This is a genomic window from Tardiphaga sp. GW822-FHT04G09, assembly GCF_058800725.1.
Genome location: NZ_JBXAMO010000003.1, coordinates 114943 through 170927 on the forward strand (window position 1 = coordinate 114943; position 55985 = coordinate 170927).

Below are 55985 nucleotides of genomic sequence, written 5' to 3' on the forward strand. Positions count from 1 at the left end.
AAATACGCCAAGACCGAGATGAAGGACACGAAGCTGTGCTTCGCTTTCATCCACGATCCCGGATCGATCCACGGCAAGAAGAAGATCGTCGTACCGTCAGACCTCAACGGGGTGAAGGTCCGCCCCGCGCAGAGCACCATCGGCGAAATGGTCAAGCTGTTCGGCGGCACCAATGTGCAGGCCTCGGCGCCGGAATCGCGTGATGCGATCGAACGCGGCGTTGCCGACGAGATCGCGTTCCCGTGGGGCTCGATCTTCCTGTTCGGCATCGACAAGGTGGTGAAGTATCACATCGACGTGCCGCTCTATTCGACGGTGTTCACCTACAACATCAACCTCGCCAAGTATAATTCCATGTCCGCGGCGCAGAAGAAGATCATCGACGATCACTGCACGCCGGAATGGGCCTCGAAAGTCACCGATCCCTGGGTCGATTTCGAAGCCAATGGCCGCACCAAGATGAAGGCGCTTCCGGATCACGAGGTCTACAAGCTGACGCCGGAACAGCTTGCCGAGTGGAAGAAGGGTATCCAGCCCCTCAACGCCGCTTGGGCCGCTGCTGTCAAGAAGGCCGGCGGTGACGCCGACGCCATCGATGCAGATCTCAAGGCGATGCTGAAGAAGCACGACGCCGGGTTGTGATTCTGGCCTCTCCCCGCTTGTGGGGAGAGGCCGCCATTCGCATGCGACGCATGTGAATGGCGGGTGAGGGGAAATCTCCGCCGGCTCCGACGCTCGTGGAGAGTCCCCCTCATCCGACTCGTTCGCACTTCGCGCGCGAGCCACCTTCTCCCCGCAAGCGGGGAGAAGAAAGTAAGCGCCATCAGGACCCGCCCATGACCGCCACGCCCCATATCTTCCAGGACGGTGCCCTCGGCATTCCGCCCGACCCGCCGCGCAAGAACATGATGGATCGCTTTATCGATTCCATTGAATGGATCGCCGCATTCTTCGTCGGCATCGTCGCGCTGAACACTTTCATTGCGGTGTTCATGCGAAAATTCTTCGCAGTCACGATCCCCGATTACTACAATATCGGACAGTTCATGCTCGGCGTGCTGATTTTCTGGGGCATCGCCGCGACCTCCTATCGCGGCTCGCACATCACCGTCGATCTGGTCTGGGCCAATGCGACGCCGAAATATCAGCGCTGGATCGACGTGTTCGCAACCTTGGTGCTGCTGTTCGTTGTCACGGTGCAGACCTACACGCTGTTCGACAAGGTGGTGGACACCTATTCGAGCCACATCGTCACCATGGATCTGCAATTACCGGTCTGGCCGTTCTTCCTGCTGTCATGGATCGGCGACGTCTCGGCGGTGCTGCTGATCGCGATCCGCACCTACCGGCTGATCTTCCATCCGGAAGAGATGCATGAACCCGAAATCAAGACGGCAGAGTAAGTCGCATGGACCTCAGTAATGAAGCGGTTGCCGTCATCGGCTTTGTCAGCCTGTTCGTCCTGATGCTGCTGCGCGTGCCGGTGGGCATGGCGATGGGCCTCGTAGGCATCACCGGCTTCGGCTATCTGACGGGCTTTGCGCCGGCACTCAAGCTGGTCGGTCAGACCACCATGCGGACCGTGACGGATTATTCCTTCGGCGTGATCCCGATGTTCCTCCTGATGGGGGCCTTCGTCTCGGTGTCGGGTATCAGCCGTGAACTGTTTCGCGCGGCAAATACATTCGTCGGTCATTGGAAGGGCGGATTGGGCATCGCGACCATCGCCGCCTGCGGCGGCTTTGCTGCGATCTCCGGCTCGTCGGTGGCGACGGCCGCGACATTCTCCGCCGTGGCCTATCCGGAAATGCGCCGTTTCAACTATCCGCAGAGCTTCGCCACCGGCGTCATCGCCGTGGGCGGCACGCTTGGTGCGATGCTGCCGCCGTCCACAGTGCTTGCGGTTTACGGCATCATTACCCAGCAGGACATTGGCAAGCTGTTCATCGCCGGCATCGTGCCGGGCCTGCTCGCTATCGTTATGCACATGATCACCATTGCGATCATCGGCGTGGTCAAACCGGGCTTCCTGCCGGCGGGCCCGAAGGCGTCCTGGCGCGAGCGCGCTGCGGCGATCCGCGACGTTTGGTCGCCGCTGCTGCTGTTCGTCTTCGTGATCGGCGGCCTCTATGGCGGCTTCTTCATTCCGACCGAAGCCGGCGCGGTCGGCGCGGTCGGTGCCTTCATCATCGGCGTGCTGCGCGGCAAACTGAGCAAGGACGGCATCCTGCAGTCATTGTTGCAGGCGACCCGGACCGCAGCCGCCGTGTTCACGGTGCTGATCGGCGCGCTGTGCTTCGGCTACTTCCTCACCATCACGCAGACCCCGCAGCATGTCACCGAATTCCTCACCGGTTTGGGCATTGGACCCTACGGTGTGCTGGCGCTGATCCTTCTGATGTATCTCGTGCTGGGCTGCCTGATGGACGCGATGGCGATGGTCATCCTCACGGTGCCGATCGTGTTTCCTGTGATTATGGCGCTGGGCTTCGATCCGATCTGGTTCGGCATCGTCATCGTCATGACCGTCGAGCTCGGCCTGATCCATCCTCCGGTCGGCATGAACGTCTTCGTCATCAAGAGCGTGATCAAGGATGTCAGCATGGCGACCATCTTCAAGGGCGTCCTGCCCTTTGTGGTCACGGACCTGATCCGCCTTGTATTGCTGATCCTGTTCCCGCTGATTGCCACCTGGCTGCCGACGCGCATGATTGGATGATGCGATGACGACACCGCAACTCGCCACGAAGTATGTCTTCAGCCTCGCTATCAAGGTCGGTACGCCGGTCGTTGCCGGCGACCTCGGATATGGCGTCCGCCGCGTCATCCCGGTCCTTGGTGGGTCCGTGGAGGGCGAGGGTATCAAGGGCACGATCCATCCGACTGGTGCGGATTTCCAGGTCATCCGTCCGGACGGCTTCACCGAACTGGAAGCGAAATACACGTTTGCACTCGACGACGGCGCCATCGTCTATATCGAGAATATCGGCATCCGCTTCGGGCCCAAAGAAGCGCTCGATCGCATTGCACGCGGCGAGGCCGTCGATCCTGCGCTGATCTATTTCCGCTCGGTGCCACGATTTGAAACCGGCCATCCCAAATATCGCTGGCTGATGCAGAACCTGTTCATCGGCGTCGGCGCCCGGCATCCGGATCGGGTCGAACTGGCAGTGCATCAGGTGCTGTGAGACCTGTGCTGCCGGGCAGGGCGATGTGCTGTTCTTGGACCGGATCGCTGTCGCGCACCGAAATACCTGACCTTAACCTAGGACGAAATCAGCCCCTATTGCGCCGCAAGATTGACTCACGGGCCATTCGTTATAAGATATAATTATTCTAGCCAGGACCTAATCGCGCTCATGAACCAAGCCGTCGCCGTTGCCGTTGCCGCCGCCATGCTCCAGATCGAAACCCGGGGCCGCGTGCTGATCGTGGGCCTGAACCGTCCCGCCAAGCGCAACGCGCTGAACGATGGACTGATCCTGGACATCGAGCGTTGCTTCGCGTCGCTGCCGGAAGAGATCGGCGCGGTGGTGATACATGGCATCGGCGGCCATTTCTCCGCCGGCCTCGATCTGTCCGAGCTCATCGAGCGCGACGCGACGGCCGGCCTGATGCATTCGCGCATGTGGCACCGGGTGTTCGATATCATCCAGCATTGCCGTGTCCCGGTGATCGCCGCATTGCAGGGTGCCGTGATCGGCGGCGGGCTTGAACTGGCTTGCTCTGCGCATATTCGTGTCGCGGATCCCTCGGCCTATTACGCGCTGCCGGAAGGTAGTCGCGGCATCTTCGTCGGCGGCGGCGGTTCGATGCGCCTACCGCGCCTGATCGGCGTGCACCGGATGGCCGACATGATGCTCACCGGCCGCGTCTACAAGGCGGAAGAGGGCACGGCGCTCGGCTTCGCGCAATATCTGACGGAAGCCGGCGGCGCACTGCCCAAGGCGATCGAACTCGCCGAACGCGTCGCGCAGAATGCACCGTTGACAAATTTCGCGGTGCTGCAAGCGTTGCCGCTGATCGCTGAAGCCAGTCCGCAGACAGGGTTGATGCTGGAAGCGCTGATGGCGTCGGTGGCGCAGAGCGATCAGGAGGCGAAAAATCGCATCCGCGATTTTCTGGATCGCAAGGCCGGCAAGGTGAAGCCCGGCTGATCCGGGCCAACGACTACCAATAAAAATAAAAGAATCGGGACGAAATACACAGGGCGGAAGCAATGTCTGCAAGTGCTGACAAGATCGATCAGGCAAAGCGAGCGGCGACGGAGCATCCGTTGCGGCCGATTTCCTATGGCGATCCGGCTGTTACCATAGAGCGCCGCGACGACGGCACCATCTATCTGCGCCCGACCAATGCCATCGGCGACTATCCGGAACGCGTCACCGATTATCTGCATCACTGGGCCAGGGAGGCGCCGGATCGCGTCTTCATGGCCGAGCGAGCGGAAGGCGGTGGCTGGCGCGAAGTCACCTACGCGCAGATGCTCGATGCAGCCCGCCATATAGCCTCAGCGCTGTTGTCGCGCAGGCTCTCCGCCGACAGGCCCATCGTCATTCTCTCCGGAAATTCCATCGATCACGCACTGATTGCCTTCGGCGCGCTCTATGCCGGCATTCCCTATGCGCCGGTGTCGCCGGCCTATTCGCTGGTCTCGAAGGACTACGGCAAGCTCGGTTATCTCATGAAGCTGCTGACGCCCGGGCTGGTTTTCGTCGATGACGCGGATGCGTTCACGAACGCCATTCACTTCAATGTGCCGGTCGACACTGAAGTTGTCGTTTCTGCCGGCGCCCTGCCGGGCCGGCCCGTAACCAAGCTTTCCGATCTGCTCGTGACGCCGGAGGCCGCCAATCTTGATGCCGCGAACGCAGCCATCGGTCCTGATACCATCGCGAAGTTCTTGCTGACGTCAGGCTCCACCGGCAATCCGAAAGCCGTGATCAACACCCAGCGCATGATGTGCGCCAACCAGATCATGCTGCGCGATACGCTGGCGTTCCTGAAGGACGAGCCGCCTGTCATCATCGACTGGCTGCCGTGGAATCACACATTTGGCGGCAATCACAATATCGGGCTGACGCTGTTCAATGGCGGTTCGATGTATCTCGACGACGGCAAGCCGACACCTGCGGGGATCGAGCAGACCATCCGCAATCTGCGCGAGATCTCGCCGACGGTCTATTTCAACGTCCCCAAGGGCTATGAATCGCTGCTGCCTTATCTGCGAGAAGACGCGGCGCTGCGCGAAAAATTCTTCGCGCGGCTGCACGCGATGTTCTTTTCGGGTGCGGCGCTGTCCGCCTATGTCTGGGACAGTCTTGACGAACTGTCGGTGCAGACCACTGGCGTGCGCGTGCCCATGCTCACCGGCCTCGGCGCCACCGAGACCTCGCCCTTCTTCATGTGCGTCAATCCCGTGACCAGCCGCTCCGGCCATGTGGGTCTTCCCGTCCCCGGCAACGATGCCAAGCTGGTACCGAACAACGGCAAGATGGAAGTCCGCGCCAAGGGGCCGAACATCACGCCGGGCTATTGGCGCGAGCCGGAACTGACCGCGAAAGCGTTCGACGAGGAAGGTTACTATATTTTCGGCGATGCGCTGAAAGCTGTCGATCCCAATAATCTCTCCGCAGGTTTCGATTTCGACGGCCGCATCTCCGAGGACTTCAAACTCGGCAGCGGCACCTGGGTCAGCGTCGGCCCGCTGCGCGCACGCTTCGTTGGCACCTGTGCGCCACTGGTGCGCGACGTGGTGATCGCCGGCATCAACCGCGATGAACTTGCAGCGCTCGTGATCCTCGATCTCGATGGGTGTCGCGTGATCAATCCCGACCTGGCCGCCGGCGATCTCGCCGCTGCGGCCAATGATCCGATCGTCCGCGACGCGTTCCGTGAGCGACTCGCGCGCTTCCTCGCTGGCGCCACCGGATCCTCGACACGGATCGCCAAGGCGGTGCTGCTTGACACGCCGCTGTCGATCGATCGCGGCGAGGTCACGGACAAGGGCTCGGTCAATCAGCGCGCGGTGCTGGAGCATCGTGCCAAGTTGATCGACGATATCTATGGGAATCCGGAAGTTGCGAAAGTGATTGCGATCTAGAACGGCAGAAAAATCGAACAGGGGAGGACATCATGCAATTGAAGAACCAGGCTGCCATCGTCACCGGTGGCGCTTCCGGCCTTGGCGCCGCGACCGCCCGCAGGCTCGCCGCGCAGGGCGCGAAAGTCGCGCTGCTCGATCTCAACACCGCCCTCGCAGAAACAGTTGCCAGGGAGATCGGCGGCATCGCGATCTCATGCGACGTGTCCGACGCCGCCTCTGCCGAAGCCGCCGTCGCCGCTGCCGCCAAGGCACACGGCCCGGCGCGCGTGCTGGTGAACTGCGCCGGCATCGGCGTCGCCAAGCGCGTGATCGGCCGCGATGGTCCGATGGCGCTCGGCGATTTCGACAAGGTGATCCGTGTCAACCTGATCGGCTCCTTCAACATGATCCGTCTGGCGACCGATCCGATGTCCAAGCTGGAGCCGCTCGAAACCGGCGAGCGCGGCGTGGTGATCTCGACAGCCTCGGTCGCCGCCTATGACGGCCAGATCGGCCAGTCCGCCTATTCGGCGTCCAAGGGCGGCATCGTCGGCATGACGCTGCCCATCGCTCGTGAAATGGCCCAGTTCGGCATCCGCGTGCTGACCATCGCGCCGGGCCTGTTCATGACGCCGCTTTTGGCCGGCCTGCCGCAGGAGGCGCAGGACAGTCTCGCCGCAGCGATCCCGTTTCCGCGCCGGCTTGGCCATGCCGATGAGTTTGCATCTCTCGCACTGCACATGATCGACAATCCGTATCTGAACGGCGAGGTGGTCCGGCTCGACGCATCGCTGCGCATGGCGCCACGTTAAGCCTGCGGCAAAGCATCAGTGCGCCGGCCCTTTACCGGTAAGGGCGCACTGACCTAAAGAAGGGGCTGATAAGCCAGCCGAACTTTGATTTAGCTGACGACATAAAAAATAACCTGGAGGGAGAGACCCATGACCAAGCATCACTTGGCGATCGCGGCTGTTGCCGTCTCGCTGGCACTGGCCGGACCGGCCATTGCCCAGACATCCGACGTCACCATCGGCATCACCACGTCAACGACGGGCCCGGCGGCCGCCCTGGGCATCCCCGAGCGCAATGCGCTCGAATTCGTGCCCAAGGAAATCGGCGGCGTGCCGCTCAAGATCATCGTGCTCGACGATGGCGGCGATCCGACCACCGCGACCACCAACGCCCGCCGCTTTGTCACCGAATCCAAGGCCGACATCATTTTGGGCTCCGCGGTGACGCCGACGAGCATTGCGGTGTCCAACGTCGCCAACGAAGTGGGTATTCCGCATTTCGCCCTGTCGCCGCTGCCGATCACGCCGGAACGTGCGAAGTGGTCGGTGGCCATGCCGCAACCGGTGCCGATCGTCGGCAAGGTGATGTACGACCACATGAAGTCGAAGGGCATCAAGACCATCGGCTATATTGGTTACTCCGACTCCTACGGCGATCTCTGGTTCAACGATGTGAAGAACCAGACCGGTCCGATGGATATGAAGGTCGTCGCCGAAGAGCGTTTCGCGCGCCCGGACACCTCGGTCACCGGCCAGGTGCTGAAGTTGATCGCAGCCAATCCTGATGCGATCCTGATCGGCGCCTCGGGTACCGCTGCGGCACTGCCGCAGACCGAGCTGCGCGAGAAGGGCTACAAGGGCCTGATCTACCAGACCCATGGTGCCGCCAGCATGGACTTCATCCGAATCGCCGGCAAGGCCGCCGAGGGCGTGCTGATGGCCTCCGGCCCGGTGATGTATCCGGAAGGGCAGGCCGATACGGCGCTGACCAAGAAGCCCGGTATGGCACTCAACAGCGCCTATGAAGCCAAATATGGCCCCAACAGCCGCAGTCAGTTCGCCGGGCACTCCTACGACGCCTTCGAGGTGCTCAAGCGCGTGATCCCGACGGCGCTGAAGACCGCCAAGCCCGGCACACCCGAGTTCCGCGAGGCGATCCGCCAGGCGCTGTTGACGGAGAGGGAAATTGCCGCCTCGCAGGGCGTCTACAACTTCACCGAAAAGGACCGCTACGGCCTCGATGAGCGTTCGCGCATCTTGCTGACGGTGAAAGACGGCAAATACGTTCTCGCCCAGTAATGCAGATCTGACGGAGGGCAGGGGCGCGCAGCGCCTTTGCTTCGCCGGCATTTTTCGATAACAAGGCCGGCCCTCGCCAGAGGGTCGGCTTTTTGCCGTGCGCGAGCCTTCGCGCGGCCGCAACCAGCGCAACGTCCGCCGGTATGGCTGCCACGTTCGGCGCTCTCCGCTTCCACACGAGAAAGATACGATATGTCCAAGCTTCATCTGGCGATCGCCGCCGTTGCCGTCTCGCTGGCGATTGCCACCCCTGCCGAAACCCAGACCGCCGACATCACCATCGGCGTCAGCATCTCCACCACGGGCCCTGCGGCCGCGCTGGGCGTGCCCGAGCGCAACGCGCTGGAATTCGTGCCCAAGGAAATCGGCGGGGTGCCGCTGAAGCTGATCGTGCTCGACGATGGCGGCGACCCATCCATCGCGACCACCAATGCACGCCGTTTCGTGTCGGAATCCAAGGCCGACATCATGGTCGGCTCGTCGATCGTGCCATCCTCGGTCGCCATGTCGGCGGTCGCCAATGAAGCTGGCGTTCCGCATTTCAGCCTGTCGCCGATGCCGTTCACGCCGGCGCGCGTGAAGTGGTCGGTGGACATGCCGCAGCCGGTCGAGATCGTCGGCAAAGTCATGTACGATCACATGAAGGCCCATGGCGTGAAGACCATCGGCTATGTCGGCTATTCGGACTCCTATGGGGACCTTTGGTTCAACGACCTCAAGGCCCAGACGAGTGCGATGGGAATGAGCATCGTCGATGACGAGCGCTTCGCGCGTCCCGATACGTCGATCACCGGTCAGGCGCTGAAGCTGATTGCGGCCAATCCCGACGCGATCCTGATCGGCGCGGCCGGCACCGGCGCCGGCATGCCGCAGTCCGAACTGCGCGACCGCGGCTACAAGGGTCTGATCTACCAGACCCACGGTGCTGCCTCGAGCGACTTCATCCGCATCGCCGGCAAGTCCGCCGAAGGTGTGCTGATGGCTGCAGGTCCCGTGATGTATCCGGAAGGTCAGCCGGATACAGCGCTGACCAAGAAGCCAGGCCTCGAGCTCAATGCGGCCTATGAAGCCAAATACGGAGCCAACAGCCGCAGCCAGTTTGCCGGTCACGCCTATGACGTGTTCGAAGTGCTGAAGCGCGTGGTGCCCGTGGCGCTGAAGACCGCCAAGCCCGGCACGCCGGAATTCCGCGAAGCCATCCGCCAGGCGCTGATGAGTGAAAAGGAAATCGCCGCGACCCAGGGCGTCTACAATTACACTGAAAAGGACCGCAACGGTGTCGACGACCGCTCGCGGATTTTGCTGACCGTGAAGGATGGAAAATACGTTCCGGCGAAGTAAGCCGGAGCGCCGCTAAAAAATGCCGGCTGTCGCAAGACAGCCGGCATTTTTATGTGATCGAGATCAGATCGCGCTGACACCTTCGTGCTGGAAGCCGAGATAGCTCGCCACCACGCGCTGGTTGCTGGCGATGTCGCTGGCGCTTCCATCGAGGATGAATTCGCCGAGCTCCATCACATAAGCGCGGTCGGCAATCTTGAGCGCGGCCTGCGCATTTTGCTCGACCAGCAGCACCGAGACGCCGGCGGCTTTGAGCTCGCTGACGATGCGGAAGATGTCGGCGACGATGATCGGCGCGAGGCCGAGGCTCGGCTCGTCCAGCATCAGGAGTTTCGGTGCGCCCATCAGCGCGCGGCCCATCGCCAACATCTGCTGCTCGCCGCCGCTCAGCGTGCCGGCGAGTTGCTTGCGGCGCTCCTTGAGGCGCGGAAACAGCGTGTAGACGTGCTCGAACGAACGGGCGGCGGTGGCCTTGTCGATGCGGAAGGCACCGAGCAGCAGATTGTCTTCCACATTCATCGTGGCGAACAATTCGCGATGCTCGGGTACGAGGCTGAGGCCGGCAGCGACGCGGTCCTCGATGTCGATCTTGGACACATCACCGCCGGCAAAGCTCACGCCCCCCTTCAGCGGCAGGATGCCCATCACGGCATTGAGCAGCGTGGTCTTGCCGGCGCCATTGGCACCGATGATCGTGACGATCTCGTTGGTGCGGACCTCGAGATTGACAGCGCGCACGGCCTCGACCTTGCCATAGGCGACATGTGCGTCCGTGACTTGCAGTAACGCGCTCATGCGACCGCTCCCAGATAGGCCTTGATGACGTCGGGGTTGGTCTTGATGTCGGCCGGCGTGCCCTCGGCGATCTTGGTGCCGAAATCGAGCACCACGATCCGGTTGGCGAGATTCATCACGAAGCCCATGTCGTGTTCGACCAGCAGCACCGACATGCCGCCGTCGCGAAGCTGACGAAGCAGTGCTGCAAGCTGCTGCTTTTCCATGTGGCGCAGGCCCGCCGCGGGCTCGTCCAGCAGCAGCAACATTGGATCGACGCATAGCGCACGGGCGATCTCGACGATGCGCTGCTGGCCGAGTGACAGGGAGCCGGCGAGCTGGTTCATCTGGTCGCCGAGACCGACACGCTCGATCTGCTTGGCGGCTTCCGCCAGCAGCTTCGCTTCGTCGGCGCGATCGAGCCGCAGCATGCTGGCGATGGCGCCGGAGCGCCCGCGCAGATGTGCGCCGAGCGCGACGTTCTCAAGCACGGTCATGTCGGGCACCAACTTCACATGCTGGAAGGTGCGGGCGATGCCGAGCTTGACGATCTCTTGCGGCGGCGCGCCGGAGACGCTCTTGCCGAGCACGGCGATCTTGCCGGCGGTTGCGGCCAGCACGCCGGTAATGAGGTTGAAGGTCGTGCTCTTGCCGGCGCCATTGGGGCCGATCAGCGCGACGATCTCGCGCGCCTGCACATTGAACGACACGTCGTTGACAGCGACGACGCCGCCGAACTGCTTGCGTGCCTTTTCGACCTGCAGCAATACGCCGGTTTCCGGACGGTGGTCGTTGCGGGCGGGCAGTGCATCGGCCGGCGCCGGGCGCTTGCGGCTGTCGCCGGACGGCAGCCACGCGGTCAGCCACGGCCACATGCCGGTCGGCGCGAGTTGCAGCAGCGCGACGAGCAGGATGCCGAACACGATGGTCTCGAGCTGGCCGCTGCCGCCGAAGATGACCGGCAGATAGCTCTGCAACGCTTCCTTGAGAATGATGACCACGGCCGCGCCGAGCACGCCGCCCCAGACATAGCCGGCGCCGCCGACCACAGCGATGAACAGATATTCGATGCCGAGATGAACGCCGAACGGGGTCGGATTGGCGGCGCGCTGGAAATGCGCATAGAGCCATCCGGACAGGCCGGCCAGCACCGCGGCATAGACGAAGACAAGCAGTTTGGCGCGCGGGGTCTGCACGCCAAAGGCTTCGGCGGCGATATGGCCACGGCGCAGCGCACGGATGGCGCGGCCGGTGCGGGAGTCCAGCAGGTTCATCGACAGCAGGGCGGCAATGATCACGGCGATCCAGATCGGGAAATAGATCGTGCCGGGATCGAGCATTTTCCACGAACCGATGGACAGCGGCGGAATGCCCGAGATGCCGTCGTTACGGCCGAGGAACTCCAGCTTGCCGAACAGGTAGTACAGGCTGATGCCCCAGGCGATGGTACCGAGCGGCAGATAGTGGCCCGACAGGCGCATGGTGATGAGGCCGAGGAACACCGCAGCAAAGCCGGCGACCAGCAGCGACAGCGGCAGCGTCAGCCACGGCGAGATGCCGTAGGTGGTTGTCAGCACGGCCGTCGTATAGGCGCCGAAGCCGCAGAAGGCCGCCTGACCGAACGAGGTCAGGCCGCCGACGCCGGTGAGCAGCACGAGGCCCATGGCGACCAGCGAGGCCAGGCCGATATTGTCGAGCAGCACGATCCAGAACGGCGGGATGCCCGGTACGAACGGGATCACGGCCATCACGAGCGCGAAAACGAAGATGGGAAGAAGACGCGGCGTCATGGCGCTCAATCCTTCTCTTCTTCGACTTCGGGTGCTGCGAGCGAGCGCAGCACCAGAACCGGAAGGATCAGCGTGAACACGATGACCTCTTTGTAGTTGCTGGCATAGAAGGACGAGAACGCCTCGACGCAACCGACCAGAATGGCGGCGGCGGCGGTCAGCGGATAGCTCACCAGCCCACCGATGATCGCTGCGACGAAGCCCTTGAGGCCGATCAGGAAGCCGGTGTCGTAATAGAGCGTGGTGATCGGCACGATCAGGATGCCCGAGATGGCGCCGATGATCGAGGCGAGCAGGAAGGCGAGTTGGCCCGACAATGTGGTGCGGATGCCGGCGAGGCGGGCACCGAGGCGGTTCACCGCCGTGGCGCGCAGCGCCTTGCCATAAAGCGTGTAGCCAAAGAACAGCCACAGCCCGATGATCAGCGCGATGGTGATGCCATAGACGGCGATGCTCTGGCCGGTGAAGCGTAATGCGCCGATGGTGATGGCGTCAGACGAGATCGCAGGTCCCCGCTGGCCCTCGGCGCCGAAGAAGACGAGGCCAAAACCCTGCAGCGCGAGGTGGCAGCCCACCGAGGCGATCAGCAGCACCAGCACGGAGGTGTGGGCGATCGGCTGATAGGCAATGCGGTAGAGATAAAGGCCGATGGCGGCGACGATCAGCAACGACAGCGCGATGTTGAGGGCGATATTCCCCGGCCGTCCACCCAGCGCCCACATCACGCCCCAGATCGCCAGCGGAAAGACGAGGTTGACAGCCGCGGAGCGCAGCACGCGCTTGGCATGCAACGCCTTGCGGAAGGTGAAGAGATCGAAGGCGAAGGCCACGACGCCCATGGCGACGGCGAGCTTGATGGTGCCGGGCATCTGGCCGGCGGAGAGGCTGGCATAAGTCAGCGCGCCGAATGTGATGAATTCGCCTTGCGGGATCAGGATGACGCGTGTCACCGCAAAGACCAGCACAAGGGCCAGCCCAAGCAGCGCATAGATCGCGCCATTCGTGATGCCGTCCTGCAAAAGGAACAGCAAGATCGTCGTATTCAAAGCCGGACGCTCCCCCGCACTGTCTGGCGCCGCGGATACCACAGGCGCAGGACGATCAACAATGGCGGTTGAAACCCGCCGTCTATTTGATATACTTCATAACGATTATTGAACATAATCTCAAGGCCTGTCGCACGTCGACCGGGTGTTTCATTCAAGCTGCCGGGTATCGCGGAAAGCGAGCGATGACTGTTTCAAAGACGACGTTTCAGGATCAAGCCAAGCAGGCCACGCCCGTCGGGTTCGACGAGGAGGGCGGTGCGCTGCAGCTCGGCGAACTGTCCGAACTGCTAGGCTATTCGCTGAAACGCGCGCAGTTGAAGGTGTTCGAGGACTTTTTGCGCTGCATGGCGCCGCTGCAACTGACGCCTGCGCAGTTTTCGGTGCTGCTGTTGCTGGACAAGAACCCGGGCCGCAACCAGACCGAAATCGCCAATACGCTCGGTATTCTCCGGCCGAATTTCGTCTCGCTGCTCGACGCGCTGGAGAGCCGCGACCTGCTGACGCGGATGCGCTCGCCGAGCGATCGGCGCTCCCATGTGCTGATGCTGACCGACAAGGGCCGCGCGACGCTGATCCGTGCCAAGAAACTGGTAGCCACGCGGCACGAGGCCCGGCTGATCGAGGTGCTGGGGCCAGCCGAGCACAAGGCTCTTCTGGGGATGATGGCGAAGATCGCCAGGGAGCTCTAAGGGGCGGCGTCATGCTCGTCCCTTATCCTGAGGAGCGGCTTCTTCAGCCGCGTCTCGAAGGCTGGCCACGCACTCATGGTTCGGGACGCGCGCAAATGCGCGCTCCTCACCATGAGGTGCCTGTTACGCTCACCCCACCAAAATCACCCTGACATCATTTACATTCGTCAGCGTCGGGCCGGTCTGCAGCAGATCGCCGGTCGCCGTAAAGAACGTCGTGGCGTCGTTGTTCGCCAGCGTCGCCCTGGGATCCAGCTTCTGCGCGCGCATCGCCTCGAACGTCCGCTCATCGACGATCGCGCCGGCGGGGTCGCTGGCGCTGCCGGCGCCGCCGTCGGCGCCGTCAGTATCGCCGGCGAGCGCGACGATACCGGTGGTGTCCTTGAAGGCATCGGTGAGCGCCAGCGCGTATTCCTGGTTCGGGCCGCCGCGGCCGTTACCCGTCACGGTGACCGTGAGTTCGCCGCCGGAGAGGATCGCGAGCTTCTTGCCGTCGGCCTTGGCCTTAAGCGCCAGCTTCGCATGCTCGGCGGCAACCTCGCGCGCTTCGCCTTCGAGATCGGCGCCGAGATCGACGATCTCATAGCCGGCATTGCTGGCCACCTTGATCGCGGCGTCGAGCGACTCCCGCGGCCGTGCGATCAGCTCAAACCGTGCGCGCGAGAACGCCGCGTCATCCGGCTTCACGCTTTCATTGGCCTCATCGCTGAGCGCCGCGCGCACCGCATCATCGATTGTGAGATTGAACTTCGCGATGATGGCGCGAGCATCGGCCAGCGTTGTCGTATCCGGCACTGTTGGTCCCGACGCGATCACGGCGGGATCGTCATGCGGCACATCGGAAATCGCCAGGGTCACGATCTCTGCCTTTTGCCCGGCGCGGGCGAGGCGGCCGCCCTTAATGCGGGACAGGTGCTTACGCACGGTGTTGATCTCGCCGATGACGGCACCGGAGCGCAGCAGCGCGCGGTTGAGCTGTTGCTTCTGCTGGAAGGTGATGCCATCAACCGGCGCGGTCCAGTTGGCCGAACCGCCGCCGGAAATCAGCACAAGCAACAGGTCGTCAGCCGCAGCCTCTGCGGCGAGCTTGAGACTGTCGTCGGCGCCCTTGAGCCCGGCTTCGTCCGGGACGGGGTGGCCGGCCTCGACCACGCGGATGCGCCGGGTCGGCACACCATGGCCGTGGCGCGTAGTGGCAATGCCGGTCAGGCGCGCGGGATCGAGCTTCAGCGTGTCGAGATAATGCGCCTCGGCAGCGGCAGCCATGGCCGCAGCGCCCTTGCCGGCGGCCAGGCAGATGATGCGACCTTTCGGCGGCGCCGGCAGATGGGCGCCGAGGATGACATCAGGATGGGCCGCAGCAACTGCGGCATCGAAAATTGCGCGGAGCAGGGGGCGTTTGTCGGTCATATCGGGGTTATGCCGATCATTGGCGGAGGCGGCAAGATGGTCGCTTTTTCTCTTCTCCCCCTGTAGGAGAAGGTGGCGCGGGCGAAGTCCGCTGGATGAGGGGGGAGGCGGAACTCCATGGCTACCCCTCACCCGTATCGAGCCACTCGGCGGGTCGATCCGCCCTCTCCCGCCTGGCGAAGCTTCGCTTCGCGCGGGGGAGAGGGGAAGTAAGGCAGAACGGCTAGCCGCCGCTGCCGCCCGTGCCGAGTTCACCAGTCAGCACGTCGCCGAACAGTTTCCAGTTCTCGCCTTCGAAACGCATCAGCTGCATCTGCTCGATGGGCGAGAAATCGGTGGGTGAGGTGTTGACCAGCACGCCGGGCAGCAGCGTCGACTGCTGGACGTTCTTCAGGTTCGCAGCCTGCTTCATCACATTGGCGCGGGTGAGATCGTCGCCGCACTGCTTGAGCAGGATCGCCATGGTCTCGGCGATATTATAGCCGGACATCAGCGACGAGTCGGACGGGTTGCCGTCCGGGACGTATTTGGTGAGGAATTCGCGATAGGCCTTGATGCCTGGATCGTCCTTCCACTGCGGGTCGGTGGCGTCCTTGGAGTAGTGCGCGGAGAGCAGGCCCTGGGCGTTCTCGAAGCCTGCGGGACGGAGCACCTGACCGATCGAGACGCTGACGCCTGGCACGATCATGGTCGGCTTCCAGCCGAGCTCGGCAATTTTCTTGATAGTCTGGGCAGCGAATTTCGGCGTCGCGAAGATGATGACAACCTCGGGATTGAGCGACTTCATCTTGACGATGTGGGAATCCACAGTCGGCTCGGTGAGCTCATAGCTCTCTTCGATCACGATGGAAGACGCCTTGTCGCCGAGGCCGTCCTTGACGCCCTTCAGGTAGTCCTTGCCGAAGTCGTCATTCTGATAGAGCACGCCGATCTTGGCGCCGGCTTTTTCCTTCAGCAGGTACTTGGCATAGATGCGGCCCTCGCTCTGGTAGCTGGGCAGCCAACCCATGGTCCAGGGGAAGTTTTTCGGATCGGCCCATTTGGTGGCGCCGGTGGCCAGGAACAGTTGGGGCACCTTCTTGGTGTTGAGATATTTCTGGATCGCGGTGTTGGACGGCGTGCCGAGTGCCGAGAACATCAGTAGCACTTCGTCGGACTCGACCAGCTTGCGGGTCTGCTCGACAGCCTTTGGCGGCGAGTAGGCGTCATCATAGGAGATGTAGTTGATCATGCGGCCATTGATGCCACCCTTGTCGTTGATCATCTTGAAATAGCCGGCCTGCGCCTTACCGACGGCGCCATAGGCCGAGGCCGGTCCGCTATAGGGCACGATGTTGCCGAGCTTGATTTCGGTGTCGCTGGCGCCCGTGTCGTATTTCTTCTGGGCGAGGACGTGGGTTGAGGAGACGGCGAGCAACATGGCGGCGGCCGAAAGCGACCATAGCCGCGCGGTCGTGGCAGACATTTGAGTTCCTTCCCTTGCTTGCAAGGCGAGATTTTCTTGTGTTGCAGGCCTTTTTGCGTCTGCGAGATAATCATACCGCGATTGCACAATGGCTCAAATGGAAAGCGACCAAAACGCAGTGAGGCCTGCGCCACTTTTGACGCAAGCCTCACGCATTTTCCGTTATGTGGAATGAGGGCGATCAGCCGCCCACGTCCGCGCTTATGATGTCGCCGAACAGTTCCCACTTCTCGCCCTTAAATCGCATCAGCTGCAACTGACTGATCGGCGCGAAGTCGGTGGGCGAGGTGTTGATCTTGATGCCCGGCAGCAACACCTCGGTGCGGAAGTCTTTCAGGTTTGCGGCTTGCTTCATGACGTTCTCGCGGGTGAGATTATCGCCGCACATCTGCAGCACCTTCACGAGCGTCTGTGCGACGCCGTAGCCGACCACGACATTGCCGTCGAGCTTGTTGCCGTCCGGAAAATCTTTCTGCAGGAAGGCAAGAAAAGCCTTCATGCCGGGATCGTTCTCCCACTGCGGATCGGATACGTCCTTGAGATAGGCCGCCGAGATGATGCCCTGTCCGTTCTCGAAGCCTGCCGGCTTCATCACACTGCCGACGGAGGCCGAGACGTTGTTGAGGAAGTGCAGCGGTTTCCATTCGATCTCGGCAATCTTCTTGATCGCCTGCGCGGCGAATTTGGGGGTCGCGATATCAATGAAGACATTGGCACCGGATGCCTTCAACTTGACGATATGGTTATCGATGGTCGGCTCCGATGTTTCGAAGCTGTCTTCAGCGACGATCATCGACGCGGCCTTGGCTCCGAGGCCATCCTTCAGGCCCTTGAGATAGTCCTTTCCATAATCATCGTTCTGATAGAGCACGGCGATCTTGGCGTCCGGCTTTTCCTTCAGCAGGTACTTCGCATAGATCTGCGTCTCGCTTTGGTAGCTGGGCTGCCAGCCTATGGTCCAGGGGAAGTCCTTCGGATCGTTCCACTTGGTGGCGCCGGTGGCGACGAACAGCTGCGGTACCTTCTTGCTGTTCATGTATTTGTGGATCGCCGAATTCGGGGGCGTGCCCAGCGGATTGAACACCAGCAAAACTTCATCGGACTCCACAAGCTTACGCGCCTGCTCGACGGTCTTCGGCGGCGAGTAGGCGTCGTCATAGCTGATGAAGGTGATCTTGCGGCCATTGATGCCGCCTTCGGCATTGATCTTCTTGAAATATGCTTCTTCGGTTTTTCCTATGACACCGTAAGCGGAGGCCGGTCCGCTATAGGGCATGATATTTCCGATCTTGATCTCAGTATCGGATGCGCCAGGATCATATTTCTTCTGGGCGAGGGCACCGGTCGCGGATACGGCCAGTAGGCCCAAGGCAGCCGGAAGCGCGGCCAGACGCAGATGCATTGCGGGCATTTCTGATCTCCCTGATCAAATTGTGACGTGTCACGTTTCTCTTGATGCGGAGCTCTGCGGCTCCTGTTGGCATTCAACACCCGCCTGCATGTCGCAGCAAGAAAAAGCCCCCGCGACATGGTCGCGAGGGCGCACTAATTCGTGTTCGCGGTGCAGCAGATCTGCGGGCGCAGCAGATTACTGCGTGACCGCGTCGGCGCTGAAGATCTCGCCGAAGCGCTCCCATCTCTCGCCCTTGAAGCGCTGCATCTGCAATTGCGAGATGGGCGCGAAGTCCGTGGGAGAGGTATTGATGGTGATGCCCGGCAGCAGCGTGTCGGGGGTAAAGTCCTTCAGGCTGGCGGCCTGCTTCATGACATTGGCGCGGGTAAGGTCGTCGCCGCACATCTGCAGCACTTTCACCAGGGTCTGTGCTGCACCATAGCCATAGACTGTGCTCGAATCCGCCCTGTTGGCGTCCGGCATATATTTGTCGAGGAACGCGTTCCACTTCTTCATGCCGGGATCGTCCTTCCACTGGGAGTCGGTGCCGTCCTTGGTGTAGGAGGCCGACAGTACGCCCTGCGCATTGTCGAAGCCGGCGGGCTGCATCACCGCGCCCACGGAAACGCTGACATTGGCGAGGATCTGCAACGGCTTCCAGCCGAGTTCGGCGGTCTTCTTGATAGTCTGCGCGGCAAATTTCGGCGTCGTGAAGATCATCAGCACGTCGGGATTGGCGGCCTTCAGCTTCACCACATGGGTGTCGATGGTCGGCTCGGCGATCTCGTAACTGTCTTCGATGGTGATCATCGAAACCTTGGCTCCGAGGCCGTCCTTGAAGCCCTTCAGATAGTCCTTGCCGAAATCGTCATTCTGGTAGAGCACGCCGATCCTGGCATTCGGCTTCTCCTTCAGAAGGTACTTCGCATAGATCTGTGCTTCGCTCTGGTAGGAGGGCTGCCAGCCGATCGTCCAGGGGAAGTTCTTTGGGTCATTCCACTTGGTGGCGCCGGTGGCGACGAAGAGTTGCGGTACTTTCTTGCTGTTGAGATATTTCTGGATGGCGGTATTGGAGGGTGTGCCGAGCGGATTGAACACCACCAGCACCTCGTCGGATTCGACCAGCCTGCGCACCTGCTCCACGGCCTTTGGCGGCGAATAGGCGTCGTCGTAACTGATGAAGGTGATCTTGCGTCCGTTGATGCCGCCCTGTGCGTTGATCATGTTGAGATAGGCGGTCTCGGTCTTGCCGATGGTTCCGTAGGCAGACGCAGGGCCGCTATAGGGGATGATGTTGCCGACCTTGATCTCGGTGTCAGTGGCGCCGGTGTCGTATTTCTTCTGCGCGAGCGCGCCGCTGGTCGTGGCGGCAAGCAAAGCCAGCGCAGCGGGAAACGCTGTCAGGCGCATGGATCGTGCGAGCATCATGGATCTCCGTGATCGTTTCTTCCCAAGCTTTTTCGGAGTTCTGCGACTCCTGTCCGCATTGAATACCCCTGACACGCCAGTCACAAGAAAGAGCCCCTGCGACCAAATCGCAGAGGCTCCGGTGGTTCAGTGGTGCGGTGCGAGAGGCGTTGCCATTATTCCGGTGCGGGCGTATCGGCGCTGATCACGTCGCCGAACAGTTCCCACTTGTCGCCCTTGAAGCGGATCATGCGCAGTTGAGCGATAGGCGCGTAGTCCGTGGCCGAAGTGTTGAGGGTGATGCCGGGCAGCAGCGTGTCGGGCACGAAGTCCTTCAGGCTCGCAGCCTGCTTCATCACATTGGCGCGGGTGAGGTCGTCACCGCACATCTGCAGCACCTTCACCAGTGTCTGTGCCGCGCCATAGCCGTAGAGCAGGCTATTGTCCGAGCGATCCGAGCCGGGCATGTATTTGTCGACGAAGGCCCCCCATTTCTTCATGCCGGGGTCGTCCTTCCACTGCGGGTCGAGACCATCCTTGCGATAATCGGCCGACAACACGCCCTGGGCGTTATCGAAGCCCGCCGGCTGGAGCACAGCGCCAACGGAGATGCTGACATTGCTGACGAGGTGCAGCGGCTTCCAGCCGAGCTCGCCGATCTTGCGGATCGTCTGCGCGGCAATCTTCGGCGTGACGAAGGAGACCACCACGTCCGGGTTCAGCGACTTGATCTTGACGATATGGGAATCCACCGTCGGTTCGGAGATCTCGTAACTCTCCTCGGTGATGATCATCGACGCCTTGGCGCCGAGCGCTTCGCGGAATCCCTTCTGATAGTCTTTGCCGAAATCGTCGTTCTGGTAGAGCACGGCGATCTTGGCGTCCGGTTTTTCCTTCATCAGGTATTTTGCATAGATTTGCGCTTCCACCTGATAGCTAGGCTGCCAGCCCATGGTCCAGGGGAAGTGCTTCGGATCGTTCCACTTGCTCGCGCCGGTAGCGACGAACAGCTGAGGCACCTTCTTGGCGTTGAGATATTTCTGGAACGCGGTGTTGGATGGCGTGCCCAGCGGATTGAAAACGACGAGCACTTCGTCCGATTCCACCAGCTTGCGCACCTGTTCGACCGCCTTGGGCGGCGAGTAGCCGTCATCATAGCTGATGAAGTTGATCTTGCGTCCGTTCACGCCGCCCTGATCGTTGATCATGTTGAAATAGGCGGTTTCGGTCTTGCCGATCAGCCCATAGGACGAGGCAGGGCCGCTATACGGCATGATGTTGCCGATCTTGATTTCGGTGTCGGTGGCGCCCGTGTCGTATTTCTTCTGGGCCAGCGCGTTGCTGCCGGCGGCGACGCTGAGGGTCGCGGCAACCGACAAAGCCAGCGCGCGCGATCGGATCGAAGGCATTTCAGAACTCCCTGATTTTTGTTCGTCTTGTTTTTACGGGCCTTTGCGGCTCCGACCGGATTGAACACTGTTCGCATGTGTGCAGCAACAAAAAGCCCTCGCGATGGTCTCGCGAAGGGCTGCTTTGTTGAACAACGGAAATGCCGTCCGCCGGTATTTATTCTAGTGGCTGATTTCGCCTGAGATCACCGGGCCGAACAGCTCCCATTTGTCGCCCCTGAAGCGCATCATCTGGAGTTGCTCGATCGGGTAAAAGTCCGTTGCGGACGTATTGAGCGTGACGCCCGGCAACATCGTGTCCGGCGCAAAGTCCTTCAGGCTGGCGGCCTGTTTCATGACGTTCTCGCGGGTCAGGTTATCGCCGGCCTGTTTCAGCACCTGAACCATGGTCTGTGCCGCGCCATAGCCATAGACCACGGAGATGTCGTTGCGGCGGGCATCCGGCGCGTATTTGGCCAGGAACGCGTAGAAGCGCTGCATGCCCTCGTCATTGTCCCATTGCGGGTCGGAGCCGTCCTTGGCGTAATAGGCCGACAGGATACCTTGCGAAATCTCCTGTCCCGCCGGCTTCAGCACCGAGCTGATCGATGCGCTCGCATACCCCTGGATGTAGAGCGGCTTCCAGCCCAGTTCAGAGACCTTGCGGATGCTCTGCACGGCGGACTTCGGCGTGGTGACGCTGATGAACGTATCGGCGCCTGATGCCTTCAGATTGATGATGTGGCTGTCAATGGTCGGCTCGGTGACCTCATAGCTCTCGGCCGCCACCAGCATGCTCGCGGCTTTGTCGCCGAGACCATCTTTCAGGCCCTTCAATACGTCCTTGCCGAGGTCGTCGTTCTGATAGAGCACCGCGATCTTCGCATCGGGCTTTTCGTTCAACAGATATTTCGCATAGATACGGCCCTCGCTCTCATAAGGCGGCTGCCACGCCATGGTCCAGGGGAAAGCCTTGTGATTGCCGAAATAGGTCGCACCGGCGGCGACGAATAGCTGTGGCACTTTCTTGATGTTGAGATATTTCTGGATCGCCGCGTTGGACGGTGTGCCCAGCGGATTGAACACGACGAGAACTTCGTCCGATTCCACCAGCTTGCGGGCCTGCTCGACTGCCTTGGACGGGTTGTAGGCGTCGTCATAGCTGATGAAACTGATCTTGCGGCCGTTGATGCCGCCCTGATCGTTGATCATGCGGAAATAGGCCGCCTCGATGATGCCCGCGACGCCGTATGCCGAAGCCGGCCCGCTATAGGGCATGATGTTGCCGATCTTGATCTCGATATCGGATGCGCCGGGATCGTATTGCTTTTGCGCCAGTGCATGGCCTGTGCAGGCGAGGCTCAATGCGGTGGCCAGGGGCAGGGCGGCGCGTCGTTGAAACGTGGTCATTGCAGGGTATGTCCTCGCGGTCATTCATCGCGAGCACTTGATGACATCGGCATCAAAGAAAAATCGCCTCGCGACATGATCGTGAGGGGCGCTTTCTGTGTGGCGGAAAGATGGTGGCGGTTCCCTCGCCCCGATTGCGGGATGCTGCTGATGCAGTCGTACTAACTCGCAAAAAGAAGCGGCCACCGAAGTGGCCGCTTGTCTTGCCTCAGTTATCGGATCGACCTAACCGCCCGATCCGCCGATCACTGCCCGGACGGTGTCGTCCGGGCCGAAGTCTTCCGCGCCATCCACATAAAGCAGGGCGCTGAGCTTCGAACGTGCGCGGTTGACGCGGCTCTTGATGGTACCGACGGCGCAGCCGCATATTGTGGCCGCGTCTTCATAGGAGAAGCCGGATGCGCCAACCAGAATGAGCGCTTCGCGCTGGTCCTGCGGGAGCTTCTCGAGTGCTGCACGAAACTCCTCGAATTCCAGATGGGCATTCTGCGCCGGCTGGGTCTTGAGAGTCTTGGCATAGCTGCCGTCGGCATCCTCAACCTCGCGCCGCCGTTTGCGATAGTCCGAGCGAAACAGGTTGCGGAGAATCGTGAACAACCATGCCGGCAGGTTCGAGCCGACCTGAAAGGAGTCGATATTGGCGAGAGCGCGCAACAGCGTTTCCTGGACAAGGTCGTCTGCCCGGTCGCCGTTGCCGGAGAGCGAGATTGCGAAGGCGCGCAGACTAGGGACTGACGCCAGAATGTCGTCACGCAGAGAATCTGTGAGAGGCATTATTCCCCTCCTTCAGTTTTGGCCGCCGGATCGCCAGCGATCTGGGCTTGAGCCTCGGCCCCATCCAGCTTGCGGATCAGATCCGCAAATCGGTCCGGCACGCCCTGTCGCACGACATCGTCGTACATGGCGCGCAACTGGTGGCCGATCCGCGACTGGATTTCGGCGTTTAATCCGCCCTTTGGCTTCACATCTTTCATGACCCGTTCCACATTCCCCAGAAAACATGTCCCTGGAATTTGAGAAATTTTCTTGATTTTTGAAGCCTTTGCGGCGTCTGTCGGCGATCTAATGCGGAGCGCGGCCGAAAGTTCCGGCCTGATGGAACTTTTGTCTGGCTGGGGCGTAAACAAGCACATCGAGGGAGCCGGGTTGTATCCGGGTACCCCTTCGACTTTGACGTAGAGTCGCCTTTGACTCAGACAGGATGGAGTGGGGATGTCCCGATCACAGCTCGTAGCTGAACACTTACCGCTGTTGCGGCGCTATGCCCGTGCTCTCACGGGTAACCAGGCCTCGGGTGACGCCTATGTGGGTGCCATGCTGGAAGCGCTGTTGCAGGACCAGTCGCTGCTCGATGAGCAGCATGGGCCCCGCGCGGGCCTGTTCCGCCTGTTCACGCAGATCTGGAATTCGGTCGCTTTGAATGACGATCCGGATGTGGCGCCGCACCAGGCGGCGTCTGAAAAGCGCATCTCCAACATCACCCCGCTGCCGCGTCAGGCCTTCCTGTTGCTGTCGCTCGAAGGCTTCTCGGAAGAGGAAGTCGCCTTCGTACTCGACGCCGACGTGACGGAAGTGCGTACGCTGGCCGACACGGCCGGCCGGGAAATGGCCGCCGAGATTGCGACCGACGTTCTCATCATCGAGGATGAAACCTTCATCGCGATGGACCTCGAAAGCCTCGTGAAGAATCTCGGCCATAACGTCATCGGCGTTGCCCGCACCCATGCGGATGCGGTGGCGCTCGCGAAGAACAAGAAGCCCGGCCTGATCCTCGCCGATATCCAGCTCGCCGATGGCAGTTCGGGTCTCGACGCGGTGAACGAGTTGCTGCGCATCTTTGAAGTGCCGGTAGTCTTCATCACCGCCTATCCGGAGCGTTTCCTGACCGGCGAACGTCCGGAGCCGGCCTTCCTGATTTCGAAGCCGTTCCAGCCCGCGATGGTCTCGGCAGTTGCCAGTCAGGCGCTATTCTTTCAGCGCAACTCGAAGAACAAGGCGCCAAAGACCGCGGCGTCCTGAGCGGGCGATCGTACTCAAAATCAGCGCGGCCGGGCCCTGTGCCCGGCCGTTTTCGTTGCGTAGCATCTGTGAAACATGTCCGATGATACCTGCTCAATAAGTCCGCTTTGCTTGCGCAAACTATCAGCGAACAGGGGAGCAGGATCTGCAGTATTGTGTTGATGCAGCGATCAATGCCGATATCATCCCCTGATAGGCGGCATATTGCCACGTGCCTCAAGGCTGTGGCCGAGCTGCGTTGTGACCCTCCTGGTCGAACCGGTGCGCATGAACTCAACTGCCGAAACGACACCCCACATCTATCAATCCACGGCCACTCGCACCATCGCAGTCGATGTCAGCAAGGTCTCGCTCACTTTCGATACGACCGATGGCAAGGTCGAGGCGTTGTCCAATGTCGATCTGCAGATCGGCGGCGGCGAGTTCGTGTCGTTTATCGGCCCATCTGGCTGCGGCAAGACCACGCTGCTGCGCGTGATCGCCGATCTGCAGCGGCCGAGTTCGGGCACCGTGACCGTCAACGGGATGAGTGCCGAGCAGGCGCGTCTCGGCCGTAACTATGGCTATGTGTTTCAGGCGCCCGCATTGTTTCCCTGGCGCAGCATCGAGGCCAATCTCAAGCTGCCGCTGGAGCTGATGGGCTTCTCGCCGACCGAACAGAAGCAGCGCGCGGCGCGCTATCTCGCACTGGTCAATCTGACCGGCTTCGAGCGCAAGTTTCCCTGGCAGCTCTCGGGCGGCATGCAGCAGCGCGTGTCGATCGCGCGGGCGCTGTCCTTCGATCCGGAATTGTTGCTGATGGACGAGCCGTTCGGCGCGCTGGACGAGATCGTGCGGGATCATCTCAATGAACAGCTGCTGCAGCTCTGGGCCAAGACCCGCAAGACCGTGTTGTTCGTCACCCATTCGATTCCGGAGGCGGTATTTCTTTCAACGAAAATCGTTGTGATGTCGCCGCGGCCCGGCCGCATCACCGATATCATCGACTGTAACTTTCCGCGCGACCGTACGCTGGAGATTCGTGAGACGCCCGAATTCATTGCGATCGCGCAGCGCGTGCGCACGGGCTTGCGTGCCGGGCATTCCTATGAGGAGTAGCACGGTCCTCGCGATACCGGTCGAGCGCACTGCGTGGCACCGGCATCCGCGGGTGAGGCGGAGTGCGCCCGTTGTGACGGTGGTCGCGGTGCTAATCGTCATCTGGTACGTCGCCGCGGTGTTGATGAATCTGTCATTGGTGCGCGGCGGCTTCGAGCGCGAGGAAGCGCCCTATACGACCATGGAATTGCTGGCAGGCACCATGATTGCTGAACGGCCACTGCTGCCGGCGCCGCATCAGGTCGTCGGCGCTTTCGTGGACGGTGTGTTCGGCTATGCGCCGACGGCGCCGCGCAGCCTTGTCTATCATTCCATGGTGACGCTTTCGGCAACGCTGCTCGGTTTCGCCCTGGGCGCACTGCTTGGCATCGTGCTGGCACTCGCCATCGTCCATAGCCGCGTGCTGGAGCGCAGCCTGATGCCCTGGATCATCTGTTCGCAGATGGTCCCAATCCTGGCGCTGGCGCCGATTTTCATCGTGGTGCTCGGCGCCATCGGCCTGCAGGGTCTGCTGCCGAAATCGATCATCTCGGCCTATCTGAGTTTCTTCCCCATCACCATCGGTATGGTCAAAGGCTTCACGTCGCCGGATCCGATGCAGATGGATTTGATGCGCACATGGTCGGCGACGCCGCGCCAGGTGCTGTCCAAACTGCGCTGGCCCTCGGCGGTGCCGTATCTGTTTGCCAGCCTCAAGGTCGCCATCACCATCTCGCTGATCGGCGCCATCGTGGCCGAATTGCCGACCGGCGCCGAAGCCGGCATCGGTGCGCGTTTGCTGGCGGGCTCCTATTACGGCCAGACGATTCAGATCTGGTCTGCTCTGGTGGCCGCCGCGGTGCTGGCGTCGAGCCTGATCGCCGTCGTGAGCTACGCTGAACGCAAGGTCGCGCAGCGGATGGGGGCGCGGGCATGAATCGCCGCCAGATCCGGCTGGGCTTCATCATGTCGGCGGTGTGCGTGCTGATCACGCTGATGCTGCCGCTGCCGCTTGCGGGGGTGCCTGTCGCAGCCCTGATGGCGCGGCCGCCGACATTCCTGCTCACCGGCGTGATCGTCCTTGTGTTCGGCCTTGCCGCCGGCTTACGCGGCCTGCCGGCGATCGTGATCGGTCTCATCGGCGCAGGCGTCACGGCAGACATGACCCTGATGCTGCTCCGCGATCCCCTGATTGCCGGCGATGCCGCGTCGGGCTTCTGGATGGTGGTCGTCGGCGTCTGGCTGGCGTCGTGGATCTGCGTCGTTGCATTGGCCGGCCTGAAGCCGCGCGACAGCAGCTTCCGCAAGGCCATCGACCTCGCCATCCCGCTGCTGTTTGGCGCGGCGGTGTTCTACCTTTGGGAGGTCGTGGTGCGCGGCGCCGGCGTGCCGCTGGTGTTGCTGCCGTCGCCGAGCGCCGCCGCTGCCAGGTTCATGGCGTCGCTGCCGATGCTGGGCGCGGATTTTGTGCAAACCTTCATCCGCGGTGTGCTCATCGGCTACGCGATCGGCTGCTCCTCGGGATTGCTTGTGGCGATCCTCGCGCATCGCTTTGAATTTCTCGGCCGTGGGCTGCTGCCGCTCGGTAACTTCTTCTCGGCGCTGCCGCTGGTCGGCGTGGCGCCGATCATGGTCATGTGGTTCGGCTTCGACTGGCCATCGAAGGCCGCCGTCGTGGCGCTGGTGACGTTCTTCCCGATGCTGGTGAATGCGCTGGCCGGCCTGCAGGCCGCCGGCGATATCGAGCGTGACCTGATGCGCTCCTATGGCGCGAGCTATGCACAGACTCTGATCAAGTTGTATCTTCCCGCTGCTCTACCTTTCATCTTCAATGCCTTGAAGATCAATGCCACACTAGCCCTGATCGGGGCGATCGTCGCGGAGTTCTTCGGCACGCCGACGCAAGGCATCGGCTTTCGGATTTCGACGGAAGCCGGGCGTATGGCGTTGGATATGGTGTGGGCAGAGATCGCGCTCGCCGCGATCGCGGGAATGGCGTTTTATGGACTTGTTGCGCTCGCCGAGCGCGCAACCACGTTTTGGCATCCATCCATGCGAGCCTGATCGGCAGGTTCGCAAGTTCCGGAGTTGGGCATGAAGAAGATCATGGTACTTGGCGCGGCGATGGCGCTGTCGCTCAGCTCCGCGCAGGCGGCGGACAAGGTCACCGTCCAGCTCAAATGGGTCGCGCAGGCCCAGTTCGCCGGCTACTTCGTTGCCAAGGAGAAGGGCTTCTACAAGGAGGCCGGGCTCGACGTGACCATCAAGCCGGGCGGTCCCGACGTCGCGCCGCCGCAGGTGATCGCCGGCGGCGGTGCCGATGTGGTGGTGGACTGGATGCCGTCGGCGCTGGCCTCGCGCGAGAAGGGCGTGCCACTCGTCAATATCTCGCAGACCTTCAAGAAGTCTGGCCTCGAACTCACCTGCCGCGCCGAGACCGGCATCAAGAAGCCCACCGATCTGAAGGGCAAGGTCACCGGTGTCTGGTATGGCGGCAACGAATACCCGTTCCTCTCCTGGATGTCGAAGCTGGGTTACAAGACGGATGGTTCGCCGGCGGGCGTGAAGATCATCAAGCAGGGCTTCAATGTCGATCCGCTGCTGCAGAAGCAGGCCGATTGCGTGTCGACCATGGCCTATAACGAATACTGGCAGGTGATCGACGGCGGCTACAAGCCGAGCCAGCTCACCGTGTTCAAATATGAGGACGAGGGAGTCGCCACACTGGAAGACGGCCTCTGGGTGCTCGACAAGAATCTCAAGGACCCTGCCTTCGTTGCGAAGATGGCGAAGTTCGTGAAGGCATCGATGAAGGGCTGGGACTATGCCAAGGCCAATCCCGACGAAGCCGTGAAGATCATCCTTGCCGGCGACTCCACCGGCGCCAAGACCGCCAAGGATCAGAAACGGATGATGACCGAGGTTAGCAAGCTGCTTGGCGACGCCAACGGCAAACTCGACGTCAGGGATTACGACCGCACGGTCGCGACGTTGATGTCGGGCGGATCAGACCCCGTGATTACCAGGAAGCCGGAAGGCGCCTACAGTTTCGCGGTCTATGAAGCGATGAAGTAATCGCGCGTCAGCGGCGCGCAAACGATGGCTGTGCGCCGATCGATGTGGCGAGGTGTTCGCCAAAGGCTTCACTGATTGGCGGCAGGGTGCGCCCGGCTTTCTTGATGATGGTGATTGCGCGCGAGAAGTCCGCGACGTCGATCTGCCGCGAACGGAGATCAGGCTCCGCGCCGATCTCGCGAGCGGAGCCCGGCAGGATGGTGATACCCAGTCCGGCACGCACCATGGCGATGGCGGTCATCATATAGGTCGCCTCGCAGGTCGGTTGCGCGATATGCCCCGCCGTCAGGAAGGCGCTGTCGACGACGGCGCGGACGCTGGTCGCGGGGTCCATCAGCACCAGCGGATACTTCATCAGATCGTCGATAGTGACCTTGCGGATTCCTCCGATCGGGTGCTTTGCCGGAAACACCACATGCATACGATCGCGCACTTCGAGCAGCACTTCCACGTCGTGGCCCGTGACGCTGCCGCCCATGATGCCGAGATCGACTTCTTCGGAACGGACAAGGTCCAGGACGCGGTTGGCGATCACGTCCTTCAGGACGAAGGACGCGCCGGGCTGTAATTCACGAAACGACTTGATGGCTTCGGGCAGCACACCTGCCGCGACCGACGGGAGCGCGGCGATCCGCACCACGCCGCGGCGCTTGGCGGCGATATCGCGGGTATCCACGACCACAGCATCAAGATCGCGGATCATGCGCTGGAACACCGGCAGCAGTTCGCGGCCCATACGGGTGAGTTCGACGGAGCGGGTGTTGCGGTCGAACAGTTTCACCTCGAGCGTTTCTTCGAGGCGCCTGATCTGAACCGTCAGCGTCGGCTGCGCCAGATGGAGCAGTTCAGCGGCGCGCGTGAAGCTGCCGGTCTGGGCAACGACGACGAACGACCGGATTTGGCGGAGATTTACATCCATAGATGATTTCTATCAATGAGATAGAATTTATTCAATTGAATGGAGGGAGACTTCTGGCTTCAATGCGCGAAAGCAACATGCGCGTGATCGCCTGCTCAGGCCCGTGACGTGTCCGTCAAAAGAGATCGGGAGAGGACATGCGGCGATCGCGCCCTGCGCGATCTGGCTGCGGGTAGTCCGATCCTGGGAGAACTGCTCGTGCGCACCATCAGGATCGGATCCGGTGCCGGCTATTCGGGGGACCGGATCGAACCGGCGATCGAACTCGCGGAAAGCGGCAATCTCGATTATCTCGTCTTCGAGTGTCTTGCCGAACGCACCATCGCGCTGGCCCAACAAGACCGCTTGAAGGATCCGCAGGGCGGCTTCGACCCGCTGCTCGCCGATCGTATGAAAGCGGTGCTCCCGATCTGCAGGAAGAATGGCGTCAAGATCGTCACCAATATGGGCGCGGCGAATCCTGTCGCGGCAGCCCAAGCGACGCGTGACATCGCCAAAGCGTTGGGCCTGACCGGAATGAAGGTTGCGGCCGTGACCGGCGATGATGTGCTGGCGCAGGCGCGCGCATCCGATATCGCGCTGGACGAAGGCGGCTCGGTCAAGGCGCTCGGCAACCGTGTGATCTCAGCCAATGCCTACACAGGCGCCGCCCCCATCGCCGAAGCGCTCGCCGGCGGTGCCGATGTCGTTATCACTGGCCGCGCGGCTGACCCGGCGCTGTTTCTCGGGCCGCTGGTTCATGAATTCGGCTGGGCGATGGATGACTGGGGCCTGCTCGGCAAGGGTACCATGGTCGGCCATCTTCTGGAATGTGCTGGCCAGATCACCGGCGGCTATTTCGCCGATCCCGGTGTGAAGGATGTGCAGGGGCTCGCGCGACTTGGCTTTCCGATCGGCGAGGTGCGTGAGGATGGCGATCTCGTCGTCACCAAGGTGGCGGGCTCGGGCGGGCAAATCACGCGTGCGACGGTGACGGAACAGTTGCTCTACGAAATTCACGATCCGGCTCGCTATTACCAGCCGGACGTGGTTGCCGATTTCTCGCAGGTACGTGTCGAGGAAGTCGGGCCGGATCGCATTCATGTCACGGGTGGAAGCGGCATGCCCAAGACCGGCCTGCTGAAGACCTCGGTCGGCTATCTCGACAGTTATATAGGCGAGGGCGAAATCTCCTACGCCGGCGCCAATGCCGCTGCGCGCGGGCGGCTTGCACTCGACATCGTGCGTGAACGTCTCGCGCTTACTGGCGTGAAAATGACGGAAAGCCGCTTCGATCTGATCGGCGTCAATGCGCTGCATGGCGACGGCTTGGCAGATGGCCACAATCCCTATGAAGTCCGCATTCGCGTCGCGGGGCGCACGGACTCGTTCGCGGAGGCCGTGAAGATCGGCAACGAGGTCGAGACGCTCTACACCAACGGTCCTGCCGGCGGCGGCGGCGCCTGGAAATCGGCCCGTGAGATCGTCGGCGTTGCCTCGGCGCTGCTGCCCGAAACTGTCGTGACGTCATCGGTCACGTTCATGGAGGCGTGAGCATGAAGCTCCGTCAGATCGCGCATGCGCGCAGCGGCGACAAGGGCGATACGTCCAACATCTCCGTCATCGCATTCGATGCCTGTGATTTCGACTTTCTGGCCAAACACGTGACCGCAGGTCAAGTCGCGCAGCATTTCAGCAACACGATCACTGGCACCGTCGCGCGCTATGAATTGCCGGCGCTTGGTGCATTGAATTTCGTGCTGACGGGTGCACTCGGTGGCGGAGTGGTGCGATCGCTCGCATTGGATACGCACGGGAAGTCATTGAGCTCTGCGCTGCTTGAATTGGAGCTTCCGGATAGAGGGACGCCATCCAGTCCACCATGATCTTCGTCTCAAGATGACGATGATGCTTTTCTTATAAGAAACAAAAACAGGGAGGATTAATATGAAGCGACGTACATTCCTGGCTGGCCTCGGCGCAGCCGGTGTCAGCACGGCCATCTTTTCGCCGGCCATCGTTCGTGCCGCGGCGGATACACCGCTGAAATTCGGCGTGCTGACCGACATGACCGGGCTGTTCGCCGACAATGGCGGCGCAGGATCGGTCGCGGCAGCGCAGCTTGCCATCGATGAATGCGGTGGCAAGGCGCTCGGCAAGTCGATCCAGTTGATTTCCGCCGACCATCTCAACAAGCCCGACGTTGGCGGCAATATTGCGCGCCAGTGGTACGATCAGGAAGGCGTCGATGTCATTCTCGACGTGCCGGTGTCGTCGGTCTGCATCGCCGTGCAGACTTTCGCCAAAGAGCGCAACAAGATGTTCATCACGTCCGCCGGCGGCTCGGCGGATCTGAGCGGCAAGTTCTGTTCGCCGAACTTCATTCAGTGGACCTACAACACCTATGCGCTCGCCAATGTCGGCGGCAAGGCATTGCTGAAGCAGGGCAACGACACCTGGTTTTTCATCGCAGCCGACTATGCTTTCGGCCATGCGCTCGAGCGCGACGTGACGGAAGTCGTGACCAAGGGCGGCGGCAAGTCGCTCGGCCACGCGTTGCATCCGATCAACACCGCCGATTTCTCCTCGCAGCTGCTGACGGCAAAATCGTCGGGCGCGAAGGTGATCGCCGTCGCCAATGCTGGCAGTGATACGCAGAACGTGATCAAGCAGGCCGAGGAGTTCGGCCTGCTGAGCGGCGGCCAGAAAATGATCGCACTCCTGATCGACGTGAATGACATCCGCAGCGTCGGCCTCAAGAGCGCGCAGGGCCTGCTGGTGACGTCCGGCTTCTACTGGAATATGGACGATCGCACGCGCGAGTTCGCCAACCGCTATGCGGCCAAGATGGGCAAGCCGCCGAGCATGATGCAGGCCGGCGTCTATTCATCGACGCTGAACTACATCAAGTCTGTGGAAGCTGCAAATACCAAGGATCCCGCTGCGGTTGTGAAAGACCTGCAGGGCCGTACCTTCAACGACGCCTTCCTGCGCAACGGCAAGCTGCGCCCGGACAATCTGATGGTTCACGACATGTATCTCGCCGAGGTGAAGAAGCAGAGCGAGGTCAGTGATCCCTATGACGTGTTCAAGATCCTCGCGACGGTGACGGGCGAGGAAGCTTTCCCGTCGCTTTCGGCGAGCGCGTGCCCAATGGTGATGAGCAAGAAATAATCTGGTAAAGCGTGATGAACCGAATGTCACGGGCAGGGGGATACCTCTGCCCGCGGCGTCTTTCGAAGGGTGAGAAGGCTTACCTATCCCGCAAAAAAATGCGGGATGTAGCTGGCATCACCACAGCTACACCCCGCGTCGCCGGTCAATTGGGGCAGGGGACGACCGGCTGCCTGAATGACGCGCGTCGCTGAAAACCGTTCCCGGCAAACGCAGAATATTTAACACACGGTTAAGTGATCGCCGTTTTTGAACCTGGAGCCTTGACGCACGTTCCTATTATGGACGCGACGCAACGACGTCGCGCAGGGCAGGCGAGGCCTCAGATGTCAAAAGTATCCAGCTTGGTTTTGGGAATGGTCGCAGGCGCGACCATGTTCGGCGCCATTCAGTATGCATCCGGCAACGACCTGCGGGGCACGTTGACTGATTCAGACAGAGCCGCTGCCAGCGGCGTCAACCGGGCCGCCAAAGGCGATCGGGGGACAATGATCACGGCACAGAACGAGCAGAGCCAGACGCTGTCGTTCCGTGTTCAGGGTCTCTCAGATACGTCGGTACTTTTGCGCTTGGGCGCAGCGCCCGTAGTCGCTCCGGCCGAGAACGGGGCCGTTAATGTCCGTACGGTTCCCGTGAACGCCAAACCGCAGCGTGCGGCCGTGGGCTGCGAACCTCCGGTGAGCGTGCTGAGCGAGATGGCCAAGATTCTGCAGCCTGGTCGCTGTGTAACCTGATCGTCATTTGAACAATTTGTATCAATCGCCGGCGGCCTCATCGGGGTCGCCGGTTTCGTTTGTGTCGTCTTTGTCGGCCGCGGCGCTGTTGCGATTGGCCATATAGCCAAGTGCAACGCCTGCCAGCGCCAATAGCGGAATGACCTTCTTCAGGCCCAGCGTGCGCGCGATCTGAATGCCGGTCGCGATCATCATCGGATCGATCAACGGTGCATTGGCAGCAGCGCGTGCGGCTGCCCGCGCGGCAGCGGCCGCACGCTCACGGGCACGCTTCTGTTTGGTGGCATAGATCTGCGCGAAGATCGCCGTGATGACTACGAAGATGCCGGCGATAGTGAGGCAAGCCTCGATGACGCCGTAGCGCTGCATCATCGCGACGAAGGCTGCGGCACACAGGAAGCACAAGGCCACGAAGCCGGCAAAGCCCGCCATTGCCATGAGGGATGTCATGCGCAGGCTGTCGCCCGTGCTGTTCTTCAGATCGTCGATAATACCCTTCAACATGGAAGCCCCCGAACCCTGAACTCTAAAATACAAAGAAAACTGACGGCACCCATGGGCACCGCCAGTTCATTCCGATTCCAATATTTGGCATGTGGCTCAGCGACGCCAGGCCATTCCGATCAGTACGCCGAGACCGAGCGCCAGACCGACCGCGGCGAGCGGGCGCTGGGTGATGCTGTCTTCCAGCGTTTCTTCCAGCGAATAGGCGGCGTCATGCGCGGCATCATAGGCGGCGCTGCCGCGCTCCCGCACGTCGGACATTATGTCTTCGGCGTTGGCACGTGCCTGCTGGACGCCGCGGCGGGCCTGTTTGGTGGCCTGACCGGTAAAGGCATTGAGGGCGTCTGTGATCTGTTCGGTCAGGGCTGCAACATCGTTTTTCACGGCGGTGAGATCCTTCTGAAGGCGGCTAAAGGTTGCTTTGTCGGTCAGTTTCCTGAGTTCATCCAGGCCATCGATATCCGCCATACGAAGCTCCCCTGATACTGAAAATCCAATGCAGAAACGCCCGGTTAGACCGTAGGTTCCATCAGTAGAGCTGGATTAATCCGGCGGCAACTGCGGCGAATTGATCGGCATCAAATGCTCCTTCAGGATCAGCCCGACGATCAGGATCGGCGCCGCCAGAAAGCCGCCCATCGGCCCCCAGAGCCACGTCCAGAACGCCAGCCCGATGAACACCGCCAGCGCATTGAGTTGCAATTTGCGTCCAATGATCGTCGGCGTGATGAAATGGCCTTCCATGAAAGTGAGGCCGACGAACAGCAGCGGAGCGATCATGCCTGCAGCGATCGTCGATGACGAAATGATCCCGACCACGACCAGAATGACGAACATCGCGATCGGGCCGATGATTGGGAAGTAGTTGAGGGTGGCGGCCAGCGCGCCGAGGCCGGCGGGATTGGGCGTGCCGGTGGTCGCGCAGATCACGCCGGTGGCAATGCCGACGCCGAAATTGATCATGGTGACCATCAGCAGATAATCGCCAAGGCTGGTCTCTATGGCATTGAGAATGCGCAGCGTCCGCAGTCGCCATTCATGATCGGCGAAGTTCATGACCAACGCACGGCGCAAGTCCGTCCAGCTGGCGATGAACAGGACCAGCGTGGCGAAGAACAGCAGGAATTCGGTGAAGGTCGGCGACAGGAATTCGACGGTGGGCTGTACCCAGTCGATCTTGGGCAATTCGAACTTCGTCGTGGCAAGCGTTTCGGTGCTGCCGAACATGCTCTGTATCTGGTGCCACAGCGCCAGCGGTCGGTCAAAGACATGCAGCTTGTTCTTGAGCAGCGAACCTAGTTCGGGGAGCCGCGTCGTCCATTCCATCAGCGGGGACGAAATAAGCCCCACGATGAAGGCGAGCCCGGCGCAGACCAGGATAACAATCAGGACTGCCGAGACGGATCGCGGAATGCGACGCTTTTCGAGAAAGTTCGCTGCAGGCGACAACATGGTGCCAATGATGAAGGCTGTCACGATTGGCAGGAAGAATGCCTTGGCGACATAGAGCACCGTAATCACGGTGATCACCAGCAGCGAAACCAGCGTGAAAGCAACCACTTCGGCGCGGCGGAATACCGGCGGTTGCTCGATCTTGCTCTCGGGCACCGGCGCGCCTGCAGGCTTTTCGGGAAGAGCGCGTACTTCACTCATGAGCTGTCCCGACATGCCGCCACTTGTTCGCGCCGATCATTCGGGCGTCAGATCGCCGACATGCGATCGGGCTCTACAACACGACCATGATGCAAAAGTTCCGTCGCGGTTTCGTGATGGCTCCTTGGTTGACAAATCATTCGACGAAAGCCCGCGGGGAGGGAACCGCGAGGCTTCGGCCCAGTTGGTTACGGTCATCACGACGATGACGCGTCGCCAAACGGGGCAGTCACATGTCACAGGCATCATCTGAAAACCGCACGCTTTCGCTGCGTCTCACAGGCGCGCTCGTTGTTGCAGCCGCTCTAATCGTAGCTCCGCCGTTCATCTCCAGCGCATCGGCGCAGGTGATGAACTATGGGCCGGCTGCGCTAAGCGCGTTTCCACTGGACGACGATGTGATGGCTGCCCCGCGGGTGCGAGAGAACATGGATGCCGCTCTCCCCGAGCGCCTGCGCCGCGCTGAAGTCAGCTACATGACCCGCGAAGCGCCAGGTACGGTGATCATCGATACGGGCAACACCCAGCTCTATTACGTGCTCGGCAACAACCGGGCGATCCGCTACGGTGTCGGCGTCGGCCGCGAGGGTTTTACCTGGTCGGGCACGCAGACCATCACGCGCAAGGCGGAATGGCCGGATTGGCATCCGCCACAGGAGATGATTGCACGCCAGCCCTATCTGCCGCGCTTCATGGCTGGCGGTCCCGGCAATCCGCTCGGTGCCCGTGCGATGTATCTCGGCTCCAGCGCCTATCGCATCCATGGTACCAATGATCCGTCGACCATCGGCAAATTCGTGTCGTCGGGTTGTATCCGCCTGACCAATGAAGATGTGCAGGACCTGTTCAGCCGCGTCAGCGTTGGTACCAAGGTTGTGGTGCTGCCGAAGGCCGGTGCGCCGCGCTACGAGGCACGTACGGTTCCGCCGGTGCGGAGCGTGACCTCGATTTCGGTTCGTCCTGCCACGCAGCAGGTCCCGGGCCGGCAGGCGATGAACCTTTCGGCGTCGTCTCTCTACTGAGAATCGATATCCCGCTTTGATACCGCGTTGGAGGCCTCATGACCCGACTTTCAGGACAACGGATGGCCCTTGGCGCGATAGCGGCGATCATGTTGAGTGCTGTTCCGGCACAGGCGCAGGATTTCTTTTCGGCACTGTTCGGCGGCATCGCGCGCGGCCGTGGGCCAGACATTTCGTTGCCGTTCGTCAATGAAGGTCCGCCGGTGCAGGAGCAGCGCCATCGCGCGGCAAGCGGCGGTCGTCAGGCCTTCTGCGTGCGCACCTGTGACGGCCGCTACTTTCCGATCACGGCAAGCGACAACCAGAGCCGCGCAGCGTCATGCAACAATTTCTGCCCGGCCAGCGAGACTAGGGTCGTCTACGGCAGCAGTATCGACACCGCAGCGACGGATAGCGGAAAGCCGTATTCGGACCTGCCGAATGCATTCAAGTATCGCACAGAGCTGGTGGCGGGATGTACGTGTAACGGCAAGGACCAGATGGGACTGGCACCTGTGAAGCTCGAAAACGATCCGACCTTGCGCAAGGGCGATATTGTCGCTGGCGCCGATGGATTGATGGTCACGGGTCGCGGCGCCGACAAGCGCGGCGCATCGCTGAACATGTCGCCGGTATCGCCATCGCTGCAGGCGAAGTATGAGCGCATGCCGGTGGTGGCACGAGAGTAATCCGCGCCACGTTGTTCATCCGGTCAAGCCGCGCGGATCTGCCCATTTCCTGCGGTGAAACAGGCGGCTGTTCCGGGCATGGAACCCGGAGAGGTCGAGCGCGTTGATGGCGCACACGCAAGCGGCGCTGGACGTCGTTCGATTCATCTCAATCTGGCTGGGGATTTCATATGCTCGTCGGCGCTCTCATTACGTTCCTCGTCGTTATTCTCATTCTGTACTTGATCAGCCTGTTGCCGATCGATGGTCGCGCCAAGCAGATCTGCCGCGTCGTCGTCATCGTCCTCGGTGTGATCTCGCTGTTGAAATACATCGCGGTGTTCTAGCGAAACGAACTCACAAAAAAGCCCCGGCGATTTTCCGGGGCTTTTCTATTGATCGTGCCTCTTGCAATCAGGCCAGCGCTTTTGCCTCGCGGCGACGCGCGGTGAGGATGTATTCGGTATAGCCGTTCGGCTGGGTGCGGCCTTCGAAGATCAGATCGCAAGCCGCCTTGAACGCGACGCCATCGAAGGACGGCGCCATGTTCTTGTAGATCGCATCGCCCTTGTTCTGCTCATCGACCACCACGGCCATGCGCTTCAGCGATTCCATCACCTGGTCCCTGGTGATGACGCCCTGATGCAGCCAATTGGCGAGATGCTGTGCAGAAATGCGCAGCGTAGCGCGGTCTTCCATCAGGCCGACGCCATGGATGTCCGGCACCTTCGAGCAGCCGACGCCCTGGTCGATCCAGCGCACGACATAGCCCAGAATGCCCTGGCAGTTGTTGTCGATCTCCTGCTTCACATCATCCGGCGCCCAGTTCGACTGCGACACCGGGATGGTGAGGATGTCGCTGAGCTTGCCGCGGGCACCGCCCTTGGCGAGTTCTTTCTGCCGTTCGATGACGCCGACCTGATGATAGTGCAGGGCATGCAGCGTCGCGGCCGTGGGCGAGGGCACCCATGCAGTGGTGGCGCCGGCCTGCGGATGGCCGATTTTCTGGGTCAGCATGTCCGCCATCTTGTCCGGCGCGGCCCACATGCCCTTGCCGATCTGCGCATGGCCGGGCAGGCCGTCGAGCAGGCCCGTATCCACGTTCCACTCTTCATAGGCCTTGATCCACGGCGTCGCCTTCATGTCGTTCTTGCGGATCATCGCACCCGCTTCCATCGACGTGTGGATTTCGTCGCCGGTACGGTCGAGGAAGCCGGTGTTGATGAACATGATGCGCTTCGATGCATTCTGGATACAGGCCTTGAGGTTCACCGTGGTGCGGCGCTCCTCGTCCATGATGCCGACCTTCATCGTGTTCTCGGGCAGCGACAGCATCTTCTCGACGCGGCCGAAGATCTCGCAGGCGAAGGCGACTTCATCGGGGCCATGCATCTTCGGCTTGACGATATAGATCGAGCCAGTGCGGCTGTTGCGCAGCTGGCCCTTGCCCTTAAGGTCGTGGATACCGATCAGGCCGGAGACGGCGGCATCCAGCAGGCCTTCGGGGATTTCCTCACCCTTGCTGTCGAGCACGGCGTCGGTGAACATGTGATGGCCGACATTGCGCATCAGCATCAGGCTGCGGCCGTGCAGCGTGAGATCCTTGCCCGACGGCGTCTTGTAGGTGCGGTCGGCATTGAGCGCGCGGGTCAGCGTCTTGCCGCCCTTGTCGAAATCGGCCGACAGCGTACCGTTCATCAGGCCGAGGGTGTTGCGATAGACCAGCACCTTGTCTTCGGCATCGACGGTCGCAACGCTGTCTTCCATGTCGAGAATGGTGGAGACGGCGGCTTCCATCAGCATGTCCGAGACGCCAGCCGGATCGTCCTTGCCGATCGGGCTGGCGCGGTCGATCTGCACTTCGATATGCAGCCCGTTATTGACGAGCAGGATCGCGTTGGGCGCTGTGTGATCGCCGAGATAGCCGGCGAGCTGGACCTCGTTCTTCAGCGCTGTGAGGTTGCCGCTCTTGAGCTTGGCCGACAGCTGGCCCGCGATGATGCTGTAGGCCGTGACATCGGTGTGGCTGCCGGTGGCGAGCGGTGCTGCCTGGTCGAGGAAGGCTTTTGCCTTGGCGATGACCTTGTCGCCGCGTGCCTTGTTGTAGCCTTTGCCACCTTCAGACGGATCATGCGGGATCGCATCGGTGCCGTAGAAGGCATCATAGAGGCTGCCCCAGCGCGCATTTGCGGCATTCAGTGCGTAGCGCGCATTGGTCAGCGGCACCACGAGCTGCGGGCCGCAGATCTGGCCGATCTCGATATCGACATTGGCAGTCTCGACCTGCTTGGTTGCCGGTTCTGGCAGCAGATAACCGATCTCCTTGAGGAACGCCGTATAGGCGTTCATGTCGAAGGCGCTCTTGTTCGCCAGATGCCAGGCATCGATCTTGGCCTGCAGCGTATCGCGCACCTTGAGCAGTTCGCGGTTCTTCGGGCCCAGGTCCGCGATGAGACCGGCGACACCGGCCCAGAACGCATCCGGCGCAATGCCGGTCCCGGGGGCGGCTTCCTTGGCGATGAAGTCGTACAGGACGGGGGCGATCTGCAGTCCGTGGGCGTCGATGCGTTTCATGGTGTCTTTCTCGCGAGAAGCGGCAATTCTGCTCTATTTTCAGGGAGTATCAGCATAAACGGCGCCAAACCGCGGCGCCCATGGGACCTTTTAGCGCCAAGGCTACCCGGTGAGAAGTCCCCTAAAGGGATCAGTGGCCGGGCGGCCGGGCCGCGGCCTGTGCGTGGTCCGGCGAGAGGCGTTCCAGCGCCAGTTTGATCACGATGGTGAGCAGCGCGACGGCGGTCAGCACCGTCGCCGCGGCGAAGGCGCCTGCGACGTTGTAGTCCTGATACAGAAGCTCGATCTGCAGGGGGAGCGTCGTGGTCTGGCCGCGGACATTGCCGGACACAACGGACACCGCGCCGAATTCGCCCATCACGCGCGCATTGCACAGAATAGCGCCATAGAGAACGGCCCAGCGCACATTCGGTAGCGTGACGCGCAGGAATGTCGCTAAGCCCGACGCGCCGAGCGTGACGGCGGCTTCTTCCTCGTCGGTGCCCTGCACCTGCATCAGCGGGATCAGCTCGCGGGCCACGAATGGCGCGGTCACGAACATGCTGGCCAGCACGATGGCCGGCAGCGCGAACATCACCTTGATGCCGAGGATTTCGATAATCGGGCCGAACAGGCCCTGCGTGCCATAGACGAACAGATAAGCGACGCCGGCGACGATGGGCGAGATCGAGTAGGGCAGCTCGATCAGTGAGATCAGCAGGGTGCGCCCCGGAAATTCGAATTTCGTCACCGTCCATGCGGCCGCCAGACCGAAGACGATATTGATCGGGACAGCGATGAGCGCAGTGATCACTGTCAGCAGGATCGCGTGCTGGGTGCCGGGCTCGGTGAGGCTATTGAAAAATGCACCGACGCCCTGCGATAGCGCGGAACTGAAGATCAGCGCCAATGGCGCTATCAGGAACAGGAGCGTCAGGACTGCGACGACGCCGAGCACCACGCGGCGCATCACCGGGCCGGCGCCGACGGGCGTTACCATCCATTCGGTATGGGCACGTTCACTCGTGGGGCGCGGCATTACGCGTCTCCCCGGCCGAGATAGCGCAGGTTCCAGGCCTGTACGGCATTGGTGATAATCAGCATCGCAAAGGCCATTGCCAGCATCACAACGGCGATCGCGGCGGCGGCCTCGTAATTGTATTCCTCGAGCCGGATGTAAGTGAGCAGAGCAACGATCTCGGTTTTCATCGGCTGGTTGCCGGCGATGAAGATCACGGCGCCGAATTCGCCGAGGCTGCGCGCGAATGACAGCGAGCAGCCGGCGAGGAAGGCCGGGAAGATCGCGGGAAAGATCACGCGCCAGAGGATCTGCAGATCATTGGCGCCAAGCGAGCGGCCTGCTTCCTCGACGTCGGAGCCGAGGTCCTCGATCACCGGCTGCACTGTACGGACCACGAAGGGAACGCTGGTGAAGGCCATGGCGACGGCGATGCCCAGCGGAGCATAGGCGACCTGAATGCCGAGCGCATCGAGCGGTCCGCCGAGCCAGCCGTTCTTCGAGAACAGTGCAGTCAGTGCGAGACCGGCCACTGCGGTAGGCAGTGCAAAGGGGACATCGACCAGCGCATCGAGAATGCGCTTGCCGGGAAATTCATAGCGCGCCAGCGCCCAGGCGAGCAGCAGGCCGTAGATCGCATTGAACAGCGTGGCAGCCAGCGCCATTGTCACGGTGACGCGGATCGCCGACAGCGTGCGCGGCGACGACAGGATGCCCCATAACTGCGCAAGCCCGACATCCGAGGCTTTCAGGATAAGCGCACACAGCGGCAGCAGCACAATCGCCCCGAGATACAGGACGGTGATGCCGAGCGAGAGCCCGAAACCTGGAATGACGCTACGTCGCAAGGCGGATGGATCCGTGTGTGAAGCTGCTGGGGGCTCTCATAGACGATTTACGCGGAAAAGGAATGCGGGGCGCCTACACTCCGTCCTCATGGTGAGGAGGCGCCTCTTCGGCGCCGTCTCGAACCATGAGCTGGCCTGGTCCGGAGCGGACCGCCATCCTTCGAGACGCCGCGCAAAGCGCGGCTCCTCAGGATGAGGCTGGCGTTTGGCGCGGCTCCTGGAAAAGGTTGCTGTCGTCGCCCGGCTTGACCGGGCGACGACAGGCGGAGTGTGGCGCCAGGCGCCTCACTTCCCGCCGAACAATTGATCCAGCTTCGCGCCGGCATTGAGATGTTCGGTGTTGAGCTTGTCCCAGCCGCCAAACTCATCCTCGACGCGGTAGAGCTTCACCTCGGGGAACTTGTCCTTGTACTTCGCCATCACGCTTGCATCGGTGACGCGGTTATAGCCCTTGGCCTCGATGTCCTGGCCTTCCGGCGAATACAGGAATTCGAGATAGGCGGTGGCGAGCGCTTTCGTACCGTGCTCGTCGGCATATTTGTCGACCACAGTGACGGGGAACTCGGCGAGCACGCTGGTCGGCGGTACGACGACTTGATACTTGTCCTTGCCGGCAATATCGCGGATCGACGAGGTTTCCGCCTCGAAGGTGATCAATACGTCGCCTGTGCCGCGCTCGACAAAGGTCGTGGTCGCAGCACGGCCGCCGGTGTCGAATACCGGGACATTGGCGAACAGCTTCTTGATGAAGTCGTCGGCCTTGTCGGCGCCATACTTGTTCTTCGCGAAGGCGTAGGCGGCCAGATAGGTGTAGCGCGCATTGCCCGAGGTCTTCGGGTTCGGGAAGATCACTTGTACACCCGGCTTCACCAGATCGTCCCAGTCCTTGATGCCCTTTGGATTGCCGGCGCGCACCAGGAAGGCTGGTAGCGAATAATAGGGCGAGGAATTATTCGGCAGCCGCTTGGCCCAATCGGGCGGGATGAGCTTGCCGCGATCATACAGCACCTGCACGTCAGTGACCTGGTTGAAGGTCACCACGTCGGCTTCGAGGCCTTCGAGGATCGAGCGCGCCTGGCGCGACGAGCCATTATGCGACTGATTGATGGTGACGTCCTGGCCGGTCTTGGCCTTCCACTGCTTGGCGAAAGCAGTGTTGATCTCGGCATAGAGCTCGCGTGAGATGTCATAGGAGACATTGAGCAATGTGGTTGGCGTCTGTGCCTGTGCGGTCGAGACGATAGCGGTGGTGAGCGCACCAAGTCCGGCGATCAGGGCGATGATGAAGCGGTTCAAGGCAGGTCCCCTATGAGTGGATCGGATGTCGGTCGGCAGGATTGTTGATGGCCGGGGCTGCGGCGTTTTGCCCGGCCAGCGGTCCGGAATTTGCTCTGCAATGGAGACGGGCGCAGGCGTTGCGATGGGCTGCTTTCGCGTGGCTAGACGGTCTTCAAGAAGAAGCATCTACGGTGCTTGGTGTTCGAGGGTAAAAATTCTACAATTAGAACGGACTAAAGAAGAAAAAATCTTCTCTTTGCTCAGTCTATTCAAGGGATATATAGAATATAATTCCAGTCAATCCCGAACTTCGGGGCAGCGGAGTGTGGATGCGCTTTTTGCCTGTGTTCCTCGATCTGCAGACCGGGCCGATCCTTCTGATCGGTCAGGGCGAGTTCGCGCGCGCCAAGTTGCGGCTGCTGCTGGCGGCTGGCGCACGGATTCGCTGGTATGCGACGGATGGTAATCGCGACACGTCCGGTCTCGACGCCGGCGACGAGGCGCGGATCGAGCATGCCGACGGTGATCCGCTGGCCGCCGACCTGACCGGGGTGGTCGCCGTGCTGTGCGCCGGCGCCGGTGAAGTCGGTCATGCCGTGGCGGCTCGCGCCAGGGGGGCGGGCGTGCCTGTCAATGTGATGGACGAACTCGCGCGCTCCACTTTCATCTTTCCGGCCATCGTCGATCGCGGTGATGTGGTCGTCGCCGTGGGCACGGGCGGTTCGTCGCCGGTTGTGGCGCGGCGTGTGCGTGAAAAGATCGAGGCGATACTGCCGGCGCGGATCGGCGACCTCGCAGGTTTCATCGGCCGCTGGCGCAAGCCGATCAATGCGAAGATTTTCGATGGGCCGCTGCGCCGCCGGTTCTGGGAGCGTATCGTCGATGGCCCGATCGGAGCTCTGGTGCTTGCCGGCAAAGGCGCCGAGGCCGAGAAGGCACTGACGGATATCAATGATCTGTCGGGCTATGCGGGGGCGCCTGAAACCGGTGTCGTTGAAGGTCACGTCACGCTGGTCGGTGCCGGACCCGGCGATCCGGATCTCCTCACCATCAAGGCGCTCCGCGCGCTGCAGGATGCTGACGTCGTATTCTATGACGAGCTGGTGTCGCCCGAAGTGCTCGACCGCATTCGCCGCGATGCGTCCCGCGTACCGGTGGGCCGCCGGGTCGGCAAGCCCGGCATCGGTCAGAACGCGATTCACAAATTGCTGATCGAAGCCGCGAAAGCCGGGCAACGCGTCGTGCGTTTGAAGGGCGGCGATCCCTTCATCTTCGGGCGCGGTGGCGAGGAAATCGAAGCGCTGCGCGGAGCGGGTGTTGCCTACTCCGTCATTCCCGGCATCACAGCAGGCCTTGGCGCCGCCGCCATGTTCGAAACGCCGCTGACCTATCGCGGTGAGGCGCTGCGCATCACCTTCCTGACGGCGCATAAGGAAAAGGACGCCGACCAGGTCGATTGGTCGACGCTTACCGACGAGAAAATGACCGTCGTTGTTTACATGGGCATGACAGCTACGCCAGCAATCCGGTCTGGACTGCTGGCGGCGGGTCGCTCGCCGCAAACTCCTGTCGGCGTGTTCGCGCGCGTGACGCGATCGGATGCGCAGGCCGCAGTCGGCTTGCTCGATAATCTCCCGGCGCTGGTCGAGCAGATCGACGGCGGTCCGGCCATTCTCATCATTGGCGATGTCGTGGCGCATTCCGCGCCATGGCAGGCCATCCAGATCAACAAGCTCGCTTCAGATTTATTGGTGGCTGCCGAATGACCTCTCCACTGCAACAGAAAATCAAGATCGCCGGTCCGTCCGTGGTGACAGCTAATCGCACCTGGGACGGCGTTGTGATTTATCGCGATGCTCATCGCGGCTGGACCACAGATCTCGCGCAGGCAGCCATCGTGCGCACTGCCGACGATGCGCGCGCGTTGCTTGCCGAATCCGCAGCCGATGACGTTGGTGCCATCGGTCCCTATATCGCGCCGGTCGCCGTGAACGACAACGGCACGGTCGAGCCCGGCAACCTGCGTGAACAGATTCGCCGCAAGGGCGTCACCATCGATCTTCCGGCCTCGGCTTAAGGCACCCGAATTATGTATGCTTATGATGAAATCGATCGCACGCTGATCAACGAGCGTGTCTCGGAATTCCGCGATCAGGTGAAGCGCCGTCTCGCAGGTGAACTCACCGAAGACGAGTTCAAGATGCTGCGGTTGATGAACGGCGTCTATCTTCAGCTTCACGCCTATATGTTCCGCGTCGCCATTCCCTATGGCACGCTGTCATCGCCGCAACTGCGCAAGATGGCCCATGTGGCGCGACGTTATGACCGCGGCTATGGCCACTTCACCACGCGGCAGAACATCCAGTTCAATTGGATCAAGCTCGCCGATCTGCCGGATGCGCTGGAAGATCTCGCTTCGGTCGGCATCCACGCCATGCAGACCTCCGGCAATTGCATGCGCAATGTCACCACCGATCAATGGGCCGGCGTTGCGCCGGGCGAGATCGAGGATCCACGAATCTGGGCGGAATTGCTGCGGCAGTATTCGACCATGCATCCGGAGTTCTCGTTCCTGCCGCGTAAGTTCAAGATTGCGATCACGGCGTCGGCCCATGATCGCGCGGCGATCAAGGTGCATGACATCGGGCTGCGGATTCACAAGAACGGGGCCGGGGAGACCGGCTTCGAAGTGCTGGTCGGCGGTGGCCTCGGCCGCACGCCGTTCATCGGCAAGGTGATCAAGCCGTTCGTGCACGGCCGCGACATTCTGAGCTATGTCGAGTCGATCCTGCGCGTCTACAACCAGTATGGCCGTCGCGATAACATCTACAAGGCGCGCATCAAGATTCTCGTCCACGAACTCGGCATCGAGAAATTCGCAGCCGAGGTCGAGGACGAATGGCTGGCGACGCGCGACAGCGCGCTGGCGCTGGACAACGAGGTTGTCGAGGATATTCGCTCGCGCTTCAGCTATCCGCATTATCAGACGCTTTCCGATACGCCGGATGAGCTGACGGCGGCCTCCGCTGATCCGCATTTTGCGCGCTGGCTCAATAACTCGGTCGCACCGCATCAGCGGACCGGGTACGCCATCGTCACGCTATCGTTGAAGCCGGTAGGCGGACCTCCTGGCGATGCCACGGCCGACCAGATGGATGCGGTCGCCGATCTCGCCGACAAATATTCCTTCGGCGAAATCCGCGTTGGCCATGAGCAGAACCTCGCGCTGCCCAATGTTGCCAAGCGCGACCTGCCGGCGCTGTGGCGGCAGCTCGACAAGCTCGGTCTTGCGACGCCGAACGTGAATCTGGTCACGGACATCATCGCATGCCCCGGCCTCGACTACTGCTCGCTGGCCAATACGCGTTCGATTCCGATCGCGCAGGAGTTGACACGACGCTTTGCCAATCACGATCTCGCCGAGCTGATCGGCCGGCTGCATATCAACATCTCCGGCTGCATCAATGCCTGCGGTCATCACCATGTCGGCCATATCGGCATTCTCGGCGTGGAAAAGAATGGCGAGGAATTCTTCCAGATCACGATCGGCGGCCGTGCCGACGAGCATGCCGTGGTCGGTACGCTGATCGGACCGGCAGTGCCTTTTGCCGAGGTCGCTGACGTCATTGAGGATATCGTCGAAGCCTATCTGGCACTGCGTGCCCGGCCGGACGAATTGTTTGTCCAGACTGTCGAACGCCTCGGCGTCGAGCCGTTCAAGGAGCGCGTTTATGCCACTCGTTAAGCAAGGCAAGATTGTTGCCGACAGCTACACCCACGTGGCCGACGACAGCGAAATTCCGATCGAAGGTCCGGCGCTGATTCCGGCTGCGCGGTTCCTTGCCGATCCTGAAGCGCTGGTCGCGCGCAGCAGCCCGACCGGTGTGATTTGGCCGAACAACCGGGATCCCGAGGACCTGGTGCCCTGGATCGGCAAACTCGCTGTCGTCGCGCTGGTTTTCCCGACGTTTCGCGACGGCCGCGCCTACAGCCAGGCGCGCCTGTTACGCGAGCGTTACAAGTTCAAGGGTGAATTGCGTGCCACGGGACAGGTGCTGCGTGACCAGTTCGTGATCATGCTGCGCGCCGGATTCGATTCGTTCGAGGTGAAGAAGGATGCCGACGCGGAAGCCTTCGCGGCAACTGTGAAGCGGTATTCGGTGTTTTATCAACCGACCGGTGACGGTCGCATCACCGCATTGCATCAGCGCATGCAGTTGCGGCATTCGGAGAGCGCGCGCTAATTCGCCGCATTCCAATGGCTTTCGCGCCGTTAGTTGATGACAAATTACTGGCTCGCGATACGGTATCCGTACGAAGGCATATTCATAGCACATTGCTGCCGTCATGCCGCCAACATTGGAAACTGGTTTCGTTGACTTGGCGGTGCTTCTTCAAGATTTTGCCCCGACCTCATAACGATCGTGTTGTCAGGTTGGATGGAGATCAAAATGGTCCGTCGTATTCTTCCCGTCATTGCGGGTCTCTTAATTGCAACATCGGCGCACGCGGCAGATGTTTCGCTGCTTAACGTGTCGTACGACCCGACGCGCGAGCTCTATGTCGATTTCAACAAGTCCTTCGCAGCGTCCTATCAGAAGGAAACCGGCAAGAGCATCGAGATCAAGCAGTCGCATGGCGGCTCGGGCGCGCAGGCGCGCTCTGTGATCGATGGGCTGCAGGCCGATGTGGTCACGCTCGCGCTCGCCTATGACATCGACGCCATCGCGAACAAGGGCTTGCTGGCCAAGGACTGGCAGAAGCGTCTGGCGCAGAATTCGTCGCCCTATACATCGACCATCGTGTTCCTCGTACGCAAGGGTAACCCGAAGGGCATCAAGGATTGGGACGATCTGATCAAGAGCGGAGTCAGCGTCATTACGCCGAATCCGAAGACCTCGGGCGGCGCGCGCTGGAACTATCTCGGCGCCTGGGGCTATGCGCTGAAGAAATACGGATCGCAGGACAAGGCGAAGGAATTCGTCGGCAATATCTTCAAGAACGTTCCGGTTCTCGACACCGGCGCGCGCGGTTCGACCATCACATTCGTCCAGCGCGGCGTTGGCGACGTGCTGCTGGCCTGGGAGAACGAGGCCTATCTCGCACTTCAGGAATTCGGCAAGGACAAGTTCGAGATCGTGGCTCCGTCGCTTTCAATCCTGGCCGAGCCCCCTGTCGCCGTCGTTGATACCGTTACCGATAAAAAGGGCACCAAGGCTGCCGCCGAGGCCTATCTGAAATACTGGTACACCAAGGAAGGTCAGGAGATCGCCGCGCGCAATTTTTACCGCCCGCGTGACGCCGATGTTGCTAAAAAGCACGAGGCATCCTTCGCCAAGGTTGATCTGTTCACCATTGACGACGTTTTCGGAGGTTGGACCAAGGCCCAGAGCGAGCACTTTGCCGATGGCGGCGTGTTCGACAAGATCTACAAGAACTGACCGTTCGCAGCGAAACACTCGGGCCGGCACGCCGGCCTGAGGCTTTTATCAAAGCAAGGGGACATTGTGAGCGCGGCACCTAAACGAAGTGCGTTGCCGGGGTTCGGCCTGAGCATGGGCCTGACCCTGACATGGCTGTCGCTCTTGATCCTGATTCCGCTAGCCGGATTGTTCGTCAAGACGGCGGATCTCAGCCTCGCGCAATTCATCGACACCGTCACCAGCAACCGCACGCTACACGCGCTCAAGATCTCATTCGGATTGGCCTTCGCGGCTGCGCTGGTCAATCTGGTCGCTGGCCTGGTTATCGTCTGGGCACTGGTGCGCTACCGCTTTCCCGGTCGCCGGTTGTTTGATGCCATCGTCGATATCCCGTTCGCTTTGCCGACCGCAGTTGCCGGCATCGCGCTCACGACGTTGTTTGCGCAGAACGGATGGCTCGGCGCGCCGCTTGCGTCGCTCGGCATCAAGGTGGCGTTCACGCCCCTCGGCATTTTCCTGGCAATGGTTTTCATCGGTATTCCGTTCGTGGTGCGGACGGTGCAACCGGTCCTCATCGATCTCGATGTCGAAATCGAAGAGGCTGCCCTCTGTCTCGGTGCGTCTCGCTGGCAGACCATCACCCGCGTCATCATTCCCAGCCTGACGCCGGCCATTCTCACCGGGTTCGCTCTGGCGTTCGCCCGCGCTGTCGGTGAATATGGCTCCGTCATCTTCATCGCCGGCAATCTTCCGAATGTGTCGGAGATCGCGCCGCTCTTGATCGTCATCCGGCTGTCGGAATTCCGCTATGCCGATGCGACGGCGATCGCGGTGGTGATGCTGGTCGTCTCGTTCCTGATCATCTTCCTGCTCAATCGGCTGCAGCGCTGGGCGCAGACCCGCGCGCTGGCCGTGAGTTGACCTGACATGACCATTACAATTATCAATTCACCAGTCACCGTGGAGCGCGCCCAGTCAGTGGCACGACATGATCCGCATACCGAACCATGGCTCGTGCGCGGGATCATTATCGGCGTTGCGGTGACGTTCCTGACGGTCTTCGTCGTGTTGCCGCTGATTCTGGTATTCTCGGAGGCCTTGTCCAAGGGCGTCGGGTTCTATCTGTCGGCTTTGGCAGATTCCGAGGCGCTCGCAGCCATCTGGCTGACGCTGATCACGGCGGTGATCTCGGTCAGCCTCAATCTGGTGTTCGGCGTTGCCGCCGCCTGGGCGGTGGCCAAATTCGAATTCAGGGGCAAGACCCTTCTGGTCACCCTGATCGACCTGCCGTTCTCGGTCAGCCCCGTTATCTCCGGTCTGGTCTTCGTGCTGCTGTTCGGTGCGCAGGGTTTCTTCGGGCCGTGGCTGATGTCGCATGGCATCAACATTCTGTTTGCCGTACCGGCGATCGTGCTGGCGACCACCTTCGTCACCTTCCCGTTCGTCGCCCGGGAATTGATCCCGCTGATGCAGGAACAGGGATCGCAGGAGGAAGAGGCGGCGATCTCGCTGGGGGCGAGCGGCTGGCGCACCTTTATCGTGGTGACGCTGCCCAATATCAAATGGGGCCTGCTCTACGGCGTGCTGCTGTGTAATGCGCGCGCCATGGGTGAGTTTGGCGCGGTTTCGGTGGTGTCGGGTCACATTCGCGGCGAGACCAACACCATGCCGCTGCTGGTGGAAATCCTGTATAATGAATATCAACTGGTGGCGTCGTTCGCGATCGCGTCACTGCTGGCTCTGCTGGCGCTCTTGACGCTGATCGCAAAGACCATCCTCGAAGGCCAGATCGAAGAAGGACAGCCGCCCCGTGACGATTGAAGTTCGGAATATCGTAAAGCAGTACGGTGCCTTCAAGGCGCTGGATAATGTCGACCTCCGGGTCGCGGATGGTGAGTTGCTTGCGTTGCTCGGACCGTCGGGTTCCGGCAAGACGTCGTTGCTGCGCATTATCGCTGGGCTTGACTGGCCGGATGCCGGCGAAGTCTCCTTCGACGGCGAGAACGCATTGGCGCGCGGCGCCGGCGAGCGTCACGTCGGTTTCGTATTCCAGCACTATGCGCTGTTCCGCCATATGAGTGTGTTCGAGAATGTCGCCTTCGGCCTGCGCGTGCAGCCGCGCGCCGTGCGCAAGAGCGAAGCGCAGATCCGCGCACGGGTGAAGGAGCTTCTCGATCTCGTGCAGCTTGACTGGCTCGCCAATCGCTATCCGAGTCAACTCTCGGGCGGTCAGCGGCAGCGTATTGCGCTGGCGCGCGCGCTGGCCATCGAGCCGCGCATTCTGCTGCTCGACGAGCCGTTTGGCGCCCTCGATGCCAAGGTTCGCAAGGAATTGCGCCAGTGGCTGCGCACCCTCCACGAGGAGATCCACGTCACCTCGATCTTCGTCACACATGACCAGGAGGAGGCGCTCGAAGTCGCCAATCGCGTGGTGGTGATGGACAAGGGCAAGATCGAACAGATCGGTACGCCTGGCGACGTTTACGATAATCCGGCGACGGCTTTCGTGCACTCATTCATAGGTGAATCGATCGTGCTTCCGGTCGAGGTAAGTGGCGGCCAGGTGAAGCTCGGCCATCGCCCGCTCAACATCGACGCGGGTGGTGCCGTCGGTCCCTCCAAGCTGTTTGTTCGTCGTCACGACATGCAGATCGGTCCGGTCGGCGAGGGGGCCCTCGAAGGCACCGTGCGCCGCGTCCGCACCTTCGGCCCGATCCAGCGCGCCGACATCGCCCTGTCCGGCGACGATACGCTGGTGGAAATCGATGCCCCGCGGGACCGCCCGCTCACCACGGGTGATGCAATCAGCCTGCAGCCACGACGCTACCGGATCTTTGCCGGGCAGGAATGACAGGGCTGCCTAAAAGCTCTGCCTGTTCACCTTTCAGCCACGGTTGGTGTGCAACAACGGCCCCTTGATTTGGGGGATTGCCGATGAAGCGGGTGGCTCTGGCCAGTCTGGGATTTCTGTTACTGGCAGGGTGCGCGGGGACCGTCGATACCGTGCCGGACCAGCCCACTATGTATCTCAGCATGGCCAATGGCGGCGCCAAGCTCGATCCTGTTGCCGCGGCCTCCATGATCTCGTTGTACCGGCAGAACAACGGCCTCGGGCCGGTTGTGGTCGATCCCGCATTGATGGCGCTGGCGGAAGACCAGTCCACCGCCATGGCGAAAAAGAACAAGCTCGACCACGACGTCAAGGCACCGTTGGCCAAGCGTCTGAATGCCGGCGGCTATCCGGCGACGTTGGCGGTCGAGAATGTCTCGGCCGGCTATCACACCATGGCCGAGGCCTTTTCGGGGTGGCGGGATTCGCCGCCCCATCGGGCCAATATGCTGAAGTCCGGTGTCACAAAACTGGGCATCGCGGCGATCTATGCTCCCAACACCAAATATAAGGTGTTCTGGACCATGATTCTGGCTTCGACGGATTCCAAATAGCCTTTCAGGATAGCCGAAGCGTGATGGTGCGCTGCGCCATCTGTGATTGACGCCGCGGCACGGGAACGCCACGGTACGGTTACCGTCGCCGATATGATCGAGTGGTCCCATGGGTATGTCCGATCAGCCTCAATCCAGCGCTACCAGCAAGCCTGCTGAAGCCAAGCGCGTGCTGGTTCTGCAGGGCGGCGGCGCACTTGGCTCCTATCAGGCCGGCGCCTATGAAGCGCTGTGCCATCACGATTTCGAGCCGGAATGGGTCGCTGGCATCTCCATCGGTGCCATCAACGCGGCGATCATCGCGGGCAACGAGCGCGACAAGCGGATCGGCAAGCTCAGAGAATTCTGGGAGATGGCAGCATCGCCGGTGCCCTGGAGCCCGGTGCTGACGGATGACCGCGCGCGCTCTTATTTCTACGAGGCAGGCGCCGCTGTCATTGCCACATTCGGCGTGCCAGGCTTTTTCGTGCCGCGCATTCCGCCTGCGCCGCTCTGGCCGCCCGGCAGTCCGCAGTCGCAGAGCTTTTACGACACCGCGCCGCTGAAGGCGACGCTGGAACGGCTGGTCGATTTTGATCGTCTCAACGATTGCAAGACCCGGCTGAGCGTCGGCGCCGTGAGTGTCACGACCGGCAATTTCACCTATTTTGACAACACGCTGTTCAAGAAACTCGGCAAGAAGATCGAGCCCGAACACATCATGGCCTCCGGCGCGCTGCCGCCGGGCTTTCCATCGATCGTGATCGATGGCGAGCATTTCTGGGATGGCGGCATCGCCTCAAACACACCGCTGGATTTTGTACTGGATGACGTCACCAGCGATCTGCTGATCTTTCAGGTCGATCTGTTCAGCGCGCGCGGGCCATTGCCGCAGTCGATCCTGGAAGCGCAGGAACGCGAAAAGGACATTCGCTATTCCAGCCGCACCCGCATGAATACCGACAAGAACAAGAAGATCCACAACATCCGCAAGGCGCTGCGTGACCTGATTGGTAAATTGCCGGCAGAACTGAAGCAGGATGCCGGAGTGGCGCTGTTGTCGGAAGCCGCGAAGGAAAATACCGTCACGGTCGTGCACCTGATCTATACGAGCAAGAATTACGAGTCGTCGTCGAAGGACTACAATTTCTCGCGCATCGGCATGGTCGAACATTGGGGCGCCGGCGAGCGCGACGTATTCCTCTCCATGCGCCACAAGGACTGGTTCGAGCGGCCGCAATCCGATGAATCGATGGTGACATACGCCCTCACCGCCGACGACTACAATGATCTTCCGCAGCAGTTGACGTCCAACAGGAGCAAGTAATGGCTAATCTCACAGGCAAGACCGCCGTCGTCACCGGTTCGACCAGCGGCATCGGCCTCGCTTATGCGCGCGCTTTCGCAAGCGCCGGGGCCAATATCGTGATCAACGGCATGGGCGCGCCTGCTGACATCGAGAAGGAACGCGCGGCGATCGAGAGCGATTTCAAGGTCAAAGCGATCCATTCAGGGGCAGACATGACCAAGCCGGCCGAAATTGCCGACATGATCGCGCTCGGCGAGAGGACCTATGGATCGGTCGATATTCTCGTCAACAATGCGGGCATCCAGTTCGTGTCGCCGATCGAGGAATTCCCGATCGAGAAATGGGATGCGATCATCGCGATCAATCTTTCGTCCGCATTCCACGGCATCCGTGCCGCTGTGCCCGGCATGAAGAAGCGCGGCTGGGGCCGCATCATCAATACCGCATCGGCGCATTCGCTGGTCGCCTCGCCATTCAAGTCGGCCTATGTCTCCGCCAAGCACGGCATCGCCGGCCTGACCAAGACCGTGGCGCTGGAAGTGGCCACCCACAAGATCACCTGTAATTGCATCTCGCCTGGCTATGTCTGGACCCCGCTGGTGGAAAAGCAGATTCCCGACACCATGAAGGCGCGCGGACTGACCAAAGAGCAGGTCATCAACGATGTGCTGCTGGCTGCCCAGCCGACGAAGGAATTCGTGACGTCCGAGCAGGTTGCGGCATTGGCGCTGTTCCTGTGCGGTGACGATGCCGCGCAGATCACGGGGACCAACCTGTCGATCGATGGCGGCTGGACCGCGGAGTAGGTTTGCTTCCTAACCTCCTCCTGCCTTGCAGGGGGAGGTCGTCAGGCGCCTTGTTTCCCGAAGGCGAGTACGTGCAGTCCAAGCCGCTGTCGCACGATCCAGAACAGCAGGATCGTCTCGAATGTCAGCGCGATCGAGGTTGCTGCGGCGGCGCCGTGACCGCCGAATTTCGGCACCAGCACGAGACATAGAACCAGATTCATGACGAAGGCCGATGCGTAGGCCACGGCGCAAATGTGCTGGTGGCCGAGCATGTTGAGCAGCCGCTCCACCGGGCCGATGGCGGCGCGCACCACGAGACCGATGGCGGCGATGAACATGATGTCGTAGCCGCTGGTGAATTGCGGGCCGAACAGCCAGAGCAGCGGCTTGCCCAGAGCAAGCAGGATCAGCGTGGCCGCGAGTGACGGCCAGAACGTCCACTTGATGGCATGCGTCACATAGGCGGCGAGGCGGTCCTTGTCGCCGGCGGCGTGATATTCGGTGAAGCGATGCGCCGTTGTCGCCGACATCGCGTAGTGAATGAACGACACCAGCGCCAGGGTCTTCACGACAGCGAAGTACACGCCGACCTCGTCGGACGAGACGAACTGCTGCAGCACCAGCACATCGGTGTAGGACAGCAGAAGATAGAAGCTCTCGACCAGCAGGATCGGCAACGATACCGCAAGCCAGCCGCGATAGTCATAGGCCTTTGGGCCAGGCTCGATATGCTTGTGAAGCCGGCGGTTGAGCACGATCATCTGGCCGATCATTGCGACCCACACCGCTGCGACGCTCGCCAGCATCGCAATGGTGGCGCCGAGCTTGAAGCCGAGCGTGAATGCGCCGGCTGTGAAGCCGATGATGAGCGCCTGACGAACAATGAATTGCGGCATCAGGCCGAGACGCATCCAGTCATGCGAGCGCGCGATGCCATCCTGCGTGTTGGCGACGACGAAGGCCGGCAGAGTCAGGCAGCCGAGATAGAGCGGCACCACGGTGTCGGCATCGATCCATGGCGAGATGAGTTTGACGAGGCCCGCGAGCAGCAGCGAGACGATCACCGAGACGATACCGGTCATCCAGCGGCTGCCGGAGAGAAAGCCGCGCAGCCGCGCGTGGTCACCGCTGGCGCGATATTCCGGGATGATCTTCTGGGCTGAGGCGGCGATGCCGAAATCCATCATCGAGCCGAGGAGCAACACCCAGGTCCAGACATAGACATAGATGCCGTAATCCGACGTACCCATCCAGCGCGCCAGCAGGATCTGCGAGAAGTAAGCGAGGCCGGCCGAGATGACGCGGATGAGGAAGATGGTGCCGGCGAGGCGGCGCGTCAGTGAGGCTTCGCCTGAACCGGTGAACGGCGCGCGCAGCCTCGCCTTGAGGCTGGCGGGCTGGGTTGCGTGTGCGGAGTTTGCGTCCATCACGGCCACGACAAGGTCCTCAGCCGCAGACGCGCGGCAGTGGTCTGGCGTAGCAAGCAGTCGTTAACATCCGGTTGGATGGAGGTGTGCAGGTTGCGCGGAGCGGGTTACACGCCTGCGGTGTCAGGGCAGGCTGACGTTGAATTCGTAGGCGCGGTCGTTGCCGACCAGAGTCAGCTTAAGGGCCGCGCCATCGGTCGTGGCGCCGGGCGGCACGCCATCGAGTTCGAAGCTGAAGCGCTTCACGCCCGGTGGGCTGTTGGCTTCGAGTTTGGGGATCGGCAGCGCCCATTCCGGCGTCGGGCCCTCGACGAACAGGTTGGGCTCGCTGCCTTCGGGCGCAACGACGTCGACGAATACATTCTTGCCCTCGCGCTTGAGGTCGCGCACCGTCAGCGGATTGGTTTCGCCCATGGTGGCCGGCTTCGGTACCGTATCCAGCGCCGCAGTCAGGGCGCCATCTTCGGTGCTGGCCACGCTGGTAAAAGCGAGCTCGGCATTGGCTTCGACCGGGATGCAGAGCTTGTCGCAGACCGCGTAATTGATCGCCGCACGGAGAATCACCGGCTTGCCTGGGTCCTTGGCGATGATCCGCATCGGCAGCACCACCTGTTTTACATAGCCCAGCGAGAGGCCACCGGCCCCGTCCTCGAATTTTTTCGGCGCCGGCCAGAGGATGGTGACGGTATCCAGATTGTCGGACTTGGAGAAATCGAAGCGTGGCGGTACCCCGGAATCGCCGGGGGTGCGCCAATACGTGTGCCAGCCGGGCTGCAGCTGGATCGCGATACCGCCCAGCATGACCGGTCCGCTACGCGAGCCTG

At 61.5% G+C, this 55985-nt stretch carries 54 protein-coding genes (2 of these 54 only partly in view); 33 read left to right on the forward strand and 21 right to left on the reverse strand.

Annotated features, from left to right (window positions below; genetic code table 11):
* The 9 genes from AC1RLZ_RS07270 to AC1RLZ_RS07310 all read left to right on the forward strand — a co-directional run.
* Positions 1-642, forward strand: the 3' portion of a protein-coding gene (locus tag AC1RLZ_RS07270) for a TRAP transporter substrate-binding protein (protein WP_493188094.1). 381 nt of this gene lie to the left of the window's left edge; the window shows 642 of its 1023 coding nt (coding positions 382-1023); its start codon lies off the left edge, out of view; the stop codon is at positions 640-642.
* A gap of 263 nt (positions 643-905) precedes the next feature.
* Positions 906-1403, forward strand: coding sequence for a TRAP transporter small permease (locus AC1RLZ_RS07275; RefSeq protein ID WP_493188388.1), 498 nt, complete (start codon positions 906-908; stop codon positions 1401-1403).
* Positions 1404-1408: 5 nt separating this feature from the next.
* Positions 1409-2719, forward strand: a complete 1311-nt coding sequence (locus tag AC1RLZ_RS07280) for a TRAP transporter large permease (protein ID WP_493188095.1) — start codon at positions 1409-1411, stop codon at positions 2717-2719.
* A 4-nt stretch (positions 2720-2723) separates the two neighbouring features.
* Entirely contained in the window at positions 2724-3188 is a 465-nt protein-coding gene (locus AC1RLZ_RS07285; RefSeq protein ID WP_493188096.1) for a DUF3237 domain-containing protein, read from the forward strand.
* Between the two features lie 171 nt (positions 3189-3359).
* The gene (locus AC1RLZ_RS07290; RefSeq protein WP_493188097.1) at positions 3360-4157 is read left to right on the forward strand and encodes a crotonase/enoyl-CoA hydratase family protein; all 798 of its coding nucleotides are present in this window, start codon (positions 3360-3362) and stop codon (positions 4155-4157) included.
* A 62-nt stretch (positions 4158-4219) separates the two neighbouring features.
* Positions 4220-6103 carry a feruloyl-CoA synthase gene (locus tag AC1RLZ_RS07295; RefSeq protein ID WP_493188098.1) on the forward strand — a complete coding sequence of 628 codons (1884 nt, stop codon included), beginning with the start codon at positions 4220-4222 and terminating at the stop codon, positions 6101-6103.
* Positions 6104-6135: 32 nt separating this feature from the next.
* Entirely contained in the window at positions 6136-6897 is a 762-nt protein-coding gene (locus AC1RLZ_RS07300; RefSeq protein WP_493188099.1) for an SDR family NAD(P)-dependent oxidoreductase, read from the forward strand.
* Between the two features lie 129 nt (positions 6898-7026).
* Positions 7027-8175, forward strand: coding sequence for an ABC transporter substrate-binding protein (locus tag AC1RLZ_RS07305; RefSeq protein WP_371424375.1), 1149 nt, complete (start codon positions 7027-7029; stop codon positions 8173-8175).
* Between the two features lie 192 nt (positions 8176-8367).
* On the forward strand, positions 8368-9516 hold the full coding sequence (locus tag AC1RLZ_RS07310) for an ABC transporter substrate-binding protein (protein WP_493188100.1): 1149 nt from the start codon (positions 8368-8370) through the stop codon (positions 9514-9516).
* A 63-nt stretch (positions 9517-9579) separates the two neighbouring features.
* Here the strand turns inward: AC1RLZ_RS07310 and AC1RLZ_RS07315 are convergent, their stop codons facing one another.
* From AC1RLZ_RS07315 to AC1RLZ_RS07325, 3 genes are read right to left on the reverse strand one after another with little or no spacing between them, the layout of a single operon-like run.
* Positions 9580-10311, reverse strand: coding sequence for an ABC transporter ATP-binding protein (locus AC1RLZ_RS07315; RefSeq protein ID WP_493188101.1), 732 nt, complete (start codon positions 10309-10311; stop codon positions 9580-9582).
* Positions 10308-12080, reverse strand: a complete 1773-nt coding sequence (locus AC1RLZ_RS07320; RefSeq protein ID WP_493188102.1) for a branched-chain amino acid ABC transporter ATP-binding protein/permease — start codon at positions 12078-12080, stop codon at positions 10308-10310. The genes AC1RLZ_RS07315 and AC1RLZ_RS07320 overlap by 4 nt, the downstream gene beginning before the upstream one ends.
* Positions 12081-12085: 5 nt before the next feature.
* Positions 12086-13126 (reverse strand): branched-chain amino acid ABC transporter permease, encoded by a 1041-nt coding sequence (locus AC1RLZ_RS07325; RefSeq protein ID WP_493188103.1) that lies wholly within the window; start codon positions 13124-13126, stop codon positions 12086-12088.
* 185 nt (positions 13127-13311) lie between these two features.
* On the opposite strand from AC1RLZ_RS07325, the gene AC1RLZ_RS07330 reads away from it, so the two are divergent.
* Positions 13312-13818, forward strand: coding sequence for a MarR family winged helix-turn-helix transcriptional regulator (locus AC1RLZ_RS07330; RefSeq protein ID WP_493188104.1), 507 nt, complete (start codon positions 13312-13314; stop codon positions 13816-13818).
* A gap of 129 nt (positions 13819-13947) precedes the next feature.
* Here the strand turns inward: AC1RLZ_RS07330 and AC1RLZ_RS07335 are convergent, their stop codons facing one another.
* From AC1RLZ_RS07335 to AC1RLZ_RS07370, 8 genes are all read right to left on the reverse strand, one after another.
* Positions 13948-15228 (reverse strand): glycerate kinase type-2 family protein, encoded by a 1281-nt coding sequence (locus tag AC1RLZ_RS07335; RefSeq protein WP_493188105.1) that lies wholly within the window; start codon positions 15226-15228, stop codon positions 13948-13950.
* A 223-nt stretch (positions 15229-15451) separates the two neighbouring features.
* Positions 15452-16693 (reverse strand): ABC transporter substrate-binding protein, encoded by a 1242-nt coding sequence (locus tag AC1RLZ_RS07340; RefSeq protein WP_493188106.1) that lies wholly within the window; start codon positions 16691-16693, stop codon positions 15452-15454.
* Between the two features lie 181 nt (positions 16694-16874).
* Positions 16875-18104, reverse strand: coding sequence for an ABC transporter substrate-binding protein (locus AC1RLZ_RS07345; protein WP_493188107.1), 1230 nt, complete (start codon positions 18102-18104; stop codon positions 16875-16877).
* A 177-nt stretch (positions 18105-18281) separates the two neighbouring features.
* Entirely contained in the window at positions 18282-19514 is a 1233-nt protein-coding gene (locus tag AC1RLZ_RS07350) for an ABC transporter substrate-binding protein (RefSeq protein WP_493188108.1), read from the reverse strand.
* Between the two features lie 155 nt (positions 19515-19669).
* The gene (locus AC1RLZ_RS07355; RefSeq protein WP_493188109.1) at positions 19670-20902 is read right to left on the reverse strand and encodes an ABC transporter substrate-binding protein; all 1233 of its coding nucleotides are present in this window, start codon (positions 20900-20902) and stop codon (positions 19670-19672) included.
* Positions 20903-21064: 162 nt separating this feature from the next.
* The gene (locus tag AC1RLZ_RS07360; protein ID WP_493188110.1) at positions 21065-22291 is read right to left on the reverse strand and encodes an ABC transporter substrate-binding protein; all 1227 of its coding nucleotides are present in this window, start codon (positions 22289-22291) and stop codon (positions 21065-21067) included.
* A gap of 225 nt (positions 22292-22516) precedes the next feature.
* A complete protein-coding gene (locus AC1RLZ_RS07365; RefSeq protein ID WP_068735058.1) occupies positions 22517-23065 on the reverse strand; it encodes a sigma-70 family RNA polymerase sigma factor in 549 nt (182 codons plus the stop codon).
* Positions 23065-23265: a NepR family anti-sigma factor gene (locus AC1RLZ_RS07370; RefSeq protein WP_371424364.1), complete on the reverse strand. Its 201-nt coding sequence runs from the start codon at positions 23263-23265 to the stop codon at positions 23065-23067. The genes AC1RLZ_RS07365 and AC1RLZ_RS07370 overlap by 1 nt, the downstream gene beginning before the upstream one ends.
* A 238-nt stretch (positions 23266-23503) precedes the next feature.
* On the opposite strand from AC1RLZ_RS07370, the gene AC1RLZ_RS07375 reads away from it, so the two are divergent.
* From AC1RLZ_RS07375 to AC1RLZ_RS07395, 5 genes are all read left to right on the forward strand, one after another.
* The gene (locus tag AC1RLZ_RS07375) at positions 23504-24310 is read left to right on the forward strand and encodes a response regulator (protein ID WP_371424363.1); all 807 of its coding nucleotides are present in this window, start codon (positions 23504-23506) and stop codon (positions 24308-24310) included.
* 267 nt (positions 24311-24577) lie between these two features.
* On the forward strand, positions 24578-25408 hold the full coding sequence (locus AC1RLZ_RS07380; protein WP_493188111.1) for an ABC transporter ATP-binding protein: 831 nt from the start codon (positions 24578-24580) through the stop codon (positions 25406-25408).
* A 73-nt stretch (positions 25409-25481) separates the two neighbouring features.
* Positions 25482-26324, forward strand: a complete 843-nt coding sequence (locus tag AC1RLZ_RS07385; RefSeq protein WP_493188112.1) for an ABC transporter permease — start codon at positions 25482-25484, stop codon at positions 26322-26324.
* A gap of 224 nt (positions 26325-26548) precedes the next feature.
* Complete coding sequence (locus AC1RLZ_RS07390; RefSeq protein WP_493188389.1) at positions 26549-27451, forward strand: ABC transporter permease; 903 nt, start codon at positions 26549-26551, stop codon at positions 27449-27451.
* Between the two features lie 30 nt (positions 27452-27481).
* Entirely contained in the window at positions 27482-28462 is a 981-nt protein-coding gene (locus tag AC1RLZ_RS07395) for an ABC transporter substrate-binding protein (protein ID WP_493188113.1), read from the forward strand.
* Positions 28463-28469: 7 nt separating this feature from the next.
* On the opposite strand, the gene AC1RLZ_RS07400 is transcribed toward AC1RLZ_RS07395, so the two are convergent.
* On the reverse strand, positions 28470-29381 hold the full coding sequence (locus tag AC1RLZ_RS07400) for a LysR family transcriptional regulator (RefSeq protein WP_493188114.1): 912 nt from the start codon (positions 29379-29381) through the stop codon (positions 28470-28472).
* 198 nt (positions 29382-29579) lie between these two features.
* Between AC1RLZ_RS07400 and AC1RLZ_RS07405 the strand changes: the two genes are divergently transcribed.
* The 4 genes from AC1RLZ_RS07405 to AC1RLZ_RS07420 all read left to right on the forward strand — a co-directional run bounded on the left by AC1RLZ_RS07405 (position 29580) and on the right by AC1RLZ_RS07420 (position 33268).
* Complete coding sequence (locus AC1RLZ_RS07405; RefSeq protein ID WP_493188115.1) at positions 29580-30914, forward strand: acyclic terpene utilization AtuA family protein; 1335 nt, start codon at positions 29580-29582, stop codon at positions 30912-30914.
* Positions 30915-30916: 2 nt separating this feature from the next.
* Entirely contained in the window at positions 30917-31246 is a 330-nt protein-coding gene (locus AC1RLZ_RS07410) for an AtuA-related protein (protein WP_493188116.1), read from the forward strand.
* A gap of 61 nt (positions 31247-31307) precedes the next feature.
* Positions 31308-32534 carry an ABC transporter substrate-binding protein gene (locus AC1RLZ_RS07415; protein WP_493188117.1) on the forward strand — a complete coding sequence of 409 codons (1227 nt, stop codon included), beginning with the start codon at positions 31308-31310 and terminating at the stop codon, positions 32532-32534.
* 326 nt (positions 32535-32860) lie between these two features.
* Entirely contained in the window at positions 32861-33268 is a 408-nt protein-coding gene (locus tag AC1RLZ_RS07420; protein ID WP_493188118.1) for a hypothetical protein, read from the forward strand.
* Positions 33269-33289: 21 nt separating this feature from the next.
* Here the strand turns inward: AC1RLZ_RS07420 and AC1RLZ_RS07425 are convergent, their stop codons facing one another.
* The 3 genes from AC1RLZ_RS07425 to AC1RLZ_RS07435 all read right to left on the reverse strand — a co-directional run bounded on the left by AC1RLZ_RS07425 (position 33290) and on the right by AC1RLZ_RS07435 (position 35425).
* Complete coding sequence (locus AC1RLZ_RS07425) at positions 33290-33772, reverse strand: hypothetical protein (protein ID WP_493188119.1); 483 nt, start codon at positions 33770-33772, stop codon at positions 33290-33292.
* 96 nt (positions 33773-33868) lie between these two features.
* Entirely contained in the window at positions 33869-34240 is a 372-nt protein-coding gene (locus tag AC1RLZ_RS07430; protein WP_493188120.1) for an ElaB/YgaM/YqjD family protein, read from the reverse strand.
* Positions 34241-34315: 75 nt separating this feature from the next.
* On the reverse strand, positions 34316-35425 hold the full coding sequence (locus AC1RLZ_RS07435) for an AI-2E family transporter (RefSeq protein WP_493188121.1): 1110 nt from the start codon (positions 35423-35425) through the stop codon (positions 34316-34318).
* 233 nt (positions 35426-35658) lie between these two features.
* On the opposite strand from AC1RLZ_RS07435, the gene AC1RLZ_RS07440 reads away from it, so the two are divergent.
* The 3 genes from AC1RLZ_RS07440 (at position 35659) to AC1RLZ_RS07450 (ending at position 37441) form a co-directional block, all read left to right on the forward strand.
* Entirely contained in the window at positions 35659-36447 is a 789-nt protein-coding gene (locus AC1RLZ_RS07440) for a L,D-transpeptidase (protein ID WP_493188122.1), read from the forward strand.
* Positions 36448-36485: 38 nt separating this feature from the next.
* Positions 36486-37115 (forward strand): DUF2865 domain-containing protein, encoded by a 630-nt coding sequence (locus AC1RLZ_RS07445; RefSeq protein ID WP_493188123.1) that lies wholly within the window; start codon positions 36486-36488, stop codon positions 37113-37115.
* A gap of 170 nt (positions 37116-37285) precedes the next feature.
* Positions 37286-37441, forward strand: coding sequence for a Thivi_2564 family membrane protein (locus tag AC1RLZ_RS07450; RefSeq protein WP_371424350.1), 156 nt, complete (start codon positions 37286-37288; stop codon positions 37439-37441).
* Between the two features lie 67 nt (positions 37442-37508).
* Here the strand turns inward: AC1RLZ_RS07450 and AC1RLZ_RS07455 are convergent, their stop codons facing one another.
* The 4 genes from AC1RLZ_RS07455 to cysP form a co-directional block, all read right to left on the reverse strand.
* Positions 37509-39668, reverse strand: a complete 2160-nt coding sequence (locus AC1RLZ_RS07455) for a malate synthase G (protein WP_493188124.1) — start codon at positions 39666-39668, stop codon at positions 37509-37511.
* 130 nt (positions 39669-39798) lie between these two features.
* Positions 39799-40686 carry a sulfate ABC transporter permease subunit CysW gene (gene cysW, locus AC1RLZ_RS07460; RefSeq protein WP_493188125.1) on the reverse strand — a complete coding sequence of 296 codons (888 nt, stop codon included), beginning with the start codon at positions 40684-40686 and terminating at the stop codon, positions 39799-39801.
* The gene (cysT, locus tag AC1RLZ_RS07465; protein WP_493188126.1) at positions 40686-41513 is read right to left on the reverse strand and encodes a sulfate ABC transporter permease subunit CysT; all 828 of its coding nucleotides are present in this window, start codon (positions 41511-41513) and stop codon (positions 40686-40688) included. Before cysT (AC1RLZ_RS07465) ends, cysW (AC1RLZ_RS07460) begins: the two co-directional genes overlap by 1 nt.
* A 285-nt stretch (positions 41514-41798) precedes the next feature.
* The gene (gene cysP / locus AC1RLZ_RS07470; RefSeq protein ID WP_493188127.1) at positions 41799-42809 is read right to left on the reverse strand and encodes a thiosulfate ABC transporter substrate-binding protein CysP; all 1011 of its coding nucleotides are present in this window, start codon (positions 42807-42809) and stop codon (positions 41799-41801) included.
* A 311-nt stretch (positions 42810-43120) separates the two neighbouring features.
* Between cysP and cysG the strand changes: the two genes are divergently transcribed.
* The 11 genes from cysG (at position 43121) to AC1RLZ_RS07525 (ending at position 53752) form a co-directional block, all read left to right on the forward strand.
* A complete protein-coding gene (gene cysG / locus AC1RLZ_RS07475) occupies positions 43121-44557 on the forward strand; it encodes a siroheme synthase CysG (protein ID WP_493188128.1) in 1437 nt (478 codons plus the stop codon).
* Positions 44554-44868, forward strand: coding sequence for a DUF2849 domain-containing protein (locus tag AC1RLZ_RS07480; protein WP_371424344.1), 315 nt, complete (start codon positions 44554-44556; stop codon positions 44866-44868). Before cysG ends, AC1RLZ_RS07480 begins: the two co-directional genes overlap by 4 nt.
* 12 nt (positions 44869-44880) lie before the next feature.
* Positions 44881-46536 (forward strand): nitrite/sulfite reductase, encoded by a 1656-nt coding sequence (locus AC1RLZ_RS07485; protein WP_371424343.1) that lies wholly within the window; start codon positions 44881-44883, stop codon positions 46534-46536.
* The gene (locus tag AC1RLZ_RS07490) at positions 46523-47035 is read left to right on the forward strand and encodes a DUF934 domain-containing protein (protein WP_493188129.1); all 513 of its coding nucleotides are present in this window, start codon (positions 46523-46525) and stop codon (positions 47033-47035) included. The genes AC1RLZ_RS07485 and AC1RLZ_RS07490 overlap by 14 nt, the downstream gene beginning before the upstream one ends.
* Before the next feature lie 207 nt (positions 47036-47242).
* On the forward strand, positions 47243-48232 hold the full coding sequence (locus AC1RLZ_RS07495) for a sulfate ABC transporter substrate-binding protein (RefSeq protein ID WP_493188130.1): 990 nt from the start codon (positions 47243-47245) through the stop codon (positions 48230-48232).
* A gap of 66 nt (positions 48233-48298) precedes the next feature.
* Entirely contained in the window at positions 48299-49135 is an 837-nt protein-coding gene (cysT, locus tag AC1RLZ_RS07500; protein WP_493188131.1) for a sulfate ABC transporter permease subunit CysT, read from the forward strand.
* 6 nt (positions 49136-49141) lie between these two features.
* Positions 49142-50035 carry a sulfate ABC transporter permease subunit CysW gene (gene cysW, locus AC1RLZ_RS07505; protein WP_371424339.1) on the forward strand — a complete coding sequence of 298 codons (894 nt, stop codon included), beginning with the start codon at positions 49142-49144 and terminating at the stop codon, positions 50033-50035.
* On the forward strand, positions 50025-51065 hold the full coding sequence (locus AC1RLZ_RS07510; protein ID WP_493188132.1) for a sulfate/molybdate ABC transporter ATP-binding protein: 1041 nt from the start codon (positions 50025-50027) through the stop codon (positions 51063-51065). Before cysW (AC1RLZ_RS07505) ends, AC1RLZ_RS07510 begins: the two co-directional genes overlap by 11 nt.
* Positions 51066-51148: 83 nt before the next feature.
* On the forward strand, positions 51149-51658 hold the full coding sequence (locus tag AC1RLZ_RS07515; RefSeq protein ID WP_371424337.1) for a CAP domain-containing protein: 510 nt from the start codon (positions 51149-51151) through the stop codon (positions 51656-51658).
* Positions 51659-51773: 115 nt separating this feature from the next.
* Entirely contained in the window at positions 51774-52964 is a 1191-nt protein-coding gene (locus AC1RLZ_RS07520) for a DUF3734 domain-containing protein (protein WP_493188390.1), read from the forward strand.
* Positions 52964-53752, forward strand: coding sequence for a 3-hydroxybutyrate dehydrogenase (locus AC1RLZ_RS07525; protein ID WP_493188133.1), 789 nt, complete (start codon positions 52964-52966; stop codon positions 53750-53752). The genes AC1RLZ_RS07520 and AC1RLZ_RS07525 overlap by 1 nt, the downstream gene beginning before the upstream one ends.
* A 41-nt stretch (positions 53753-53793) precedes the next feature.
* Here the strand turns inward: AC1RLZ_RS07525 and AC1RLZ_RS07530 are convergent, their stop codons facing one another.
* Entirely contained in the window at positions 53794-55170 is a 1377-nt protein-coding gene (locus AC1RLZ_RS07530; RefSeq protein ID WP_493188134.1) for a flippase, read from the reverse strand.
* A gap of 114 nt (positions 55171-55284) precedes the next feature.
* A protein-coding gene (locus tag AC1RLZ_RS07535) for a protein-disulfide reductase DsbD domain-containing protein (protein WP_493188135.1) crosses the window boundary here: on the reverse strand, positions 55285-55985 show its 3' portion. The gene runs 127 nt beyond the window's last position; 701 of the gene's 828 nt are visible here — the last part of the coding sequence; its start codon lies off the right edge, out of view; the stop codon is at positions 55285-55287.

Excerpts from the sequence above, each read along its gene's own strand:
- AC1RLZ_RS07330 (WP_493188104.1), top strand. The coding sequence starts at position 13,312 with ATGACTGTTTCAAAGACGACGTTTCAGGATCAAGCCAAGCAGGCCACG.
- AC1RLZ_RS07430 (WP_493188120.1), bottom strand. The coding sequence starts at position 34,240 with ATGGCGGATATCGATGGCCTGGATGAACTCAGGAAACTGACCGACAAA.
- AC1RLZ_RS07290 (WP_493188097.1), top strand. The coding sequence starts at position 3,360 with ATGAACCAAGCCGTCGCCGTTGCCGTTGCCGCCGCCATGCTCCAGATC.
- AC1RLZ_RS07375 (WP_371424363.1), top strand. The coding sequence starts at position 23,504 with ATGTCCCGATCACAGCTCGTAGCTGAACACTTACCGCTGTTGCGGCGC.
- AC1RLZ_RS07305 (WP_371424375.1), top strand. The coding sequence starts at position 7,027 with ATGACCAAGCATCACTTGGCGATCGCGGCTGTTGCCGTCTCGCTGGCA.
- AC1RLZ_RS07390 (WP_493188389.1), top strand. The coding sequence starts at position 26,549 with ATGACCCTGATGCTGCTCCGCGATCCCCTGATTGCCGGCGATGCCGCG.
- AC1RLZ_RS07410 (WP_493188116.1), top strand. The coding sequence starts at position 30,917 with ATGAAGCTCCGTCAGATCGCGCATGCGCGCAGCGGCGACAAGGGCGAT.
- AC1RLZ_RS07320 (WP_493188102.1), bottom strand. The coding sequence starts at position 12,080 with ATGACGCCGCGTCTTCTTCCCATCTTCGTTTTCGCGCTCGTGATGGCC.
- AC1RLZ_RS07435 (WP_493188121.1), bottom strand. The coding sequence starts at position 35,425 with ATGAGTGAAGTACGCGCTCTTCCCGAAAAGCCTGCAGGCGCGCCGGTG.
- AC1RLZ_RS07300 (WP_493188099.1), top strand. The coding sequence starts at position 6,136 with ATGCAATTGAAGAACCAGGCTGCCATCGTCACCGGTGGCGCTTCCGGC.
- AC1RLZ_RS07355 (WP_493188109.1), bottom strand. The coding sequence starts at position 20,902 with ATGCCTTCGATCCGATCGCGCGCGCTGGCTTTGTCGGTTGCCGCGACC.
- AC1RLZ_RS07495 (WP_493188130.1), top strand. The coding sequence starts at position 47,243 with ATGGTCCGTCGTATTCTTCCCGTCATTGCGGGTCTCTTAATTGCAACA.
- cysW (WP_371424339.1), top strand. The coding sequence starts at position 49,142 with ATGACCATTACAATTATCAATTCACCAGTCACCGTGGAGCGCGCCCAG.
- AC1RLZ_RS07280 (WP_493188095.1), top strand. The coding sequence starts at position 1,409 with ATGGACCTCAGTAATGAAGCGGTTGCCGTCATCGGCTTTGTCAGCCTG.
- AC1RLZ_RS07345 (WP_493188107.1), bottom strand. The coding sequence starts at position 18,104 with ATGCCCGCAATGCATCTGCGTCTGGCCGCGCTTCCGGCTGCCTTGGGC.
- AC1RLZ_RS07440 (WP_493188122.1), top strand. The coding sequence starts at position 35,659 with ATGTCACAGGCATCATCTGAAAACCGCACGCTTTCGCTGCGTCTCACA.
- AC1RLZ_RS07525 (WP_493188133.1), top strand. The coding sequence starts at position 52,964 with ATGGCTAATCTCACAGGCAAGACCGCCGTCGTCACCGGTTCGACCAGC.
- AC1RLZ_RS07295 (WP_493188098.1), top strand. The coding sequence starts at position 4,220 with ATGTCTGCAAGTGCTGACAAGATCGATCAGGCAAAGCGAGCGGCGACG.
- cysW (WP_493188125.1), bottom strand. The coding sequence starts at position 40,686 with ATGCCGCGCCCCACGAGTGAACGTGCCCATACCGAATGGATGGTAACG.
- AC1RLZ_RS07315 (WP_493188101.1), bottom strand. The coding sequence starts at position 10,311 with ATGAGCGCGTTACTGCAAGTCACGGACGCACATGTCGCCTATGGCAAG.
- AC1RLZ_RS07310 (WP_493188100.1), top strand. The coding sequence starts at position 8,368 with ATGTCCAAGCTTCATCTGGCGATCGCCGCCGTTGCCGTCTCGCTGGCG.
- AC1RLZ_RS07420 (WP_493188118.1), top strand. The coding sequence starts at position 32,861 with ATGTCAAAAGTATCCAGCTTGGTTTTGGGAATGGTCGCAGGCGCGACC.
- AC1RLZ_RS07380 (WP_493188111.1), top strand. The coding sequence starts at position 24,578 with ATGAACTCAACTGCCGAAACGACACCCCACATCTATCAATCCACGGCC.
- cysG (WP_493188128.1), top strand. The coding sequence starts at position 43,121 with ATGCGCTTTTTGCCTGTGTTCCTCGATCTGCAGACCGGGCCGATCCTT.
- AC1RLZ_RS07350 (WP_493188108.1), bottom strand. The coding sequence starts at position 19,514 with ATGATGCTCGCACGATCCATGCGCCTGACAGCGTTTCCCGCTGCGCTG.
- AC1RLZ_RS07285 (WP_493188096.1), top strand. The coding sequence starts at position 2,724 with ATGACGACACCGCAACTCGCCACGAAGTATGTCTTCAGCCTCGCTATC.
- AC1RLZ_RS07370 (WP_371424364.1), bottom strand. The coding sequence starts at position 23,265 with ATGAAAGATGTGAAGCCAAAGGGCGGATTAAACGCCGAAATCCAGTCG.
- AC1RLZ_RS07395 (WP_493188113.1), top strand. The coding sequence starts at position 27,482 with ATGAAGAAGATCATGGTACTTGGCGCGGCGATGGCGCTGTCGCTCAGC.
- AC1RLZ_RS07480 (WP_371424344.1), top strand. The coding sequence starts at position 44,554 with ATGACCTCTCCACTGCAACAGAAAATCAAGATCGCCGGTCCGTCCGTG.
- AC1RLZ_RS07515 (WP_371424337.1), top strand. The coding sequence starts at position 51,149 with ATGAAGCGGGTGGCTCTGGCCAGTCTGGGATTTCTGTTACTGGCAGGG.
- AC1RLZ_RS07415 (WP_493188117.1), top strand. The coding sequence starts at position 31,308 with ATGAAGCGACGTACATTCCTGGCTGGCCTCGGCGCAGCCGGTGTCAGC.
- AC1RLZ_RS07400 (WP_493188114.1), bottom strand. The coding sequence starts at position 29,381 with ATGGATGTAAATCTCCGCCAAATCCGGTCGTTCGTCGTCGTTGCCCAG.
- AC1RLZ_RS07490 (WP_493188129.1), top strand. The coding sequence starts at position 46,523 with ATGCCACTCGTTAAGCAAGGCAAGATTGTTGCCGACAGCTACACCCAC.
- AC1RLZ_RS07520 (WP_493188390.1), top strand. The coding sequence starts at position 51,774 with ATGTCCGATCAGCCTCAATCCAGCGCTACCAGCAAGCCTGCTGAAGCC.
- AC1RLZ_RS07340 (WP_493188106.1), bottom strand. The coding sequence starts at position 16,693 with ATGTCTGCCACGACCGCGCGGCTATGGTCGCTTTCGGCCGCCGCCATG.
- AC1RLZ_RS07335 (WP_493188105.1), bottom strand. The coding sequence starts at position 15,228 with ATGACCGACAAACGCCCCCTGCTCCGCGCAATTTTCGATGCCGCAGTT.
- AC1RLZ_RS07450 (WP_371424350.1), top strand. The coding sequence starts at position 37,286 with ATGCTCGTCGGCGCTCTCATTACGTTCCTCGTCGTTATTCTCATTCTG.
- AC1RLZ_RS07360 (WP_493188110.1), bottom strand. The coding sequence starts at position 22,291 with ATGACCACGTTTCAACGACGCGCCGCCCTGCCCCTGGCCACCGCATTG.
- AC1RLZ_RS07425 (WP_493188119.1), bottom strand. The coding sequence starts at position 33,772 with ATGTTGAAGGGTATTATCGACGATCTGAAGAACAGCACGGGCGACAGC.
- AC1RLZ_RS07455 (WP_493188124.1), bottom strand. The coding sequence starts at position 39,668 with ATGAAACGCATCGACGCCCACGGACTGCAGATCGCCCCCGTCCTGTAC.
- AC1RLZ_RS07275 (WP_493188388.1), top strand. The coding sequence starts at position 906 with ATGATGGATCGCTTTATCGATTCCATTGAATGGATCGCCGCATTCTTC.
- AC1RLZ_RS07445 (WP_493188123.1), top strand. The coding sequence starts at position 36,486 with ATGACCCGACTTTCAGGACAACGGATGGCCCTTGGCGCGATAGCGGCG.
- AC1RLZ_RS07485 (WP_371424343.1), top strand. The coding sequence starts at position 44,881 with ATGTATGCTTATGATGAAATCGATCGCACGCTGATCAACGAGCGTGTC.
- AC1RLZ_RS07365 (WP_068735058.1), bottom strand. The coding sequence starts at position 23,065 with ATGCCTCTCACAGATTCTCTGCGTGACGACATTCTGGCGTCAGTCCCT.